This is a genomic window from Exiguobacterium qingdaonense (assembly GCF_018617855.1).
In the GTDB taxonomy this organism is placed as follows: Bacteria; Bacillota; Bacilli; order Exiguobacteriales; family Exiguobacteriaceae; genus Exiguobacterium; species Exiguobacterium qingdaonense.
The window spans coordinates 57,672-115,342 of the sequence record NZ_JACSKY010000008.1; the positions used below are offsets into that span (position 1 = coordinate 57,672).

At 49.1% G+C, this 57,671-nt stretch carries 59 protein-coding genes, 2 pseudogenes and 1 riboswitch (2 of these 62 cut by a window edge); of the genes and pseudogenes, 24 read left to right on the plus strand and 37 right to left on the minus strand.

Annotated features, from left to right (window positions below; all coding sequences use genetic code 11):
• The 10 genes from KNP00_RS09990 to KNP00_RS10030 all read right to left on the minus strand — a co-directional run.
• Positions 1-923: the 5' portion of an acetylxylan esterase gene (locus tag KNP00_RS09990; protein WP_215144758.1), read on the minus strand. 28 nt of this gene lie to the left of the window's left edge; only the first 923 of its 951 coding nucleotides appear in the window; its start codon is at positions 921-923; the stop codon falls past the left edge of the window.
• Complete coding sequence (locus KNP00_RS09995) at positions 910-1,794, minus strand: ROK family protein (protein ID WP_215144759.1); 885 nt, start codon at positions 1,792-1,794, stop codon at positions 910-912. Before KNP00_RS09995 ends, KNP00_RS09990 begins: the two co-directional genes overlap by 14 nt.
• 30 nt (positions 1,795-1,824) lie before the next feature.
• A complete protein-coding gene (manA, locus tag KNP00_RS10000; protein WP_215144761.1) occupies positions 1,825-2,766 on the minus strand; it encodes a mannose-6-phosphate isomerase, class I in 942 nt (313 codons plus the stop codon).
• A gap of 72 nt (positions 2,767-2,838) precedes the next feature.
• On the minus strand, positions 2,839-3,297 hold the full coding sequence (locus KNP00_RS14240; protein WP_240542824.1) for a PTS sugar transporter subunit IIA: 459 nt from the start codon (positions 3,295-3,297) through the stop codon (positions 2,839-2,841).
• 12 nt (positions 3,298-3,309) lie between these two features.
• Positions 3,310-4,728 carry a PTS fructose transporter subunit IIC gene (locus KNP00_RS10005; protein WP_240542825.1) on the minus strand — a complete coding sequence of 473 codons (1,419 nt, stop codon included), beginning with the start codon at positions 4,726-4,728 and terminating at the stop codon, positions 3,310-3,312.
• Positions 4,729-4,826: 98 nt separating this feature from the next.
• Positions 4,827-6,617, minus strand: coding sequence for a BglG family transcription antiterminator (locus KNP00_RS10010; protein WP_215144763.1), 1,791 nt, complete (start codon positions 6,615-6,617; stop codon positions 4,827-4,829).
• 190 nt (positions 6,618-6,807) lie between these two features.
• Entirely contained in the window at positions 6,808-7,575 is a 768-nt protein-coding gene (locus KNP00_RS10015; RefSeq protein ID WP_215144765.1) for a tyrosine-protein phosphatase, read from the minus strand.
• A gap of 21 nt (positions 7,576-7,596) precedes the next feature.
• Complete coding sequence (locus KNP00_RS10020) at positions 7,597-8,787, minus strand: alpha-amylase family glycosyl hydrolase (protein WP_215144767.1); 1,191 nt, start codon at positions 8,785-8,787, stop codon at positions 7,597-7,599.
• 85 nt (positions 8,788-8,872) lie between these two features.
• Positions 8,873-9,796, minus strand: a complete 924-nt coding sequence (locus tag KNP00_RS10025; protein ID WP_215144769.1) for an LCP family glycopolymer transferase — start codon at positions 9,794-9,796, stop codon at positions 8,873-8,875.
• Positions 9,797-9,897: 101 nt separating this feature from the next.
• Entirely contained in the window at positions 9,898-10,743 is an 846-nt protein-coding gene (locus KNP00_RS10030) for a YihY/virulence factor BrkB family protein (RefSeq protein ID WP_215144771.1), read from the minus strand.
• Positions 10,744-10,870: 127 nt separating this feature from the next.
• Between KNP00_RS10030 and KNP00_RS10035 the strand changes: the two are divergent.
• From KNP00_RS10035 to gnd (KNP00_RS10045), 4 genes and pseudogenes are all read left to right on the plus strand, one after another.
• Positions 10,871-11,170: pseudogene (locus tag KNP00_RS10035) on the plus strand (NAD(P)-binding domain-containing protein); the annotation flags it as partial.
• Between the two features lie 219 nt (positions 11,171-11,389).
• Entirely contained in the window at positions 11,390-11,608 is a 219-nt protein-coding gene (locus KNP00_RS14375; RefSeq protein WP_420828318.1) for a helix-turn-helix domain-containing protein, read from the plus strand.
• A gap of 19 nt (positions 11,609-11,627) precedes the next feature.
• Positions 11,628-11,915, plus strand: a complete 288-nt coding sequence (locus KNP00_RS14380; protein WP_420828319.1) for an RNA-guided endonuclease TnpB family protein — start codon at positions 11,628-11,630, stop codon at positions 11,913-11,915.
• A 123-nt stretch (positions 11,916-12,038) separates the two neighbouring features.
• Positions 12,039-12,611, plus strand: a pseudogene (gene gnd / locus KNP00_RS10045) (phosphogluconate dehydrogenase (NAD(+)-dependent, decarboxylating)); the annotation flags it as partial.
• A gap of 33 nt (positions 12,612-12,644) precedes the next feature.
• On the opposite strand, the gene KNP00_RS10050 reads toward gnd (KNP00_RS10045), so the two are convergent.
• The 3 genes from KNP00_RS10050 to KNP00_RS10060 all read right to left on the minus strand — a co-directional run bounded on the left by KNP00_RS10050 (position 12,645) and on the right by KNP00_RS10060 (position 14,706).
• The gene (locus tag KNP00_RS10050) at positions 12,645-13,259 is read right to left on the minus strand and encodes a flavodoxin family protein (RefSeq protein WP_215144772.1); all 615 of its coding nucleotides are present in this window, start codon (positions 13,257-13,259) and stop codon (positions 12,645-12,647) included.
• A 128-nt stretch (positions 13,260-13,387) separates the two neighbouring features.
• On the minus strand, positions 13,388-13,774 hold the full coding sequence (locus KNP00_RS10055) for a hypothetical protein (protein WP_215144774.1): 387 nt from the start codon (positions 13,772-13,774) through the stop codon (positions 13,388-13,390).
• Between the two features lie 83 nt (positions 13,775-13,857).
• Positions 13,858-14,706, minus strand: coding sequence for a MurR/RpiR family transcriptional regulator (locus tag KNP00_RS10060; protein WP_215144776.1), 849 nt, complete (start codon positions 14,704-14,706; stop codon positions 13,858-13,860).
• Between the two features lie 182 nt (positions 14,707-14,888).
• Here KNP00_RS10060 and sufU point away from each other — a divergent pair, with 182 nt between their 5' ends.
• Positions 14,889-15,329 carry a Fe-S cluster assembly sulfur transfer protein SufU gene (sufU, locus tag KNP00_RS10065; protein ID WP_338082272.1) on the plus strand — a complete coding sequence of 147 codons (441 nt, stop codon included), beginning with the start codon at positions 14,889-14,891 and terminating at the stop codon, positions 15,327-15,329.
• Positions 15,330-15,344: 15 nt separating this feature from the next.
• Here the strand turns inward: sufU and dcd are convergent, their stop codons facing one another.
• Together dcd and KNP00_RS10075 are read right to left on the minus strand one after the other, a co-directional pair.
• Positions 15,345-15,878: a dCTP deaminase gene (gene dcd / locus KNP00_RS10070; RefSeq protein ID WP_215144778.1), complete on the minus strand. Its 534-nt coding sequence runs from the start codon at positions 15,876-15,878 to the stop codon at positions 15,345-15,347.
• Positions 15,879-15,882: 4 nt separating this feature from the next.
• On the minus strand, positions 15,883-17,094 hold the full coding sequence (locus KNP00_RS10075) for a GTP-binding protein (RefSeq protein ID WP_215144780.1): 1,212 nt from the start codon (positions 17,092-17,094) through the stop codon (positions 15,883-15,885).
• Between the two features lie 192 nt (positions 17,095-17,286).
• Between KNP00_RS10075 and KNP00_RS10080 the strand changes: the two genes are divergently transcribed.
• The 5 genes from KNP00_RS10080 to KNP00_RS10100 all read left to right on the plus strand — a co-directional run bounded on the left by KNP00_RS10080 (position 17,287) and on the right by KNP00_RS10100 (position 23,904).
• Positions 17,287-19,296: a putative bifunctional diguanylate cyclase/phosphodiesterase gene (locus KNP00_RS10080; protein WP_215144782.1), complete on the plus strand. Its 2,010-nt coding sequence runs from the start codon at positions 17,287-17,289 to the stop codon at positions 19,294-19,296.
• A gap of 131 nt (positions 19,297-19,427) precedes the next feature.
• On the plus strand, positions 19,428-20,309 hold the full coding sequence (gene gnd / locus KNP00_RS10085; RefSeq protein WP_215144784.1) for a phosphogluconate dehydrogenase (NAD(+)-dependent, decarboxylating): 882 nt from the start codon (positions 19,428-19,430) through the stop codon (positions 20,307-20,309).
• An 89-nt stretch (positions 20,310-20,398) separates the two neighbouring features.
• Positions 20,399-21,742 carry a GntT/GntP/DsdX family permease gene (locus tag KNP00_RS10090; RefSeq protein ID WP_215144786.1) on the plus strand — a complete coding sequence of 448 codons (1,344 nt, stop codon included), beginning with the start codon at positions 20,399-20,401 and terminating at the stop codon, positions 21,740-21,742.
• Between the two features lie 16 nt (positions 21,743-21,758).
• On the plus strand, positions 21,759-23,258 hold the full coding sequence (gntK, locus tag KNP00_RS10095; protein ID WP_215144788.1) for a gluconokinase: 1,500 nt from the start codon (positions 21,759-21,761) through the stop codon (positions 23,256-23,258).
• A 172-nt stretch (positions 23,259-23,430) separates the two neighbouring features.
• Complete coding sequence (locus KNP00_RS10100) at positions 23,431-23,904, plus strand: GNAT family N-acetyltransferase (protein WP_215144790.1); 474 nt, start codon at positions 23,431-23,433, stop codon at positions 23,902-23,904.
• Positions 23,905-24,082: 178 nt separating this feature from the next.
• Here KNP00_RS10100 and KNP00_RS14335 read toward each other — a convergent pair whose 3' ends face one another.
• The 4 genes from KNP00_RS14335 to KNP00_RS10120 form a co-directional block, all read right to left on the minus strand.
• Positions 24,083-25,057 (minus strand): GGDEF domain-containing protein, encoded by a 975-nt coding sequence (locus tag KNP00_RS14335; RefSeq protein WP_338082273.1) that lies wholly within the window; start codon positions 25,055-25,057, stop codon positions 24,083-24,085.
• Positions 25,058-25,300: 243 nt separating this feature from the next.
• Positions 25,301-25,825 carry a dihydrofolate reductase family protein gene (locus KNP00_RS10110; RefSeq protein ID WP_215144794.1) on the minus strand — a complete coding sequence of 175 codons (525 nt, stop codon included), beginning with the start codon at positions 25,823-25,825 and terminating at the stop codon, positions 25,301-25,303.
• A 139-nt stretch (positions 25,826-25,964) separates the two neighbouring features.
• Complete coding sequence (locus KNP00_RS10115) at positions 25,965-27,518, minus strand: PTS transporter subunit EIIC (RefSeq protein ID WP_215144796.1); 1,554 nt, start codon at positions 27,516-27,518, stop codon at positions 25,965-25,967.
• 68 nt (positions 27,519-27,586) lie between these two features.
• Positions 27,587-28,939: a 6-phospho-alpha-glucosidase gene (locus tag KNP00_RS10120; protein WP_215144798.1), complete on the minus strand. Its 1,353-nt coding sequence runs from the start codon at positions 28,937-28,939 to the stop codon at positions 27,587-27,589.
• A 143-nt stretch (positions 28,940-29,082) separates the two neighbouring features.
• On the opposite strand from KNP00_RS10120, the gene KNP00_RS10125 reads away from it, so the two are divergent.
• Together KNP00_RS10125 and KNP00_RS10130 are read left to right on the plus strand one after the other, a co-directional pair.
• Complete coding sequence (locus KNP00_RS10125; RefSeq protein ID WP_215144800.1) at positions 29,083-29,820, plus strand: GntR family transcriptional regulator; 738 nt, start codon at positions 29,083-29,085, stop codon at positions 29,818-29,820.
• A 91-nt stretch (positions 29,821-29,911) separates the two neighbouring features.
• Positions 29,912-30,100 (plus strand): hypothetical protein, encoded by a 189-nt coding sequence (locus tag KNP00_RS10130; RefSeq protein ID WP_215144802.1) that lies wholly within the window; start codon positions 29,912-29,914, stop codon positions 30,098-30,100.
• 216 nt (positions 30,101-30,316) lie between these two features.
• Here KNP00_RS10130 and KNP00_RS10135 read toward each other — a convergent pair whose 3' ends face one another.
• The 8 genes from KNP00_RS10135 to KNP00_RS10170 all read right to left on the minus strand — a co-directional run bounded on the left by KNP00_RS10135 (position 30,317) and on the right by KNP00_RS10170 (position 36,161).
• Entirely contained in the window at positions 30,317-30,583 is a 267-nt protein-coding gene (locus KNP00_RS10135; RefSeq protein ID WP_215144804.1) for a Txe/YoeB family addiction module toxin, read from the minus strand.
• Entirely contained in the window at positions 30,576-30,830 is a 255-nt protein-coding gene (locus KNP00_RS10140; protein ID WP_215144806.1) for a type II toxin-antitoxin system Phd/YefM family antitoxin, read from the minus strand. Before KNP00_RS10140 ends, KNP00_RS10135 begins: the two co-directional genes overlap by 8 nt.
• A gap of 95 nt (positions 30,831-30,925) precedes the next feature.
• Complete coding sequence (locus KNP00_RS10145; protein ID WP_215144808.1) at positions 30,926-31,324, minus strand: cytidine deaminase; 399 nt, start codon at positions 31,322-31,324, stop codon at positions 30,926-30,928.
• A 168-nt stretch (positions 31,325-31,492) separates the two neighbouring features.
• Positions 31,493-32,329, minus strand: a complete 837-nt coding sequence (locus KNP00_RS10150) for an ABC transporter ATP-binding protein (RefSeq protein WP_215144810.1) — start codon at positions 32,327-32,329, stop codon at positions 31,493-31,495.
• On the minus strand, positions 32,330-33,361 hold the full coding sequence (locus tag KNP00_RS10155; RefSeq protein ID WP_215144812.1) for a FecCD family ABC transporter permease: 1,032 nt from the start codon (positions 33,359-33,361) through the stop codon (positions 32,330-32,332).
• Positions 33,358-34,383 (minus strand): FecCD family ABC transporter permease, encoded by a 1,026-nt coding sequence (locus tag KNP00_RS10160; RefSeq protein ID WP_215144814.1) that lies wholly within the window; start codon positions 34,381-34,383, stop codon positions 33,358-33,360. The genes KNP00_RS10155 and KNP00_RS10160 overlap by 4 nt, the downstream gene beginning before the upstream one ends.
• Positions 34,380-35,411 carry an iron-siderophore ABC transporter substrate-binding protein gene (locus KNP00_RS10165; RefSeq protein ID WP_215144889.1) on the minus strand — a complete coding sequence of 344 codons (1,032 nt, stop codon included), beginning with the start codon at positions 35,409-35,411 and terminating at the stop codon, positions 34,380-34,382. The genes KNP00_RS10160 and KNP00_RS10165 overlap by 4 nt, the downstream gene beginning before the upstream one ends.
• A gap of 156 nt (positions 35,412-35,567) precedes the next feature.
• Entirely contained in the window at positions 35,568-36,161 is a 594-nt protein-coding gene (locus tag KNP00_RS10170; protein WP_215144816.1) for an FMN-binding negative transcriptional regulator, read from the minus strand.
• A 70-nt stretch (positions 36,162-36,231) separates the two neighbouring features.
• On the opposite strand from KNP00_RS10170, the gene KNP00_RS10175 reads away from it, so the two are divergent.
• The 5 genes from KNP00_RS10175 to KNP00_RS10195 all read left to right on the plus strand — a co-directional run bounded on the left by KNP00_RS10175 (position 36,232) and on the right by KNP00_RS10195 (position 40,118).
• The gene (locus KNP00_RS10175) at positions 36,232-36,918 is read left to right on the plus strand and encodes a haloacid dehalogenase type II (RefSeq protein ID WP_215144818.1); all 687 of its coding nucleotides are present in this window, start codon (positions 36,232-36,234) and stop codon (positions 36,916-36,918) included.
• 37 nt (positions 36,919-36,955) lie between these two features.
• A complete protein-coding gene (locus KNP00_RS10180; protein ID WP_215144820.1) occupies positions 36,956-37,312 on the plus strand; it encodes a DUF2200 domain-containing protein in 357 nt (118 codons plus the stop codon).
• A complete protein-coding gene (locus KNP00_RS10185; RefSeq protein ID WP_215144822.1) occupies positions 37,312-37,740 on the plus strand; it encodes a DUF1801 domain-containing protein in 429 nt (142 codons plus the stop codon). Before KNP00_RS10180 ends, KNP00_RS10185 begins: the two co-directional genes overlap by 1 nt.
• Positions 37,741-37,817: 77 nt before the next feature.
• Positions 37,818-38,459 (plus strand): TVP38/TMEM64 family protein, encoded by a 642-nt coding sequence (locus tag KNP00_RS10190; protein ID WP_215144824.1) that lies wholly within the window; start codon positions 37,818-37,820, stop codon positions 38,457-38,459.
• Between the two features lie 126 nt (positions 38,460-38,585).
• Complete coding sequence (locus KNP00_RS10195; protein ID WP_215144826.1) at positions 38,586-40,118, plus strand: methyl-accepting chemotaxis protein; 1,533 nt, start codon at positions 38,586-38,588, stop codon at positions 40,116-40,118.
• A gap of 38 nt (positions 40,119-40,156) precedes the next feature.
• On the opposite strand, the gene KNP00_RS10200 is transcribed toward KNP00_RS10195, so the two are convergent.
• Genes KNP00_RS10200 through KNP00_RS14385 form a run of 6 tightly spaced genes read right to left on the minus strand, consistent with a single transcriptional unit; the run spans position 40,157 to position 46,454 of the window.
• Positions 40,157-41,014 (minus strand): SDR family oxidoreductase, encoded by an 858-nt coding sequence (locus tag KNP00_RS10200; protein WP_215144828.1) that lies wholly within the window; start codon positions 41,012-41,014, stop codon positions 40,157-40,159.
• A gap of 59 nt (positions 41,015-41,073) precedes the next feature.
• Complete coding sequence (locus tag KNP00_RS10205) at positions 41,074-42,153, minus strand: universal stress protein (protein ID WP_215144830.1); 1,080 nt, start codon at positions 42,151-42,153, stop codon at positions 41,074-41,076.
• On the minus strand, positions 42,153-42,644 hold the full coding sequence (locus tag KNP00_RS10210) for a potassium-transporting ATPase subunit C (RefSeq protein ID WP_240542827.1): 492 nt from the start codon (positions 42,642-42,644) through the stop codon (positions 42,153-42,155). Before KNP00_RS10210 ends, KNP00_RS10205 begins: the two co-directional genes overlap by 1 nt.
• A 10-nt stretch (positions 42,645-42,654) precedes the next feature.
• Positions 42,655-44,676, minus strand: coding sequence for a potassium-transporting ATPase subunit KdpB (gene kdpB / locus KNP00_RS10215; protein ID WP_215144832.1), 2,022 nt, complete (start codon positions 44,674-44,676; stop codon positions 42,655-42,657).
• A gap of 19 nt (positions 44,677-44,695) precedes the next feature.
• Positions 44,696-46,333 carry a potassium-transporting ATPase subunit KdpA gene (kdpA, locus tag KNP00_RS10220; protein WP_215144839.1) on the minus strand — a complete coding sequence of 546 codons (1,638 nt, stop codon included), beginning with the start codon at positions 46,331-46,333 and terminating at the stop codon, positions 44,696-44,698.
• A 22-nt stretch (positions 46,334-46,355) separates the two neighbouring features.
• Positions 46,356-46,454, minus strand: a complete 99-nt coding sequence (locus KNP00_RS14385; protein ID WP_215144841.1) for a potassium-transporting ATPase subunit F — start codon at positions 46,452-46,454, stop codon at positions 46,356-46,358.
• Positions 46,455-46,646: 192 nt separating this feature from the next.
• A riboswitch (cyclic di-AMP (ydaO/yuaA leader) is annotated at positions 46,647-46,789 on the minus strand.
• A gap of 422 nt (positions 46,790-47,211) precedes the next feature.
• On the opposite strand from KNP00_RS14385, the gene KNP00_RS10230 reads away from it, so the two are divergent.
• Both KNP00_RS10230 and KNP00_RS10235 read left to right on the plus strand, forming a co-directional pair.
• On the plus strand, positions 47,212-48,129 hold the full coding sequence (locus KNP00_RS10230) for a TerC family protein (protein WP_215144843.1): 918 nt from the start codon (positions 47,212-47,214) through the stop codon (positions 48,127-48,129).
• An 87-nt stretch (positions 48,130-48,216) separates the two neighbouring features.
• Entirely contained in the window at positions 48,217-48,378 is a 162-nt protein-coding gene (locus KNP00_RS10235) for a hypothetical protein (protein WP_215144845.1), read from the plus strand.
• 44 nt (positions 48,379-48,422) lie between these two features.
• On the opposite strand, the gene KNP00_RS10240 is transcribed toward KNP00_RS10235, so the two are convergent.
• Together KNP00_RS10240 and KNP00_RS10245 are read right to left on the minus strand one after the other, a co-directional pair.
• Positions 48,423-49,139, minus strand: a complete 717-nt coding sequence (locus tag KNP00_RS10240; protein ID WP_215144848.1) for a peptidoglycan DD-metalloendopeptidase family protein — start codon at positions 49,137-49,139, stop codon at positions 48,423-48,425.
• Positions 49,140-49,338: 199 nt separating this feature from the next.
• Positions 49,339-49,815, minus strand: coding sequence for a DUF305 domain-containing protein (locus KNP00_RS10245; protein ID WP_215144851.1), 477 nt, complete (start codon positions 49,813-49,815; stop codon positions 49,339-49,341).
• Positions 49,816-49,980: 165 nt separating this feature from the next.
• Here KNP00_RS10245 and KNP00_RS10250 point away from each other — a divergent pair, with 165 nt between their 5' ends.
• Genes KNP00_RS10250 through KNP00_RS10260 form a run of 3 tightly spaced genes read left to right on the plus strand, consistent with a single transcriptional unit; the run spans position 49,981 to position 52,424 of the window.
• Positions 49,981-50,322, plus strand: a complete 342-nt coding sequence (locus KNP00_RS10250; protein WP_215144855.1) for a hypothetical protein — start codon at positions 49,981-49,983, stop codon at positions 50,320-50,322.
• A gap of 21 nt (positions 50,323-50,343) precedes the next feature.
• On the plus strand, positions 50,344-51,018 hold the full coding sequence (locus KNP00_RS10255; protein ID WP_215144858.1) for a response regulator transcription factor: 675 nt from the start codon (positions 50,344-50,346) through the stop codon (positions 51,016-51,018).
• Positions 51,015-52,424 (plus strand): sensor histidine kinase, encoded by a 1,410-nt coding sequence (locus tag KNP00_RS10260; RefSeq protein ID WP_215144860.1) that lies wholly within the window; start codon positions 51,015-51,017, stop codon positions 52,422-52,424. The genes KNP00_RS10255 and KNP00_RS10260 overlap by 4 nt, the downstream gene beginning before the upstream one ends.
• A 17-nt stretch (positions 52,425-52,441) precedes the next feature.
• Here KNP00_RS10260 and KNP00_RS10265 read toward each other — a convergent pair whose 3' ends face one another.
• Both KNP00_RS10265 and KNP00_RS10270 read right to left on the minus strand, forming a co-directional pair.
• Complete coding sequence (locus KNP00_RS10265) at positions 52,442-53,386, minus strand: F510_1955 family glycosylhydrolase (protein ID WP_215144863.1); 945 nt, start codon at positions 53,384-53,386, stop codon at positions 52,442-52,444.
• A gap of 58 nt (positions 53,387-53,444) precedes the next feature.
• Complete coding sequence (locus KNP00_RS10270; protein ID WP_215144865.1) at positions 53,445-55,451, minus strand: heavy metal translocating P-type ATPase; 2,007 nt, start codon at positions 55,449-55,451, stop codon at positions 53,445-53,447.
• 130 nt (positions 55,452-55,581) lie between these two features.
• On the opposite strand from KNP00_RS10270, the gene KNP00_RS10275 reads away from it, so the two are divergent.
• On the plus strand, positions 55,582-57,111 hold the full coding sequence (locus tag KNP00_RS10275) for a multicopper oxidase family protein (RefSeq protein WP_240542828.1): 1,530 nt from the start codon (positions 55,582-55,584) through the stop codon (positions 57,109-57,111).
• A 161-nt stretch (positions 57,112-57,272) separates the two neighbouring features.
• Positions 57,273-57,671, plus strand: the 5' portion of a protein-coding gene (locus KNP00_RS10280) for a sensor histidine kinase (protein WP_215144869.1). It continues 741 nt past the right edge of the window; 399 of the gene's 1,140 nt are visible here — the first part of the coding sequence; its start codon is at positions 57,273-57,275; its stop codon lies beyond the right edge, outside the window.

Below are 57,671 nucleotides of genomic sequence, written 5' to 3' on the forward strand. Positions count from 1 at the left end.
TTTTCTTCTTCATGGCGACTCGAGAGACCGTGTCCATATTCGGGATAGACACGGAACGCTTTCTCACCGGACAGTTCATGGAACAACGCATAGGCTGTCGAAGGTGGGCACACCTCATCCAAGAGACCGACCCCAACCATGACGGGACAGGTGATGCGTCTCGCAAAATTGATTCCGTCGACATAACGAAGCGTGTCGTACAATCTCGCTTCTGACTCGTGAAGAGGGTCATGTACTTTAAAGTGATGCGAGATTTCTAAATACGGACCGTCCGTCGCGAGCTCGACTCCTCTCGGGATATCACACAGGAACGGGATGTCGATCAACGCGGCTTTCACTTTCGGGTGGAGGGCGCTGACCCCGAGCGCGATGCCCCCGCCTTGACTTCCTCCTTCAACAATCGCCGTCTTCGCGCCCGACAGCATGAGGGCGACGTCGAGCGCACGGACCGCGTCCAACATGACGTATGTATAATAGTACGTCTCCTTCTTGAAGATGCCTCGCGTCATCCATCCGGCGGCCCCACCTAAAGGCATGAGCAAGGACTGTTCCGGGTCCACCCCCTGGTCACGTGTTTCGACGAGCAGCACCGCCATGCCCTGTACGATGTACTTCATGGCGATATGAGGTTCGTGGGTATTCCAGTTGTAACCGTGATAGAGGATGACGACTGGAAGCGAGCGGTCGATCGTTCTCGGTTTGATGAACGTCGCTTTGTGTACGATTGCCCCATGCGACAAATAACGGATGTGCTCCATCTCGACGTTCCTTACGTAAGCAGCGAGCGGATACCGTTCAACCTGCATCGGAATCTCCCGAAGTGTCTCGAGTTCTCGTTCCCAAAATGAATCAAAGTCGTCCGGCATCGTGACGCTCGAGCGGTAATCCTCTAACTCACGAACCGACACATCAACGCCCGGCATGTACGACATCCCCTTTTTTGATCGCGAGGGCGAGCGCCCCTTTTAATCCGGCCAAGTCACCGAGAGTTGGTGGCACGATATACGTCTCTAACTCATCCACATACGGATTTTGAATGTAGCCGTTCATCTTCTGTCGAAACGCATCGCGTACTTTCGGGAAAAGCTGCGACTGTTTCATGACACCGCCACCGAGAATCATCCGCTGTGGCGCGAGAATGAGGGCGATGTTGACGAGCGCCTGTGCCAAATAGTCCGCCTCGATGTCCCATGCCGGGTCGCTCAGCTCAAGCAAGTGCGCCTTCTTGCCATGTCTCGCTTCGATGGCAGGACCTGATGCCAACCCTTCAAGACAGTCTCCGTGATACGGGCAGACGCCGTTCGATGCGTCATCCGGGTGACGACGAACCATCATGTGCCCCATCTCCGGATGTCCCATTCCGTGGACGAGCTTCCCATCGATGACAGCACCTGCTCCAATCCCGGTCCCGACCGTCATATAGAGGCAACTCGAAACGTCCGTCGCCCCACCAAACGTCATCTCCCCGAGCGCCGCCCCGTTTACATCGGTGTCTAAAATAACGGGTACACCAAAATGTGTTTTTAACGTGTCATATAACGGGTAATTTGCCCATTTCACTTTCGGTGTCGTCGTGATGTGCCCATACGTGTCACTATTTCGGTTCAAGTCGACGGGACCGAACGTGCCGACACCGAGCGCCTCGATCATCTCTCCTTCAAAGAACTCGAACACGCGTGCCATCGTCTCTTTCGGGTCCGTCGTCGGGATGGATGCGTGGCGGATGATGTCCCCCGTCTCTGTCCCGATGCCGCAGACGATTTTTGTTCCTCCTAATTCAATCGCTCCAAACATGGCTAGCTCCCCTTTCAACGTGATTTATATTCATTTTAGATTGCAATCGCTTACAATAAACTCCATCTTTCCCGTCACAACGAGAGGTTGATCACTCACCGTCACGAGGAGATGGTCGCCTTTTTTGAGTAAGACACCATCCAATGTACCTTCTCCGTTTAATACACTGACGAGCCGGAAGCGATCTAGTGGTTCGAGCACGAACCCATCTGTGACTTCCATCCGATAGACGTTGAACTCGTCCGTTTCAATCAATGTCTGAACTGTCCCGCCCGTCACGTCTTTCGTCGTCGGATGGACGATCGCAGGCGCATCCGGTACTGTCGTCACTTCAATCGCCTGATCGAGATGGAGCTCCCGGGTATTCCCTTCGTCGTCCGTCCGGTCAAAGTCATATACCCGATACGTCGTGTCCGAAGACTGTTGCGTCTCGAGAATGACGATTCCTTTCCCGATCGCATGAATCGTTCCACTCGGCACGAAAATGAAGTCACCTGCCTGCACCGGTTGACGGCGTAACAACGTGTCCCACTCACCTCGCGCAATCGCTTTGGCCAACTGTTCTTTCGTCTCCGCCGTGTGGCCGAGAATCAACTCTGCACCTTTTTCTGCCTCGACGACATACCAGCACTCCGTCTTCCCGTATGGCTCTCCTTCTAGGCGCATCGCTTCCTCATCGTTCGGATGGACCTGAACAGAAAGGTCGTCCGCCGCGTCGAGCAGTTTGATGAGAAGCGGGAAACTGTCGAGTGTATAATCTCCGAACAACTCTCGGCGCTCCTTCCATAAATCAGCGAGTGTCTGTCCTGCAAATTCACCAGACTCAATCACGCTCATCCCGTTCGGATGGGCCGAGATGCCCCAACATTCGCCGATGTTTCCTTGCGGCAGGTCATACTCGAACGTCGTCTCGAGCTTACGTCCTCCCCAGAGTCGTTCTTGAAAGACTGGTGTGCATGTTAAAATTGTCATTTGGAATCCTCCTCATGTCGTCGTTTAGTTGATCGCATGCCAATAGGACGCTCGTCATGAGCGTCCTATCCATTATGCATACACCGTTTCAAGTTGCATGACAACTTGCTCAACCGTTGTCGCTTCCTTTAATCGATTTCGGAACTCATCATCAATGAGACGTCTACTCAACAAGGCGAGGATCCGAAGATGCTCATCTCCTTCTGCCGCTTCCGGTACACCGATCATAAAAATCAATTTCGCCGGCTCTCCGTCAAGACTATCCCATTCAATCCCTTTCGGTGCTTTTGCGAAGGCGATGACCGGGCGGTTGACCGCATCCGTCTTTCCATGAGGAATCGCGACTTCAAAACCGATCCCGGTCGAACTGAGTGCTTCCCGCGCTTCAAGTGCCGTAACGAATGCAGCACGGTCATTCAAGTACCCAGCGTCGTCTAATTTTTTCGTCAAAATCTCGAACGCTTCTTCACGTGATGTTGCCGCCAAATCCAATTCAATCAATGCCTCGTCCATGTAATCCATCAGTTTCATCTGTATCTCTCCTTACCCGACTTGTTTGAGTGATTCCGATTGTTTGACTTTATTCTGTGCCCGTTCTTTTAAGAAAATCGTCATGAACGCCGTGATGAGCGATCCAATGATGACAGAAATGAAGAACATGATGACGTTGTCAACAGCACCGAGTACAGCAACGACCGGTCCACCGTGAGGAACGTTGTTCGTCACTCCAACCGTTATGGCGATTGCCGCCCCTACCATTGCACCAATCATATTTGCCGGGATGACACGCAGCGGGTCACCGGCCGCAAATGGGATGGCCCCTTCCGTGATGCCGACAAGTCCCATCATGAAAGCCGCTTTACCGGCTTCTTGTTCTTCTTTGACAAATAGTTTTTTCCGAATGAATGTCGCAATCCCCATGCCAAGCGGTGGAATACAAATCGCGACCGCAATTGCGCCCATGATACCCGTTTGTCCTTCAGCAATCATCGATGCCCCGAATAAGAAAGCGACTTTGTTGACCGGACCACCCATATCAAACGCAATCATCGCTCCGAGCAACAGACCAAGAACAATTTTACTCGACCCTTCCATGCCTTGGAGCATTGTCGTAAGACCTTCCATCAATCCAGCAATCGGTGCCCCGACGACGAAAATAAAGAGGGCCGCGATTGCAGTCATGCTAACAATCGGGATGACAAGAATCGGCATGATAGGTTGAATCATTTGTGGGACTTTCCACGTTTTAATCCAACGAACGAGATAGCCGGCTGCAAAACCTGCCAAAATTCCACCTAAGAAACCGGCCCCTGCCTCTGAACCATAAAAACTACCATTCGCCGCGATATATCCACCGACGATACCTGGCGCGAGGGCTGGACGATCTGCGATCGCATAAGCGATATAACCAGCTAGAATAGGGACCATGAACATGAAGGATGCCGCCCCCACGTCTAACACCTTCTGCCAAATCGAGCCCTCTGGAATCGCAAGTCCGTTTGCAGTTGGTTCTCCCCCGATGGCAAGAGCAAGAGCAATCAACAGACCCCCGACGACAACGAATGGAATCATGTGACTAACACCGTTCATGAGCGCGCGATAAACGATGTTCCCATCTTTCCCTTTCTTTGCATCTTGTGTCCGAGTCGTTGCTTTTTGAATTGGTGCTGTCTTGACTCGCTCGATCAGTTCGGCCGGTTGTTTAATTGCATCAGCGACCGGGACGACGACGACACGTTTCCCTGCAAAACGCTCGAGGTCGACCGTCTTGTCAGCGGCGATGATGACACCGTCCGCCTCCTTGATTTCTTGTTCGGTCAATCCATTTTCAATTCCAATCGACCCGTGTGTTTCAACTTTTACATCATGCCCAAGCTCGATACCCGTCTTTGACAGCTTTTCGGCCGCCATGTACGTATGTGCGATGCCTACCGGACAAGCTGTGATGGCTACAATCTTCATACTCGCATTCCCCTTCCGTATAAATGTTTGATTTGTACTGGCTACATTTATACTTTACTCGAATATGAAAGGGGTTTCAGATGATGTTTTGCCGTTGCCTACGGCAATAACAGATTACGGAATGCCGCTTGATCCTTCGTCTCAATCAGTTTTCTTACGAGGGCCGGATTTTCTGTAAGCGCTGCAATTTCTTCAAACAGATGACTCGAAAATGTCGAGTCCGAGTCCCGGAACTGCAAGAGAAACACGAGCTGAACCTTCTCTTCCCCCCACTCAATCGGCTCTTTTGAAACGAGAACGTCGATTTTGTTCGACGTTGCCTGTTCAGGGTCGCCGTGCGGAATAGCTACACTCTGTCCAATTGAAGTCGGGCCGGTTCGTTCCCTCGCATATACGGTCTCCGCATAGGTTGGGTCGATACCGGCTTTTTCTATCAATAGACTGAGTGCATGTCCTCGTGAAACCACCGTATCAACGAAAACGAGGTGTTCGATCAGGGAGGCGATTGTTGCATGTGAGACGTTACCGAGTCCAAAAACCTCTCTCAATTGCGCGACGTCTTGCTCAGTTAGAACGGCGGAGACGACGTGTACCGGAACAAGGTCTTGCTTCAAGCCAACCGTTGATAAAATGAAGTCAGGAGTATGGATCGCAATTTGATTCTCGATATCACGTGACGAAGAAAAACCGACAATCTCAATTGTATCGTGGAAGTGATTTTTGAGCCGTGCCGCAATCAGCTTACTCGTCCCCATTCCATATGTACAGACGAGCAATATTTTTTTCTTCTCAAGACGGCGTCGTTCTTCAAGCATTGTTTGAAAATGGAGGGTCAAAAATCCAATCTCGTCTTCAGAGACTTGTAAGCCAAGCTCTTTCTCCAATATCGATGCATGACGTAACACGGCAGCATATGTCGCCGTGAAACGTCGCTTGATCTGATCGAGGAGCGGATTTTTGACATCTGTTCGAATCAATTGTCTATACACCATCGGACGAACATGTGCTAAGAGTGATTGAAATAGCTCGCGTTGCAGTACTCCGCCATAAATTGTACCCGTAACGGCGAGGGCGAATCGATTCGTTGTCCGTGCGAGTTCAGTCGTCACTTGATCTTCTGACGGAATAAACTCTTGCGCACCGGCAAAGGCGAGCATCATGTAAATACGTTCGATAGCTGGAATGGATATCCCAAGTGACTGCTCGAGGTCCTCCACGAGTTCACATAGCAATGGATAACCGTTCGTCGTTTGTGCCATTTCACGACCAATCGGTGCGAGATTGACATACGTACGTCGCCTGATACGCTTCAATGTGACGAGTAACCTCGTTTGAAGTAATTCCGCCGCCGAATCGGCATATTGTTTCCCGACACGATGTTCCCATTGGAGCAAGAACGCTTCAATGAGTTGAACATCTTGACTGTGAGCCCAATTGAACCGTGCATGAACGAGTTGTTGGGTCAGCAGTTCCCGTTTCACAAGCTCTTCACCCTCTACATGAAAGGTGCGACGATTGAGTATCAGCCCGTTTCTAGCGAGCAATCGTTCCACTTCGTCCATATCTTGTTTTGCAGTCGCTTCGCTTATAAAAAATGCTCGTTCAACGGCTTGAATCGATTTCAATTCTTCAAACAAAAGTTGAACAAGCTCATGTTTGATGCGAGAGTCCCGATTTTCTGTCTCCGGGATATCCAGATGACAGTTCTCAATCAACCGAACACCTTTCCCACGAATCGTCTCGATTTTAATGTCCGGTAACTGCTCGAGGAGCCGAAGTTCGTTTCGAATCGTCCGCTCCGAACACTTGAGTGACCAAGCGATATCCTTCGTGGACATCCACTCCTTATGTTTTAGCAAATCCAAGAGTTTACGCTGTCGTTCCGTCATGGTCCATTCCACCTTTGGCAGTTTTCCACCAAAAGCATAGCATATTTCATTCGACAGCCAATGTCGTTCTTGAAAATGACAATTTTACAGTTTCCCCGCTCCCAAAAGAAAAAGACGAAATCCGACGCATCGAATCGACCGTCAAATTTCATCCTTTTCATTCATGAATCGTCACTGTCCCTGCATTTCGTTACCACTTCCATCGCCCTCGCCAGTTTTTCTCAGGTAAACGTGGTAGGTTCGTCGCAACCGGTTCATTGGCTAAGATCTGCTCCGTGAAACGAAGATGTTGCTGCCACATCTCTTCCCCTAATTCGTTGATGACCTCCTGTCGTGCCGCTCGCCAATTGAAGTCACGATGTTCCACGTTATGGGCGTCCGATGAGATGATCTGACTCAACCCGTTGCTGATAAACGAGAGAGCCAGTTCCCTCACCTGTCTTCCGAACTGTCCGGTCAGACTGCTTGTCGTCACCTGCGACAATGCACCTGACGTCACGAGATGATGGAGCTTTTCGGGGTGAAGCGCAAACTCCCGATTTCGTTCAGGATGCGCAATGACCGGAACGTATCCGGCCGTTTGAAGTTGAAAGAACAATGTTTCTGTATATGCCGGCAGACCTTGACTCGGTAACTCGATGAGAACATAGCGTGACCCGGCAAGCGAATGTGCCTCGCCTGACTCGAGCGCATCAATCAACTCCCCAAAGATTCGAATCTCTTGCCCGACATACAAAGTCAAGGGAATCTGTTCGTCATCCAAACGTTGTTGTAGATGCGCGACTTCTTGTGTGATGTCATGTTGCTGTGTCTCAAAGTACGGATGATACGCGTGTGGCGTCACGACAATCGATGTCACCCCTTCTTCCACTGCGCGTCTGGCGAGTTGAAGCGACGCTTCCATCGTGCGTGGTCCATCATCTACCTCGGGCAACAAATGACAATGTACATCAATCATGAGGGTTCACTCCTCGTTACGTTAATGTTTTAGCCAGACGTATTCATACGGACGAATCGTCACGTTTTTCATCTGTTCTTCCGTGAATAGATTCGTCCCTTCACAATCCGTTTCTACGGTCTCTCCACTCATATTCGTCAATAAAAGAAGCGTTTCGTTGTTGTGGTGACGTTTGACAGCGAAGATACGTCGATCAACATTCACAATTTCCTGACTCGCATAAGGCGAAAAAGCCGAATGAAGCCGTTTGACATTCAGTTGACTCAAAATTCCTTCATAGACGCGAAGCCGGTCTGAATCACGTTTCAATGTTTGGACGAGTTCTTCCTTTTCAAGCGGTTGAGAGACCCCGAACAACGTCCGATAATCGATTGCAGGAACACCTTGAATTGAGAAGAGTACGCTGTGAGCCGCGAGGATGACGTCGGGACTAGCGTCCATCAAGTTCTTCTCGAACGGATCACGTTCCGCTGAAGACAGGAAGTTAAAATACGTCACATCCTCGGGCAACGGATGCACCTGTCGCGCCCAATCTGCCAACCGTGTCACATCAGACTGCGCGAATGCCAAAATCACATGGCTAGATAAGTCGAAATGACAAACGACATCTGCCTCTTTTTCGTACAGAAGAGAAGAGTGGACGTGTTCGTTGGCGACGATGAGCTGCGCATTCGGTTTATACGCATGCATGACCGTCCTCCACAGCTTGAGGATTTTTTTGATTCGTTCCGGTTCCATCCCGCGAAACGCTTCAACATGAATCCGAATCTTTGTTGCCCCGTACGCCAGTCGCTCAATGAGAGCATCTGTCTCGGCAACAAGGTCAAATTGCTGGTCACTCCATGCTTCGGGCATCATCTCATACATTAAGTCGAACTCATCCGCGAAACGACCTAAGTCTTCGAACAATTGGACACGTGAGTCAATTGCCGTGTCACTTTGTCTTGTTTTATACGGAAACAGTGAGACGAGGTAAAGGTCGCTCACCGTCTTTTGGACGCGGTCCGCTAATAGCTGATGGAGTGCTTCAAGGTTGGCTCGTCCGTCTGTCAGAATAAATCCTGCATCCATTAGTAAGACGCTTGTTTTTTCTGAAGGACGCTCATGGTCGTGCCAGTGATGGTTCGACCATTTCTCAAACAATCGCTCCCACTTTTGTCGTGAAGTGTCACCGAGCTCTTGAACCACTTCTTCAATCACTTCCCATTTCATCGTTCATCCCTCCTTGGCATCTCTTTATTTCTCCCACTTTCCGTTCGATTTAAAACAAAAAAACTGTCCGACCCAGTCAGACAGTTCATTCCATCAAACGTTTCAACTCTTCTTGGACACCGCTCAGCGAAGACGCTTCCGGACTCCAATAATAAATCCCGTCACCTTCTAAACCCCCTGCCCCTTCGAGTCGTAAGACGCTTGCGTTACGAAACGCATTCATATAATCCGTTGACAAGGAGACGAACTCATTGAGCTCGATATTCGTCTTTGCCTGATCTCCGACGACGTCAAGTAATGCCGTGACTTTATCGAGAGAGAAGTCCGTCCGTCCCTTTTCGATGATGGCTGCGACGACATCGCGTTGACGTTCTTGACGTCCGAAGTCACCATTCGGGTCGTTATAACGCATTCGCGTATAATCGAGCGCCGCTTCTCCATCTAGTGTCACTTCCCCGACCGGGAACACGTAATCTTCCGTCGCGAAGGCGAACTTGTTCATGACCGTAATTCCTCCGAGTGCATCCACAACATCGCTGAACGCTTCCATGTCCGTCTCAATCACATAATCAATCGGGATATCTAAAAAACGTTCGACGGTGTCCATCGCCATTTCAGCTCCACCAAACGCATATGCATGATTGATTTTATCACGTGTCCCTTTTCCGACGATTTCAGTCTTCGTGTCCCGAGGGATTGAGAGCATCGCCCCCTCATCAAGCTCTGGATTGAGTGTCAGAACGATGATCGAGTCGCTCCTTCCTTGCTCGGTACCTCGCCGATCGATTCCTAACAATAGAATGGAAACCGATTCTTTTCGTTCAATCGTCTCAACTTGTTTACGTTCTTTGCTAATCTTTAAGTTGTCATTCACTCGTGCGACGGTGTCATCGACTTCTTGCACCATCGACCAAACGAACGCACCGCCCGTGATGAGCACCAAGGCCATGACGCCTGCTATAACCCCTAGTACGATTTTCCACTTTGATGGTTTACGATGTTTCGCCATGTGGCCACACCTTCCTCCATGAAATAGTACTAATTTATTCCCGTTCAAGGGGTTGTTTTAAAGGGTGTTCACAAAGAATAATCACGATATCTTCTTTTTTATTACGGAAAATGTGTCTGCTTCTGTTGTCGAGCCATGTGATGGGGCCACGCCGCATTGATCTCGGCACCAATCAACATCGTCGCCGCCGTCAAATAAAGCCAAATCTGAAGTAAAATGACCGCCCCGATCGTGCCATACGTATCACCGAGAATCGAGAAACTTTCGACGTAAATACTGTAACCAGTCGACAGCACTTGCCACGAGATGACCGCAAACACGGCTCCGGGAAGCGTTTCGACGAAGCGCACGCGCTGCTGCGGTGCAATTTTATAAAAGAGTGAGAAGGCCACAATCAGAATGAGCGTCGAGATTGTGTAGCGCGTCACCGTCGACAAGCGATCAAATTCCTCGACTTCAGGATAAATGGCATAGATGAGCTCAACAAACTCTTGGCCGAATAGATGAAAGACGATGAGGATGACCGCCCCGATGCTTCCCGCTAAAATCACGAGCAATCCAATCAAACGGCGGAAGATGTAGCCACGTGCCTCCGTCTCCCCATACGCGAATACGGTCAATTTGACGAGTCGGGCCGTTCCGTTCGAGGCCGACCAAAATGCGATGATTGCACTGACTGATAACAAGCCACCGTTCAAGTTCCCACTCACATCGTAGACGATTGACAGTAACTCACGGACACTCGACCCCGGGATTAATGTTTCAATTTGTTCGATGAGGAGCGCATCATCAATTTGAAACCATGCCATCACGGCGAATAAGACAAAGAACGTCGGAAAGATGGCTAAAAACCAAAAAAAAGCTAACGTCGCACTATAGTCATTAACGTGATGATCTTTGAATCGATGCCTGACATCCACCGCCAGTCGAAATACTCTTTCGAACATCGCCACCCTCCTTTCATTTGTACTCTCCTTACTATCATTCTACATCTCGCCAAGCCTGTCCTTTTGAGCGAACCGTATTTCGGGTAACCCTATTAGGACAACAAATCTTACAAACGGGGTGGAACGAATGGAAATCGGAATGATCGGACTGGGTAAGATGGGACTGAATCTGGCGCTCAACTTGACGGACAACGGGCATCGCGTCTATGGCTATGATCCAGGGAATGTCACGACGAGTCAGTTTCAGACGAAGGATTCTCTTGAGGAGGTCATCGATGCACTGAAAGCACCTCGAGTCGTCTGGGTGATGGTGCCGGCAGGAGAGGTGACCGAGCACGTGCTAGACGAACTGCATGACCGTCTTTCACCTGGTGATATCGTCATCGACGGAGGCAACTCGAACTACAAGGAGTCGATGCGTCGTGCAGACCACTTTAACTAAATCAGGTGAGAATTCTCCCTCCTCTAAGCGTCTCGGGGCGAAGCCCAGCGTAGGTGGGAGATGAATCGCCCGGTCCAAACGTCTTTCCCCCTGTGACAGATATGACGAACAAAAGTTCGTGATTCCGTCAGATTCTCCCTCCCCTTCCACGGGTATCGGACGAGGAGGATACATCACGATCTTCTGGAGGGAGGAGGGACGGACATGCTGAAAGGCTATAAATACAGGCTCCACCCGACGCCGGCACAGGCCGAGTTCCTCATCAAGACGATCGGCTGCGCCCGGTTCATCTACAACAAGCTGCTCGAGGACCGCATCGTCATCCGCGAGGAGGCGAAAGCGGGAAGCGGACCGAGACGGAAACCGGCGACACCCGCCTCCTATAAGCCCCTGTTCCCGTTCCTCGCCGAGACGGATCGTTGACGAGAACCAAGTCATCGTCGTGGAGACATTGAAGTCGAAGCATATGATGCAAAACCATAAGCTCGCCAAGTCCATCGGGGATGTCAGTTGGTACGAGTTCGTCCGGCAACTCGAATACAAATCAAACTTCTACGGACGGACGCTCATCAAGGCAGACCCCTGGTACGCATCGACGCAGATCTGTTCTTCTTGTGGCGAGAAAGGTCAGAAGAAGGCGATGGATATCCGTGAATGGACATGTGCCTGTGGTGCGCATCATGACCATGACATCAACGCAAGCATCAACCTATTGATGTTGGCCGACTGACAAACCATTCAGGGCAGGGACTGCCCGACGAGCTTGGTAAACAACTGTGGCTGGTAAGAGCACGGTCTTCCCAAGAAGCTCCCCCTTCAATTTGCGAAGCAAATAAGTGGTGAGTAGTTCACAGAAAAACTCATCTACTTCTTTGATGTCGGGACGAGTGGCGGGATGGAAGGTGCGAGGAACGGGGCCTGCACGATGATTGGCGGGGACTTGGAGGCGTTCGGGAAGATCGAGCAACTGTTTCAGGACGTCTCGACCGACCACGGCTACCTGTATGCCGGGCCGAGCGGGAGCGGTCATTTCCTGAAGATGGTTCATAACGGGATCGAGTACGGTATGATGCAGGCGATCGCCGAAGGATTTGAAGTACTCGAGAAGAGTCCGTTCGACTATGCGTATGAGGACGTTGCCCGTGTCTGGAATCACGGCTCGGTCATCCGCTCGTGGCTCATGGAACTGACGGAGAGCGCCTTTTCAAAAGATGAACGGCTCGATGAGATTCGCGGGGGCATGCATGCGTCGGGTGAAGGTAAATGGACAGTCGAGACGGCACTCGAGTATGACGTCCCGACACCGGTCATCGCTCTCTCGCTCATGATGCGGCAACGTTCGCTTCAAGACGACACGTTCTCGGGAAAGGTCGTCGCGGCATTACGGAACGAGTTCGGGGGGCATGCGGTGGAGAAGAATGAGTAATAATTAGGCCTCGGCGTGTGCCGAGGCCTTACTTCATTCCATCGTATTTCCCTCTGCCGGAATCGGGTTCGATTTCAACATTCGCGCGAAGTGCACGAGGTTATACGCCATCGTCTCCCCGTGTGACTTCGTGAACTCGTTGTCACGCCCTGCGTCGATATAGGAGTCGCCTGGTCCCGCTTCCCCGACCCAATACGTGTCAACGTTCGGTGGCACGGTGAAGCCGATATGTGACAATGCATAGAGAATACCGGCACACGCATGTTTCGCCCCGTCCTCATTTCCCGTGACGACGCCCCCGCCGACCTTGTTATAGTAGATCGCCTGACCTAACTCGTTCGTCAGCCCGCTCCCCCCGTATAACCGTTCAATCACTTGCGTCGCGACACTGCTCTTCTCACCGAGCCAAAGCGGTGTACCGATGACGACAATGTCTGACTCTTTCACCTTTTCAAAAATCTGTGGCCATTCGTCCCCGTCTCCCTCGTCTTCCGTCACTCCGAACGCGACATTGTAATCGACAATTCGAACGATTTCGGATTCGACCCCAAGTGAATCGAAGTGTGGCAAGATATCACGAATCAATCCTTCCGTATGCGACGTCGTGTCGCCACCTTTTAACGTACAGTTCAAGAATAGAGCTTTCATATAGAATCCCTCCTTCAAATGAGTCAACACAGTTAGCTGTTCCCTTTCCACATATTTTTATACCTGATTGGAATCGATCATCACACCCGTCCACATAAAAACACCCTGCTCTTATAAGCAAGGTGCCATCATTCGGTCGGAATCGTGACCCCGTCAAATTGTTCGTTACGACAAAGCGTGATTGCCTGCATCGCTAGTTTATAGTCCTCTTCCGGCAAGGCGATCAGTTCGGTCGGTAGGACCCATTCTTTATGGTTATACAAGTGGATGACGAGCTTGGCGAGAACAAATTCTTGTTGATCAAACGTATTATCATCGATGATGGTCGACGTTCGAATCTTTCCTGCCGCAAGGTCCATATATGGAAGTAATTGTTCACGGACATGAGCATGTCCCGAAATCACGTATAGTGCGGCAAAATATTCTCTACTAGTACTTCCAGGATCCGTGAGCCGCTGCGCCAACCGTTTGAACTCGTTGTAATGGTCGGAAGATAAAAAATCAATATGGTTCATCGGTCCACCTTCTCTCTCTAAGCCTCGCGTTGCTCTCAGAGTTTATAATTTCCACCTTTTTATAGAAACTAACCCTTTTTCACTCAAATTCGACGTAGCGAAATCGCTTCACGCATCTGTTGAAGCGAGGTGCGTGCCGCTTCACCACGACGCATCATCACAGTCGTGAACAAAGCGTCGACGAGACTCAGTTCAGCGATGCGGGACGAAAGTGCCTCCGAACGGAACGCCGTCTCTTGAGAGACCGTGTAGAGCGAGACGTCCGCAAGTTTTGAAAGAGGCGACTTCGCATAGTTTGTGATCGCGATCATCGGGACACCCTTCTCTTTTAGGAGCTTTGCGATATCGAGCGTCTCCTTCGAGGCGCCGGAATGTGAGATGACGACAGCGACATCTTCCTTCGTCAGTTGTGAAGCCGACATAAGTTGCATATGTGACTCGAGGACCGCGCTCACCTGCAGACCACTCCGGATGAATTTATGATATGCATCCAATGCGACAACGGCCGAACCACCGCTCCCAAAAAATTCGATACGACGTGCCCCGAGGAACAATTCAATCGCCTTCTCAAGAGAAGACGCCTCTAAAATTTGACGAGTCGACTCGATCGTCTTCCCGTTCGTCGAAAAAATTTTCTCCGCGATTTCAAGAGTCGTATCCGTCTCCGTGATGTCTTCATGGATGTCTTGAAGCGGTGCGACGACATCCGAGGCGAGTGCTATTTTAAGCGCCTGATAACCTTTGAAACCGACGCGTTGACAAAAGCGAAACACGGTCGATTCTGCGACGTCAAGATCATCCGCCACTTGATTGATCGTATGGTGAATGATTTTTTCCGGCTGTTTTAACATATAGTCGGCAATGCGCTGCTCCTTCTTACTCAGTGTCGAATAGGCACCACGGATGCGGGCCGTCCCGTTCATCGTTTCCATCAAGAATCACCCTTTCTCTTCTTCACTTAACGATACCGTTTCGAAAAAAATTCCGCAACGTGTGATTCATTGACGGAAATGACTCGATTCGATACACTCATCATATAAATCGTAATTGTTACTATTCGGTGTGATAATTGTCACGTTCGTATATGAACACTTCAAAAAAGGGAGGACTGTCTATGATGCTCGATCAATTTTATCGCCAAGTGTTGCTTGAGCACTTCCAACATCGCCGTCACTTCGAAGAGTTGTCCGGTGAGTCGATTCAATCCGTCCATTACAAAAACCCCACATGCGGGGACGTGATGACCCTCTACCTCGAAATCAAAGACAACCAAATCAGCCAAATCTCGTTTTTAGGGGAAGGGTGTATCATCAGTATGGCGTCTGCCTCGATGATGACAAAACTTTTACAGAATCAATCAATCGATACAGTAAAAGAATTGCGTCAATCGATGGAGACGATGATTCGAACAGGTCATATAGATGATGCCTTTCAAGATGATGAGATCTCTGCCCTCCAAGGTGTCCATGCGTTACGAGCGCGACACAATTGTGCGCTCATGCCATGGCAAGCCCTCGACCGGATACTAAACGAACAACCTCTCAGTCAAACGTGACAGAGAGGTTGTTTTTTACCTATTTTCGATATCTTGTTCAATCCGGCTCGCTGTCACTGTTGTTTGCCCGCCATATTTCCCGGCGTACGCTTGTGTCGCCTCATCTAGCTTCGCGAATACGAGCTGACAGATGCGTCGTCCCGACTCAATCTCAATCGGCACTTGATTGGCATTGAACAATTCTAACGTGATCCGACCTTCGAACCCTGGGTCGACCCATCCTGCATTTTGGATGAACAGACCGAGGCGACCAATCGAACTTCTCCCCTCGACGAATGCCGTCATATTATTCGGGATACTGACATATTCCATCGTCGTCGCTAATACGAATGTATTCGGTGGGATGACCATCCGATCTGCTTCCACCTCGACATACGTTGCGGTCGAATCAAGAGTCAACCGCTCCGTCTGTGACGTGTCAACTTGGAGAAAGTGTCGTCCGACCCGTAAATCAAGTGAAGCGGGCTGGATTTGATGTGCCTCAACGGGTTCGATTTGCATCTCCCCCTCCTCTAGCGCGCGAACAATCGACTGCTTGGACAGAATCATCTCGTCACATCTCCAATCCGAGTGCATGAATCATTCGTTCATAAGTATCACGACCCGGTAACCGGTCCGTTTTCACCAGTTCTTCTCCAGTCATCACGAGACAAGCGTCAAGAGTAGCAGTGATTTCTTCTTGGTCGAATCCGACTCCGATCAAGACGAGTTCGGTCCCACGGTCACCGTGCTCCGGGTCCCAACGCTTCGATAGACCTGGCATCTCGCGCAAATAATACTCCTGGTCTAAGAGCGGGAGCGTCGCCACCCACCGACTCACGTGCTCAATCGAATGGTGATATCCGGCCCGACTAAATTCAGACACCAAGTTATGACGTGACGCAATCCAGAGGAACCCTTTTGCGCGCACAATCGACTCCGGCCATTGCTCTAAAAATGCGGCGAACCGTTCTGGATGGAACGGTCGTCTCGAACGATATACGAAACTCGAAATCCCGTACTCTTCCGTTTCCGGGGTATGGTGGTGATGGCCACCACTCTCCAGCTCACGAATCCACCCGGCGTTCAATTGTGCCGTTTCGAAATCAAAGAGGTCGAGCGACAAAATGGTTGATGAAACTTTCCCGAATGTCGACTCGATGACGCGTGCCCCTGGATTGAGCGCTTTAAGGATTTGACGGACTTCCTTCAATCCTTCAGGAGTGGTTCGGTCAACTTTGTTCAAGACGATGATGTCCGCGAACTCCACTTGCTCAATCAACAAGTCCGCAATCGTTCGATCGTCAAGATCGCCAACCGCTTGGTCGCGATCGAGTAACGCATCTTTCGAACGCATGTCTTGCAGGAAACCGTACGCGTCGACGACGGTCACCATGGCATTGATTTTTGTGAAACGAGACAAGTCGATCCCGTTCTCCTCGTCTGCGAACGTGAACGTCTGAGCCACTGGAACAGGCTCCGAAATCCCACTGGACTCGATGATGATTCCGTCGTAATCCCCTTCCTTTACAAGGCGCTCGACTTCAACGAGCAAATCATCCCGAAGTGTACAACAAATACAGCCGTTCGACAGTTCGACCAATTTCTCTTCCGTTCGTGTAAAGCCACCTTGGTCAATCAAATCCGCATCGATGTTCACGTCACTCATGTCATTGACGATGACGGCGAAACGCTTGCCTTCTCGGTTGTTTAACCAATGGTTCAAAACGGTCGTCTTACCGGCCCCAAGATATCCAGACAGGACCGTAACAGGAATTTTGCTCATTCGTCATTACCCTCCATTTCACGTGTACGTTCTGTTAAATAGTAACGATTACTATTTAACAACTCCCATGTCTTCTCGTCAAGTTACTCGTCTTGACTCTCAATAACTATTGACTCTATCTATAAAATGAATGAAGAAGGGGCTTACATGAATATGCTACTCTGATAAAGCACTCGCCAACTATTTCATTCCTTGTACCATTTGAAATCGAAAGGACTGTTTTTCATCGAACACCACCTGAGTAACACATATAATCTCTCACTTGTCATATTATTTGTTGCTATTGCCATCTTCACTGCAGGTGTCGCCCTCGACCGGGGTAATCTGAAGTATACGAAACACGGTTCACGGTTCAACTGGGTCGCAGTCGTCACGTTCAGCATCGGGCTTGGGATTTGGGCAATGGGTGGCTATGCGGTCGATCGCACCCTTCTCATCTATGTCACCATCATCAGCATTCTGACATTGTTCGCCCTCGTTTACACTTCGCTCAAGACAGCCTCTCAGCTCGAGGCGCAGTCCGAAGAACTTGAACTGAAGTTTGAGTCCATCATCGAGTCCGCCTCCGATGCGATTATTGTTGCGGACCACAATCGAACCATCCTTCAATGGAATCACAGTGCAACCGACTTGTTCGGGTACACCTCTAAAGAAGTGATCGGACAGTCGATGACAGCTATCATCCCAGAACGATTCCAGGATGACCATGAACGCGGGATGCGCCGTTACGAATCAACGGGCGAAAAGCGTGTCATCGGTCAAACAGTGGAACTCATCGGATTAAGAAAAGACGGACTCGAGGTACCGATTGAAATGTCTCTCGGAATGTGGAAGACAGACAAAGGCACCTTTTTCAGTAGCATCATCCGTGACATCAGTGAGCGTAAACGAATCGAAGCGCAAATCAACGACCTCGTCTATTTGGACCCGCTCACCGGTCTCCCAAATCGCCGATTGTTCAACGACCGGCTCAATGCTCTCCTCGAACGGACCCAGCAAGAATCATTCGCCTTGTACTATATCGACTTGGACAACTTCAAAGTGATCAACGACCGATTCGGGCATTCAATCGGCGATCAATTTTTAAAGCACGTGACGACGCGAATCCAATCCATCATTCTAAAGTCAGATACGCTCGCCCGTCTCGGTGGAGATGAATTCATCATCTTGTCACCCCATACGACAAGTAATCTGGCGGCCCACCGTGCCCAAGAACTGATCAACGTTCTCCAGCCCCCGTTCGAGCTTGAGAATGAAGAAGTGTTCACCGGTGCCTCGGTTGGAATCAGCCTTCATCCATCAGATGGGCATACGGCCGATGAGTTGATCAAAAACGCCGATATTGCCATGTATCGGGCAAAAGCGGACGGAAAGAACGGCTATCAGTTTTTCACGCATGAGTTGAATGAGTCTGTCTCTCGTCGTTCAAGTTTGTCGATGGCGCTTCGTAAAGGCGTCGGGCGTGGCGAGTTCACCGTCCATTATCAACCGCAAATCCAATTAGAATCAGAGACAGTCATCGGAATGGAGGCGCTCGTTCGTTGGCATCACCCGGAACTCGGGATGATTTCCCCCGGTGAGTTCATCCCAATCGCTGAAGAGACGGGAAGCATCCACCGCCTCGGTGAGTTCGTCCTGAACGAGGCGTGTCGGCAAAACAAGGCGTGGCAGGATGCCGGCATTCCTCCGTTCCGGGTCGCCGTCAACATCTCGGCTGTCCAGTTCGCACAAAAAGATTTGGCAGAAGTCGTCAGTCGTGCACTCGCCGCTTCAGGTCTCGAGGCAGAGTACCTTGAACTCGAGTTGACCGAGAGCGTGATTCAAAGTGCGGACCGTGCCATCGAGACGATGAATGAGCTCGTCGCTCTCGGTGTTCATCTTTCTATCGATGACTTCGGGACCGGCTATTCGTCCCTTAGTTACTTGAAGTTGTTCCCGATTGATACGCTCAAGATCGACCAACATTTCACGAAGAATATCGAGAGCGATGAGAAAGATGCGGCCCTCGTCAAAACAATCATCCGCATGGCACACGAGCTCGATTTAAATGTTATTGCGGAGGGCGTCGAGACCGCGCATCAAGTCGCATTCTTGAAAGCTGAATCGTGTAACCAGGCGCAAGGCTATTTCTATAACCGCCCTATGCCGGCTGAGGACATCGAAGTATTCTTCCAACAACTAGATAAAACCTCTTCAAGTTGATTCGTTCGACCTCCATCTCGGGGGTCGATTTTTGTATACGAAAAAAATTCCATAATTTTTCTTGTAAATCGAATTTATTTTGATATGATGAATACAGAGACGGAAAAAAATTCTTTTTTAGGGGTGAAGATATGGAAATTGGTTTGATTGGTTTAGGAAAGATGGGCTACAATCTAGCCCTCAATTTGAGTGACCACGGTCACACGGTCATCGGCACGGACGTTGGGGACGTCACATCTGACGCGTTCACGATTGTGCCGACGCTAGAGGATGTCGTGAGCAAGCTGTCGACCCCACGCGTCGTTTGGGCGATGGTCCCTGCCGGAGACGTCACGGAAGCGGTACTCGCCGAATTGTATGAACGACTCGAGCCAGGTGACATCGTCATCGATGGCGGGAACTCGAACTACAAACTCTCGGTCGCGCGCGCCGAACAGTTCGCCGAGAAGGAAATCAAGTTCTTTGACTGCGGAACGAGCGGTGGGACGGACGGGGCGCGACATGGCGCCTGTACGATGGTCGGGGGCGATGCGGACGCGTGGCCAACGATTGAACCGATCTTCAAAGACTTGTCTGTCGAGAACGGCTATTTATATACCGGACCTGCCGGGAGCGGACACTTCTTGAAGATGATTCATAACGGAATCGAATACGGGATGATGCAGGCGATTGCGGAAGGATTCGACATTTTGGAGAAGAGTCCGTTCGATTACGACTATGAACAAGTCGCACGCGTTTGGAACCATGGTTCGGTCGTCCGCTCGTGGCTCATGGAGCTTACAGAGAACGCCTTCAAAAAAGATGCGAAGCTCGATGAGATTCGCGGGGTCATGCATTCGTCCGGTGAAGGCAAATGGACGATTGAAACAGCGCTCGACCTTCAAGCAGCCGCACCGGTCATCGCCTTGTCACTCATGATGCGCTATCGTTCACTCGAAGACGATACGTTCTCAGGGAAAGTCGTCGCCGCGCTCCGTAACGAGTTCGGTGGTCACTCGGTCGTCAAGAAGTAACATCTGTGGAAAAGGTCACGGGGAGTTGGCCTTTTCCTTTGTAAAAAACTGTAAACGGTTACATAATTGAAATGTAGGGGGACTACTTTATGTCTGGATCAACACTTATTATGATCGCCTTAGCCGGGATCTTTTTGCTCTTATTTTTAGTCATTCGAACGAAGCTCCACGCGTTCGTTTCCTTGTTACTCGTCAGCTTGATCGTCGGGGTTGCGGCCGGTATGCCACTCGGGGATGTCATTGCCTCCATCCAGAACGGGATGGGCGGGACACTCGGCTTCGTCGCCGTCGTCGTCGGTCTCGGCGCGATGTTCGGGAAGATGCTCGAAGTGTCAGGCGGCGCGGAACGGCTCGCCCAGACGCTCGTCAGCAAGTTCGGTGAAGACAAGGCACAATGGGCACTCGGGATTACCGGCTTCATCGTCGCCGTCCCAGTCTTCTTCGATGTCGGTTTCATCATTCTCGTCCCGATCGTATACGGTCTCGCCAAAAAGACGGGACGCTCACTTCTCTACTATGGGATTCCGCTCCTCGCGGGTCTCGCGGTCACGCACAGTTTCATCCCACCGACACCAGGTCCAATTGCTGTTGCCAACTTGATTGGGGCTGACCTCGGTTGGGTCATCTTGTTCGGTGTCCTCGCCGGGATTCCATCGATGATTTTAGCCGGTCCTGTTTTTGGGAAGTATATTGCTAAAAAGATTCACGTGACGATTCCCGACTATATGGAGTTCAAAGAAATCGATACATCAAAAGAATTGCCGAGCTTCAAAATGATTTTATCGCTCATCTTGATTCCGCTCGTCTTGATTTTAGCGAACACACTGTCAGCGGTTCTCTTGGATGAAGGCAACGCGGTCCGTGACTTCTTGACATTCCTCGGACACCCGTTCGTCGCCTTGACGATTGCGACGCTCCTCACGTTCGTCTTCCTCGGGACACGACGTGGTTACTCACGTGACGAGGTACAAGAGATTGCAACGAAAGCACTCGAACCAGCCGGAATCATCATCCTCGTCACAGGAGCCGGCGGTGTGTTCAAACAAGTACTCATCGATTCAGGCGTTGGTGACGTGCTCGGTGAGATGATGGCCGGTTCACCACTTCCGGCAATCGTCCTCGCCTTCTTGATTGCGACGGTCGTCCGTGTCGCCCAAGGGTCGGCAACGGTTTCGATGGTCACGGCAGCCGGACTCATCACACCGTTACTTGAAATTCAAAACATTACGGGCGCGGCACTCGGTTTGATCGTCATCGCCATCGCCTCAGGGGCGACTGTCCTCTCACACGTCAACGACTCAGGCTTCTGGCTCGTCAACCGTTACTTCGGTCTCGACGTGAAAGACACGCTCAAGTCGTGGACGATCATGGAGACGATTATTGGACTTACCGGCTTTGCCGTCGTGTTCTTGATTAGCCTATTCATCATCTAAGTTAGGAAGTGATTGTGTGTTTACGATTGGGGTCGATATCGGGACGACGAGTACGAAAGCCGTCCTGTTCAACGGTCATCAACAACTGGCGGTACATAACGTGTTGTATCCGCTTCTCACGCCCGATACGGAGACGGCCGAGCAAGACCCGGTCGTCATCTATGGGGCCGTGCTCGAAGCCGTCTCGGCGGTCCGTGCCAAAGCGGACGGTCCGATTCGCTTCGCATCGTTCAGCTCGGCGATGCATAGTTTGATTGCGCTTGATGCGGCAGGACGTCCGCTCACAAACAGCATCACGTGGGCCGACAGTCGGTCGAATCCTTATACGCAAGAAATCAAACGCGACGTTGACGCGAGCGCTCTCCATATGCGCACCGGTACCCCGGTCCATCCGATGGCACCGCTGTCGAAATTGCGCTGGTTGAAATCAGAACATCCTGACGTCTTTGAACAGACAGCCAAGTTCGTCTCCATCAAAGAGTATGTCTTCTATCGGTTGACGGGACGCTTCGTCGTCGATCACTCTATCGCTTCGGCGACAGGACTGTTCAATTTGAAACAACAAGATTGGGACGTGGAGGCACTTGCAATCGCTGGTGTGACACCAGAACGTTTGTCTGAACTCGTGCCGACGACAGAGATATTACACGTAACGCCTGACGTGACCGAGACGCTCGGCTGGGACTTCCCGCTCGTCATCGGGGCAAGTGACGGCGTGCTCTCAAACCTCGGGGTCGGTGCCTTCGAAAAAGGGATCGTCGCCGTGACAATCGGGACGAGTGGTGCCATCCGGACAGTCGTCTCGGAACCGGTCGAAGATCCGAAAGGTCGCATCTTCTGTTATGCGCTGACGGATAAGCATTGGGTAATCGGTGGTCCGGTCAATAACGGCGGGATCATCCTCCGCTGGCTCCGTGACGAGTTTGCGGCGAGCGAGGTCGAGACGGCGAAACGGCTCGGCATCGACGCGTACGACGTGTTGACGCGAATCGCCGAGACGGTCAAACCAGGTGCCGACGGACTGTTGTTCCATCCGTATTTGATGGGTGAACGGGCTCCACTTTGGAATTCGAACGCTCGCGGTTCCTTCTTCGGACTCAGCATTCACCATAAGCGCGAACACTTCATCCGCGCCGTGTTAGAAGGAGTCATCTTTAACCTGTATACGGTCATGCTCGCACTCGATGAGTTGACGGGCGCCCCGAACCGCATTCATGCGACGGGAGGGTTCGCCCAGTCAAGTTTATGGCGTCAGATGATGGCAGATATCTTCGATACACCGGTCGTCGTACCGGAGAGTCACGAGAGCTCATGTCTCGGTGCGATCATGCTCGGAGAATACGCCTTTGGGGACATCGAGGAATTTCAAGAGGTTCCGCAAGTGACCCACGAACATGCCCCAAGCATGGAAGCGACGAACGTATATCGCGAGCTCTTGCCGATCTACATTCGGCTATCGCGTCACCTGTCAGAAGAGTATGAAGCCATTTCAGCGTTTCAGCGGAAGCATGTATGAAAAACCGAGTCCTCGAGGGGCTCGGTTTTTGATTACCCGCCATGTCTTGACGATTGTCCGTCGTACTTCTACACTATAGTTCATCATTCGCTAAGCGTGCATACATTCCAAAGAGGGATCTATTTTCAATATCTGATTCACCATATACACGTAGTTGATAGAGGAGGAATTCATGATGACATTCACAACGACCCGCTGCCTCATCCGGCCGTTCGAGCGACATGATATCGAGCCGTTCATGACCTATCGGAACGACTTGGAATGGATGAAATACCAATCGTTCAAAGGACTCACCCTTGAAGAATACGAGAACGCATTACTCGGTGAACAATCGATTATAAACGGCACGCAACTCGCCATCATCGATTTGGAGACAAGTGAACTGATCGGTGATTTGTACATCCAGCAAGAAGACACAACATACTGGATCGGTTACACCATCACACCTACGCGTGCTCGCCAAGGCTATGCGTTCGAAGTGATGTCGGAGTTGATTCGTCACTTGGCTGAACGAGGAGCAAAAGAGTTCAAAGTCGGTGTTCTTGAGACGAACGAGGCGTCCATCGCGCTATTGAAAAAATTGAATTTCAGCTATTTCGCGACAGAGCTCGACGAAGAAATTTATCGTTTGGATGCTACGTGTTAAGGTGGGTTGCATCGGCTTGACGTAAACGCACTCGATGGCGTCATATTCGTATATACGTTTCGAACGTTAGAAGGGTCCAACCTTCAGGATGAAGCAGTCTACATGATATTTTTGCCTGATCCCCCATAACTAAAAAGCGTATCCGCTTCACCGATACGCTTTTCATGAGGGGCTATGTTTATTGGACGTATTCTATACTTTCATTGATATGCGTACGATTTCTGCCACTATTTTTTGCCTGATATAAGCAGTCATCGGCTACATGTACCATCTTATGAAGGTCTTCGCTCTTCCCGTTCGCTATCCCGATAGACACCGATATATGGATACGTTGTTGGTCCAATAGTTTGAACTTATGTTTCGAAATACTGTCCCGAATCCGCTCTGCCACCTTGACGATCTCGGTCTGAGAGAGCATCGGAATCAAAATACCGAACTCTTCCCCGCCAATCCGTGCTTTGATATCATGCTCCCTCGTCTCACGGTGCATCAGTTCTGCAAATTGCTTTAAAATCTCATCCCCGTTCGCATGACCATAACGATCGTTGATTTGTTTGAAGTGATCGATATCTAACATCAGTACGTTGCAAGTTGCATAACGCTCTTTCATTTTCTTCATCTGCATTTCCCATGCGCGACGATTGGCCAATCCCGTCAAATGGTCTGTTTCAGCTGATATTTTGTATTCTCTTACACGATGGTTAATCAAATAAACATCGATGTTTAACACTGTGATCAGTAGCCCAACAGGCAAACTGATACACATGACCAATATGGCGACATTCACCGCCGGTAGAGTAAATCCACCATTTACATAAATCGTGATACTCACCACTAGACTTGCCCAAAGATTCATGACCATCCCGAACTTAAGGAAGTGGTGATCGAACGTACGAATCCGATATAACATGACGATGCCGCCTGCGATTATAAAAATGGCTACACATGCCATGACTGCTTGAACATTGAATCCGAAACTGAATCGATAGATCGAAATGATTGTCGCGGCAATGAACATCGGAGACACCAATCGGTAAAAGCCGAGGAGAATGAATACAAGATAGCGAAAGTCGATTTTCACCACGTCTTCATAGAGGACACCATGCGAGATCAAAAAGATACCTAAATAACCGGATAAGATTCCGACTATCACGTGTTTACTCTTTTCATGTTTAGTAGGATAATTCACAATTTTCGATATGAAATAAATACCTGTGAATGAAATACATGAATTTGCAAGTAGCTGAATGAACATCGCATGGTCACCTCCAGTGCCCGTTAAATAAATTAAAATATATTAGTATCAAAAATAAAGAAATTGTTACTAATATTTTCACTTTATTTATAATTAATTACAATAGAGGTTTTGATAAAGAAGGAAATTGGATATCCATTTTTATGTTGGTTCTCGCTCGTAAGTCAACATCATGAACTGGCCATATACTTGCTGATTCATCAACCGTAGCTTCGTTTCTTTCGTCCCGTTCGGAAAAAGCGGGATTCCCGCCCCTAACACGACCGGTGCAACCGCAATCTCGTAACGGTCAATCAACTCATGTCGCATCGCAGATTGAATCACTTCCCCGCCGCCGACGAGCCATATATCTTCTTTGACTTCCGCTTTCAATCGATGAATCAGTTGATCGATCGGCTCATCCGTGAACGTGACATGATCCGCCTTGCGGTCTGGGTTTCTCGTCATCACAAAGTTAGGGATATCGGCGTACGGATATGCTTCAGATAAATGTAGGATCTCGTCGTATGTCCTTCTTCCCATCACTACGGCACCGACCGTCTTGTAAAAGTCAGCGTACCCGTTGTCCCCCTCACCTTCTACTTCAAATAACCAATCGAGTTTATCGTCCGTTCGAGCGATTTGCCCGTCCAAACTCATCGCAATATACAATACAACATGCGGCATCATACACTCCTCCTTTACTTGTTATACATTTAGATTACTAGAGAATGATGAATAAGCGATATGAGAAACATACATCGTACCCTTTCAGCACGATTTAGATGAAGGCTAAAAAGGCTCAACCACAAGGTTGAGCCTCCAGTCAATTCGCTTCATCCATCTCTTTATGGATGCGCAGCAATTCATTCTTGTAAAGGTCAGAACGTCCTCCAAAGATTGCTTGAATATTGTTTTTCACTTTAACGACACCTGCCGCGCCAAGCGCTTTCAACTCATCTTCATCGATTTGAGAGATGTCTTTCACTTCAACACGGAGTCGGGTGAAGCAGGCATCGATGTCGACGATGTTATCTCGTCCTCCGAGTGCCTCCTCAATCGCAAGCGCAGTCGTTTGGATCGCAGACTGTCCTGATTTTTTATCATTGTAGTCTTTCCGCGTAAACAGTTTTGCTTCTTGACCGCCACGACCCGGTGTCGCCAAGTTCCATTTCTTGATTGCGAACGTAAAGATACCGTAGTAGACGATAAAGAAACCGATCCCGACGACGATATTCATCCACCAACGCGGTGTGCCTGGTAAGACGTTCACTAAAATATAATCAATCAGTCCCGATCCACCAGCCCAGCCAATATGAGTATCGAGCGCATACATGAGCGCAAAGGAGATTCCTGTCAACACACTATGGACCACATAGAGAAGTGGTGCGACGAACAAGAATGTGAACTCGATTGGTTCCGTGATTCCCGTCAAGAACGCTGTACCAGCGGCAGCAATCAACAGACCCCGTACGACAGGACGTTTGTCCGGATCTGCTTGACGATACATGGCGAGCGCCGCTCCAAGAAGACCGAACATGATGATCGGGAACTTCCCTGACATGAAACGTCCAGCCGTCACTTCAACGCCTTCCGCAATTTGAGCGAGGAAAATGTATTGATCACCATTCACGACCGCTTCACCGACCGTCGCCGTCCCACCGAGAGACGTCCAAAGGAACGGTGCGTACCAAATGTGATGCAAGCCTGTTGGAATGAGCAATCGTTCCAACATTCCATATAATCCGACATACGCCGGATTCGTCGCATCGCTCGCGATGACGTTTGCCATCGCCGTCAATGCCGATTGAATCGGTGGCCAGATGAGCATCATGACAAATCCAAGTATGATTGAGAAGAAGACCATGACAATTCCGACAGACCGATCACCTGCAAAGAACCCTAACACTTCCGGTGGATTGAATGTATGGAACTTTTTGTATACCCATACCGCGAGCAATCCGACAGCTATTCCGCCTAGTACTCCCGTTTCAAGAGAAGGAATACCGAGTAGCATGCCATATTCGCCACTCTCAGCCGCCATTTCTGCCGTAATGCCAAGTGAGATCGAGATTGTCGTGTTCATAATGACATATCCGACAAGTGCAGCGAGCGCGGCAATCCCTGATCCTCCTGACAATCCGACAGCGACCCCGATTGCAAAAATAATCGGTAAGTTCACGAAAATACTAAGTCCAATTTGTAACATCCCAGCACTGATCGCTTCAATCGTGTCATTCTGTAAAAACGTCCAACTGTCTGCAAGCGGTCCTGTGAGCGCTGCCCCTAGCCCGAGCAATATACCTGCTGCCGGTAGTAAAGCAACCGGCACCATGAGCGCTTTACCGAACTTTTGGAAAACTCCAAACCATTGACTCATTCGATTCACTCCTTATGTTGTAAGCGTTATCATTTTTGACATAGAGAAAGGGGAAATCCCCTTTCTTGTTAACGTATTGAAACCGGTTCTGAAGAATGCAACTCTGGCCAATATGATTTGTTCTCGGCAATCAAATCATCCAAGATTTGACGTGCCACTGGTGCATCGACGACTGTACGATTGAGTGTGAGCGCTTGAAGTGCTTTTTCGTAGCTGTTCTCAAAATACGCATCGACGACGAGTTGTTCATAAGCAAGCTGTCCTTCAATCATTCCTTTATAGAAACGAGGTATCTTACCGACAGCGAATGGTTTTGGTCCCCGATTCGTCAACATCGCCGGTACCTCGACCATCGCATCGTCTGGGAGGTTGGCGATGATCCCATCATTTTTCACCATGACGATAAAAATATCACCATTGTTGTAAGCGAGTGATGCCGCAACCCGAATCATATAGCAACCGTGGATGTCGACTTCAAGATGAACATTCTCGAGTGAGTCATCCGCAATGATTTGGTCACACATTGAGAAGACACGCTCTTGACGTCCGTTGATGACTTGACGTGCCCGCGTATTCGTGACGTCCTCTTTTTCTGCCATCTCTGATGGGTACAAGTAATATTGAAGGTACGTGTTCGGCAAATACTCCGGGAAGTCCGTGAGCATCTTCTCGACTTGCTTGAACGTCTTGATCCAAGACGGGTCATTCGCGATTTCCGAATCTTCCGGGATGAAGCCGTCTTCCAAAATGGCACGTTTGATGTCTTCCGTGAGTTCATTTCCTTCCTTGTCGAAGATGCCTGTGAACCAGCCGAAGTGATTCAGTCCGAAATATTCTGGAACGAGATCCCAAATCTCTTTTCCGAGAATCTTCGCATAGCTCACCATGATGGCTGCCGGCATGTCACAAATGTTCAATATCTTTTGATCGTTCGGATACGCACGCTTGAGCGCCTCTGCGACGATGGCGGCAGGGTTCGTGTAGTTTAAAATCCAACCGTCCGGTGATCCAGATCGAATGTCCGAAACGAGCTCAATCATGTCCCCGATCGAACGCATCCCGTACGACATCCCACCTGGTCCACACGTCTCTTGTCCCACCACGCCATGACGAAGCGGAATCTGTTCATCTTTTTCGCGCATTTCCAAACCGCCCGTTCGAATTTGAACGAAAAAGAAGTCCTTATCCTTAAAGGCATATTCCTTATCCGTCGTGTATTCGAATGACTCTAGCTCTGGGTAATGCTCACGCAAGATGACTTCACTCGCTTTGGCGACACGTTCTTGACGCAATTCATCTGTATCGTAAAACGTGATGGAACGAAGTGGGAAGTGTGCCTTTTCCTCAATCAAACTCATGATCATGCCGATCGTGTACGTACTACCTCCACCGACGACGACGAGACGCTGTGGTTTTTTCATGTGTGCGTTCTCCTTTCAAATACATACCTAATTGATTACAATACAAATTTAATACATATTATCTATACAGTCAACACCTTTTTGAAAACGTTTTATTTTTGTATACTGGAATTAACGAACGTGTGAATCAGGAGGTCATGAATATGAAAACCAAATCCCCGCTTTATCAACGGATCGCTCAACAGATGCGTACATTTATTGAGACAGGTGACTGGGCACCCGGTGAAGCGATCCCGACAGAGGCGCAACTTGTCGAAAAATTCAAGGCGAGTCGGGTCACTATACGGCAGGCGGTCAAACTCCTCCAAGAAGAAGGCTTGCTTTGGAAACGACAAGGAAGTGGCACGTACGTGCAGTCAGAAAAGATGGAACATAACATGTACGAGTTGAAAAGTTTTACTGAAGATATGAGGCAGGAAGGGAAAGAAGTGACGAGCAAGGTGCTCACTTTTACCGTGCAGACACCAAATGAAAAAGTGAGGGAAGCGCTCAAACTTGAGGCGGACGCCCTCGTCTACTATGTCCGTCGACTACGTTTTGCTAACGATGAGCCGCTCATTGTGGAAGATACGTACCTTCCTGTTCAACTGTTTCCGGATTTAACGTATGAGGTAATGACGCGATCAAAGTACGATTACATTGAGAATATCAAAAATCTGAAGATTGCTGACAGCGTCCAAGAGTTCATCCCGGTGTTACCACCAAAGGAGATCGCCGAGATGCTTGAGGTGAGCGATCGGACCCCAATCTTAAAAGTGATGCTCTATTCATTCCTCATGGACGGCAGTCGCTTCGAGTTCACGGAAACCTATTTCAAGAGTGAAGAATATCGCTTCATCATTCGAGCAGGGAGAAGACATGACACAACAAATCCCCAGTGAATCCAACGATTCACTGGGGATTTTGATGAATGACGAGTGATAGCTTGTAGTTCACATATTTGCTGTGTCCATCTAAAAATGCATTTAATTCTTGATTCGTTGGGAAACGACACTCGAGTATATAGCAGAAGTTGCCACGGATGCCAGTATCATCGCCGTTCATACGGAAGCAGTGAACCACTGGAACTTGTCATGGACTGACTTACGTGTTTATGCAGAAGATCATGATTTCGCTAATCGACTATATGTTCCTAAAGACGGTGAATCAATCAGTCTATAACAAAAATCTCCTGAAACTCGTGTTTCAGGAGATTTTCTTATGAGAGGGTCAACTTGGAAGTAGATCCTTCTTTTGCTCGTTTTCCACTTCTGAAATATAGCAACCTCGACGCCATGTCCATGAAGTGATTCCATAGTATTTTCCATACGCTTGTGTTACTTGATTGTTCTCGAAATCTCAAAAAAGAATCTTATCTCCGAATGATGTGAGTCTAGTTCATGAATAGTGATAGCGACACTGTAAAATTTCGACGTGCTGAGCTGTTGCTCGATAAACAAGTCGGTGTTCCGAGTCGATTCTCCGACTATAGAAACCCTGTAGGTTCCCCTTTAAAGCTTCTGGTTTTCCAGTTCCATTTAAATTTCCGTTTCTTCTTATGTCTTCAATTAACGAATTAATACGTTTCAATTTCTTTTTATCTTCTTTTTGCCAGTACAAATAATCTTCCCAACCGTTGTCTGTGAATAACAGAGACTTACTCATTCATCAATTTTCTTTCTTTTGATTCGTTATTTTCAACTTGTTTAATAGAATCTAATAAACGTTCAGCATTTTTAGGACTACGCAACAAATAAATCGTTTCCATCAGGCTTTCATATTCTTGTTCAGACATGATCACTGCATTTTCACTGTTTTTACGTGAGATGACAATTGCCTCACTATTTTCATGCACCTGATCCAATACTTTCTTGAAGTTTTTTCTAGCGTCACTATATGTGATGGTTGACATCATTTTCACCCCTTTTTGTTTTATTGTACTTTTTATTGTACAACAAAACAACTAATAAAGAAGCGCTGACTCTAGGCAGAATCAGCGCTTCTTTATTACATATCCAAATCGGTGAACGCGAGCGGGACAAGCTCCCCAAGCGTCACTTCTTTCACATCGGCATTTCCGTTTGTGAGAAGTACTTTGAAGTCAGGACCACCAAACTCGACCATGACTTGGCGGCAGATGCTACATGGCGGCAAGAAGTCTTCCGTGTCCCCAGACACGGCAACCGCTTCGAAGTCACCTTTTTTGTATCCTTGAGCGACTGCTGTGAAAATGGCTGTGCGCTCTGCACAGTTCGTTGCTCCGAACGAGACGTTCTCGACGTTGACACCGTCGATGACCGTACCATCCTTCATGAGAAGTGCCGCCCCGACGCGAAACTTCGAATATGGTGAATAGGCATTGTCCTTCAATTGGCGTGCGCGTTCGACTAGTTGTTCTGAGTTCATATGAGTCATTCCTCTCCAGAATTGAATGAACTGCTACCAGTTCCCATGCCTCACATTTTTAGGCAGGATTTTTAGCATACACCCACGCCGGATAGAAGTCAACGACTTTTTTAGAACGCTTTCATAGGAAAGCAAAAAGAAGGAACGTTCGCTCCTTCCCTTTCTCACCTACACTAACTCAAGCTGCGCAACAGGTGCCGATTCTGTTTCTGCCTGCACGTGGTGGCGTCCGATCGGAACGACGGATGGTGAACCGGATACCGGGTCACACATGACCGAACAACGAAGATTGAACACACGATGGATCAAATCACATGTGATGACGTCCGACGGCTTTCCTTCCGCAATCAACTTTCCTTTATCGAGTGCGAAAATATAGTCCGCGTAACGCGCCGACAAGTTGATGTCGTGAAGCACCATGACAATCGTCGTCCCATACTTTCGGTTCAAGTCCGTCAACAAGTCGAGAATCTCGACTTGATACGTGATATCGAGATATGTCGTCGGTTCATCTAAAAAGAGAACGTCTGTCTGTTGGGCAAGTGCCATCGCAATCCAGACGCGTTGCCGCTGTCCGCCTGACAACTCATCAATCGGTCGGTCCGCAAACTCGGTGATGTTCATCATCTCCATCGCCTCGGCGACGGCTTCATAGTCGGCTTTCGACCATCCCTTTAAAAATGATTGATGCGGATAACGGCCGCGACCGACAAGATCGGCTACCGTGATCCCTTCCGGTACGACCGGGGACTGTGGCAACATGCCGAGGACACGCGCTAGCTTTTTCGGGGCCATCTTCGAGATCGGTTTATCGTAGAGCGTCACTTGACCGGCACTCGGCTTGATGAGGCGGGCCATCGTCTTCAGTAGCGTCGACTTCCCGCAACCGTTCGCACCGATGATGATGCTGATTTGATTGCTCGGAATTTCAAGACTGATGTCGTTCAAAATCATCTTGTCCTCGTATCCCGAGGTGAGATGGTCCACTTTCATAATAGATGCCATTTAAAAGTCCCCTTTCTGGTTCATCCGAATCAACAAGTATAAGAGATAAGGCGCGCCGATGATTCCGGTGATCACACCGACCGGATAGCGTGCCGTGAAGGCGAATTGTCCGACGAGGTCGGCCGCGAGCACTAAGATAATCCCGACAAGTGCCGCCGGGAGGATTCCCGCATGGTTCATTCCGACGAGACGTTTGGCGATCGGCCCTGCCAAGAAGGCAATAAACGCAATCGGACCCGTCGTCGCCGTCGCGAGGGCGAGCATGAGCACTGCGGCGATGATGAGAAGCAACCGGGTCTGGTTCGTATTGATTCCGAGCCCTGTCGCCGCCATTTCTCCAAGCTCGAGCATTTCGAGCTGACGAGTAAGTAACAGGACAATCGGTAAACAGATGAGCACTGTTATGATTAAAGGCGGCAACTCCTCTAGCTTCGCCCCATTTAAACTTCCTGTCAACCACCGCATCGCCATCGCGACATCGTTTTGGCGACTGATGAGCAGTAAATAGTTGATGACCGCTGTCAGCATCGCCTGAATCCCGATTCCGACCAAGACGAGGCGACCAATCGAGAAGGCGGCCCCTTTGGATAGGAAGTAGATGATGAGCACCGTCACCAATCCTCCGACAATCGACGCAATCGAGATGATCGCCTCACTCGATTGAAGGACGACGATGCAAAAGACAGCCGCCGCACTCGAACCGGTCGTGATGCCGATGACGTTCGGGTTGGCGAGCGGGTTTCGAAGCATCGTTTGGAAAATCGTTCCCGCAGCCCCGAACGCTGCCCCGGCAAAAACACCGGCGAGCATACGCGGGAGACGAAGTACTTCAATCGCGAACGTCGCCCCTTTCACGTCTTCCCCGTTCAAGACGCGGATGACGTCTTGAACGGGATAAATCGTATTGCCCAACATGAGCATCAAGCCACTCAATACGACCGCGATGGCGGTCAAGAAGAGCGTCATGCCGATGTAGCGGCGTCGCCGTTTCGTTCGTCCTTGTTTGATTTGTTCGATTACTGGTTGCATCATAATCCTCGTACCTTTACTTTCATCGTCAATACAATCAAAATCGGGGCTCCGATGAACGCCGTCACGATGCCGACCTCAAGCTCCCCCGGGCTTCCGAGCATACGTCCGGCGACGTCAGAGAAGGTCAGAATGACAGCACCTGCTAGGGCAGACATCGGCATGAGATAGCGTTGGTCCGGACCGAGCACGAGCCGAATCAAATGAGGGGCGAGTAATCCGATGAAGCCGATCGGTCCGGCAAGTGCCGTCGCTGCCCCGCACAAAATGACGCCCGCGAACGAAGCCGTCAGCTTCAACGTACCCGTTCGAACCCCGAGACTCTTCGCCATCTCTTCCCCGAGCGCGAGTGCGTTCAAGGAAGGTGCGGTCACGACCGCAATCACGAGACCGATGAGCAAGAATGGTAAAAACGTATAAATGGAATCGACATTTCCCGCTCCGACACTCCCGACTTGCCAGAAGCGGAACTGGTCCATGACGTTCGAACGCGGAATCATGAGTGCCATGACGAGTGATGATAACGCCGCACTCGTCGCCGCTCCCGCTAAGACGAGTTTGAGCGGGGTCGCCCCACCTCGACCGAGCGAACCGATGCCAAAGACGAAGATGGCCGTCAATAACGCCCCGACGAGTGCGAACCAGATGAACGCACTCGCTGTCGAAATATTGAAAAATGCGATGCCGATGACGACGGCGAGCGCCGCACCCGTGTTGACACCGAGAATGCTCGGGTCGGCAATCGGGTTACGCGTCACCGACTGCATGAGCGCCCCCGCCACACCGAGCGCTGCCCCACACATGAAGCTGAAGATTGTCCGGGTGACCCGTTCCCGGACGATGTCCGCTTCATACGACTGAACAGCCGGACGGAATAAACCGTCTAGCAGTTCATTCCACCCGACTGTTCTGGAGCCGAAGGCAAGGGATGCCAGAATACACATCACCGTCAGTACGAGCGTTCCGATTAAAAGAACCGGGAAGTACTTCGGGGGATGCATCTGCTTCACCTGATTTTGCATCATTTTACTTTTGCGAGCGCATCCGATACGCGTGAAACGTACTCATCAATCGTATATTCGATTGAGAGTGGCGTCGGTGTTCCAGCCGCTGCGAGTGGCGTGTTATCTTCGATCAAGACGACCGATCCGCGTTCGATGGCTGGTACTTTACTGTAGAGCGGGTCTGCTCGGAGCGCCTTCAACGTGTCTTCATTTCCGTATGTCACGAAGATGTCGACATCGTTCAAGATATCTGCGTTCTCTTTACTAAGTTCAAGGTAGAAGCTCTCTACTTTTGCAGCTTCATCCTTAATGTTTTGTGGGTACTCCATCCCAAGCTCTTCGATGAAGGCACCACGTGGGTCACCCGTCGTATAAATATAGAATTTTGAAAGATCTTCCGCGCTCATCGAAACGAAGGCGGCTTTCTTTCCAGCAATTTCAGGGACGGCTGTCGCCTTATCAGTGATCATTTGCTCCGTGTCCTTGATCAACTGTTCGCCTTCTTCGCCAAGTCCCATCGCAAGTGAATCATAGCGAACCATGTCTTGCCATGGTGTGACCCAAGGTGTCTCTTTGTAAGCGACGACCGGTGCGATTTGGCTGAGCGTGTCATAGTCTTCTTGCGTGATGCCCGAGTAGGCCGCCAAGATGACATCAGGGCTTGAGTCCGCGATTGCTTCAAAGTCTAATCCGTCTGTGTCTTGATAAATGTTCGGGTTCTCTTCCCCGAGTGCTTTTAACTTCTCAGCTGTCCATGGGAGCATGCCGCTGCCATCTTGGACACCGTAGTTCGCAGCCGAGAATCCGACCGGTACGACGTCGAGGGCAAGTGCGACGTCATGGTTCCCCCACGAAATCGTTGCGACACGTTCTGGTTTTTCTTCGATGACCGTCTCACCGAATGCATGCTCGATCGTGATCGGATAACCTTCTGCCGATTCCTCCGTACCTTCATTCGTGGAAGCGTTCTCAGCTTCTTCTGAACCACAACCGGCTAAAATGAGTGCAAACGCCGAAGCGAAGACGAACATATGTAACCACTTCTTCATTGTCTTGTTCACGTGATTTTTCTCCTTTTCGAACTTCTCTGTATTTTGTCGATACTGATAATCATTATCAGTTATGAGTATAGACCTGCACCCATGTCATGTCAACCGCTGTTCGGCTCAAAATATGAAAAAACCTGTCACTTTGGGACAGGTTGATTAAGGCTTCCGTTGTCGTCGCATGACGTCCGCGATGGATTTATGTTCATTTTCGAGCTCGGATACGATGCGTTCATGGTCCACATCGTTTCGATTTTGACTTAGTTTGAACATTGCCTGCACGTCCGTGATATCGATCCGAAACCCGACGACACCATGCATTTGGCGCTTCACCGGTTCCGATAATGCATCCCAACTCACGGCATGATCACGCTCTCCTTCGTGATCGTGAAGCAATCTTGCAAGTTCCTCCACTAATTCGCCCTCATTGAGAATCGTCGCTCGTCCGTAAACGTGCACCGCTTGATAGTTCCATGTCGATACGTCCTCGTGTCCATACCAGGACGCTGAAACGTAGGCGTCCGGTCCCTTGAAGATGACGAGGACGTGCTGTTCTTCAATCGTCCGCCACTGCGGATTCGCTTTCGCGATGTGGGTCGTCAGTTGACCGCGCGCCTCATCGAATCGTAACGGGACGTGCGTCGCGATCGGTTTGTCCCCATCATATGTCACGATCGTCCCAAACGGATACGCATGTAAAAAAGCGTGAATTTCAGCTCGCTCTTTGACGGAATATTGATTTGGAATATACATGTCGAACCCCCTTTCTCCTATTATATTATGAACAATACGGGTATAACGACACAGAAGGAGGAATGTTTTTATGAAACGAACCATCAAAGCCATCGTCTTTGACGTTTATGGCACATTATTTGACGTCCATTCCGTCAAGGACGCCTGTGAACAGGAGTTTCCGGAAAAAGGAACAGCCATCAGCCAAGTATGGCGGACGAAACAACTTGAGTATTTCTTTTTGCGCCACATGATGGGACGCTATGAGGATTTCGATATCGTGACCCGAGATGCGCTACGCTACGCGCTCGACGTCCATGACGCAACATCAACGGAGGACATCGAACAACGCCTCATTGAATCATATGCGCACTTGACTCCTTATGAGGAGGTCGAATCGGTCCTGAAAGAGCTGCATGACGTGAAGACCGTCATCCTCTCGAACGGGACGGACAAAATGCTCGAGGCACTGCTCCGTAACGCCGGCCTTGCCGATTATTTCGATGAGGTCGTCAGCATCGACGGCATCAAACAACCGAAACCGACACCAGCCGCCTACATGCATTGGTTCAAAACGTCAGGACTTCGTCGTGACGAGGTGCTCTTCTTATCGTCGAACGGCTGGGACATCGCCGGGGCGAAAAGCTTCGGTTTCCATACGGCCTGGATCAACCGAAACGACTTGCCATTTGAACAGTTCGATGTGAAACCGGACGCAACCTATCGAAATTTAACTGGAATATCGGAGTGGATTCAACCTGCTTCGGCCGATATGTGAGAAAATAGGGGAAACATCACTGAAATGAGGGACACATATGGCACATCGTATTTATACAACAAGCTTTGCGAGCGTCTATCCATTTTACGTCGAAAAAGCTGAACGTAAAGGACGAACGAAAGAAGAGGTCGATACGATTATCGAGTGGTTGACCGGATACGATAAACATGGACTTGAACGTCAACTTGCGGACGAAGTGGACTTCGATACGTTCTTTCATTCAGCACCTCGCCTGAATGAAGACCGCACCCTCATCAAAGGAGTCGTCTGCGGCGTGCGTGTCGAGAACGTGGAAGAACCGCTCATGCGTGAAATCCGCTACTTGGACAAGCTCATTGATGAGTTGGCGAAGGGAAAGAAAATGGAGAAAATCTTAAGAGGGAGTGAACTGTGATGGACGTAACGACATTAGTAGACGAGGCACGACTCGACTCTTTCATCCATCTGATTGAGGTCATCGATGAACATTTACCTGCCGGGTTTGAAAAGACGACCGATGGACATGGGATTCATTACGTCGTTCCGCTCGACACATATCCGTCTGGGTATCATGTCACACCCCACACCCCATTACCATTCATCAGTGTGATTGCTCAAAAACGACATGTCGGACTTTATCACATGGGGATTTACTCTGACCCTGAATTGCTCGCCTGGTTCGAACAGGAGTATGCAAAACGCGTGACGACAAAACTCGATATGGGAAAAAGCTGCATTCGTTTCAATAACGTAAAGCGAATCCCATTTGACTTGGTCGGAGAACTCGTCGAAAAGATGACTGTCGATGAGTGGATTCAGCGCTACGAAGGAAATCGGGGCTAACCTTTCGATTTTTAGCACATCCTATCCTAAACTTCTATTCGATGTGCGCTATGCTAGAAGAAAAGGAGGGACGCCTCATGCCACGTTGGCTTAAAATCACTTTGTTTTTACTGGTGTTCGGTACGTTGTTCTACATTACCCATTTTCATTACGAGTTGCGTCCGTCCGATATCCGAGATTTGATTCTCTCGTTCGGCTGGTGGGGCCCACTCGTGTTTATCCTACTCTACGCCATCGGGCCCGTCGCTTTTTTACCGACTTCCGTCCTCTCTCTCGGAGCGGGTCTCGCATTCGGGGTGTGGCCAGGGGTCCTCTACATCATCATCGGGGCGACAGCGGCTGCGACGACCGGTTATGTTATGGGACGTTTCTTCGGACGTTCCGTTGTGAATGTCGATCGCTACCCATGGTCAGAGAAGCTGTTCGCACAAATGGAACGCCGTGGATTTTTATACGTTTTCATCCTACGTCTCATCCCGATCGTCAGTTTTGACTTACTGAGCTACGCAGGTGGAATCTCTCGCGTTCGTTTCCGCGCCTTTGTTCTTGCGACCGTTTTCGGCATGATTCCCGGGACACTCGCCTACAGCTTTCTCGGAGCGAGCCTCGCTTCGGGTAGCGTCACGACAATCGTCATCGCCGCGCTCGTCTTCGCCGGGTTGATTGTCGTCACATACATCTTCCGTGAGCCCGTCAAGAAATGGCTTGGGTTAAATTAAGTACTCACAATAAGAGCCTCGTGCTCTTTTTTTGTTATGGATGCGCAATGTTCATAAACATCTGTGACATTTGTCCGATATGAATAGAGCCCCACCAAATAAACATAAGAATGCGAGGAATAAAGAATGAGTTTCACCAAAAGAAATCAGTTGATGTTGTTGACGACGTTGTTGATTGTGATGACATCGGTCATCGTTCATTTGCTTCACCGATTTACGGATTTTGCTTACACGTATACGATTTTACGAAACGGTGCGGATGGCTATGTGTATTCAGCTACGACATGGGTTCTGTTCGTCCTCCCGCTTCTTCTCTTCGGAATGATGCTCGTCACGATGAAGCGAGAAAGCTCAACTTTCTCTTATTGGATGATGCTCACGCTCACGTTCTCTAGCATTTCGACAGTCGCGGGCGGACAAGGACTCGTTGAGTATCACTTCTCTATCTTCATCGTACTCGCAATATTATCGTTCATGCGTCGCATCGACTTGATTTTATATAGCGCTGGTATCTTTGCCGTCCAACATTTAGCAGGGTATTTCTTATTTCCTGAAATGATTTGTGGAACGAGCGATTATCCCTTCAGCTTATTGCTCGTCCATGCCGTGTACTTAATTTTACTCAGCATGGTACTCGTTGCTCAAATCTATTTCCGCAACAAGGAAACGGAACGTGTCGAAACGCAAGAACGAGAGACAAACGAGTTGGTACGAAAGGCGATTCAAGATGTCAGTTCACTCGTCCAATCGTTGAATAATCACGCAGAAGAACTCGAATCCGCAGCGACCCAATCTCTCGAATCAGGTAAGCAAATCGCTGTCACGGTCGACCCGATTGTCGCACATGCCTCATCACAGCAAAGCTCCATGATTCAGGGGGCGGACGAAATCCAATCGATCCGTTCGCTCACGGCGCTCATTCAAGAGCGAATGGCACAGACGGCCTCGGCCTCTTCTCGGATTGCCAAAGATGCCCTCTCTGGTAATGAAGATATGCGACTCATGGAGATGAAAGTACAAGAGATCATTACCGAATCGGAACAACTCGACCGTATCGTCGCGACGATGTCCAATCGTTCAACTGAAATTCAAAGTATCTTACAGCAAGTCGGCTCAATCAGTGAACAGACAAATATGCTTGCGTTGAACGCTTCAATCGAGGCAGCGCGTGCCGGAGAGGCTGGTCGTGGATTCGCCGTCGTCGCCTCTGAAGTCGGGAAGCTCGCGGCCCAGTCACGTGAGTACGCATCCGAGATGACCCGTGTTCTTAGTGGATTGATGGAAGACACGACTGTCGTGTCAAAGTCTGCCCATCTTTTCAAACAAGCAACAGAGAACTGTCAAACGGTCACACATGATGTCACCGCCGTCTTTGGACGCCTTACGGACGATGTTTCTGAAATCGACGCACAAATCGCTTCGATTCAAGAGACACGCCAACGGGTCACGACACAAATGGAAACGCTCGAGACACGTCTCGAATCGACGAAACATGCGGCAAGCGAACTTCAGCAACAGATTCACTATGTTGCCGCCGCAACGGAAGAACAAGTCGCCATTCAAAAAGAGCTCAGTTCGATGTCGGATCGACTCGCTGTGACGGCAAACTCGCTCGAAGATGTGACGACTCAACTTGACGACCATTCAAAGCGTACCTAAACAAGATACCCCCGACTAAACAGTCAGGGGTATCTTTCCTATTGATCAAGCAATTGACGAATCCCTTCAGTGAGCGGTGTGACCGGACGCCCGAGCACCGGCTCAAAGTCGCTCTCATGAATTTCAAGCGTACCTTGACGAATGCTCTTTTGAATGCCGGTGAGAAGCGCGACAACGTCATCGGGCATCCCCGCACCACGCATCGTTTCTTCATACGCCTCGAGGTTCAGCTCCTGCATCATGACGTCCCGCCCTAACACTTCACTGAGCGCATCGACCAAGTCCTGTTGGGTATGGAGTGGTCCAGACAATTCGTACACCGCACTTTCTTGTTCTTCTTTTAACAGGACGTTCGCCGCCGCTTCCGCATAATCTTGTTGCGGCGCCCAACCGACTTTCCCGTCCCGGGCCGCCGTAATCCATGGGGCCCCGTCGAGTACGGCTTGAATGCTCGATAATTCGTTCTCTAAGTACCAGTTGTTACGTAAAAACGCGTACGGTATCCCTGATTCCACGATCGCTTCCTCGGTGGCGACATGCGGAGGTGCCATCAAGTTTTCACTGTCTGTCGCATCGGCGAGGCTCGTGTAGGCGATGAATGAAACACCTGCCCGTTTTGCCGCCTCGACCGCGTTCGTGTGTTGGCGAATCCGCTCATCATTGTCTCCATCTGCCGAGATGATCAACAGCCGTTCGACGCCTTTGAACGCTTCATCAAGTGTGTCGGGTTGATCGAAATCTCCGTGTCGCACGTCAACGCCACGTTCTTTGAGTGACGATGCTTTCTCCGGATTGCGTACACTGACAGCGAGGTCATTCGCATCAATCGACTTGAGTAACTCTTCTACGATTTTCGATCCTAGTTTACCGGTCGCCCCGGTGACTAAATACTTCATGGAATCCCTCCTTTGCTCACATGATTCACTCTTCCCGTTCACACGATCCGTCACACCTATCACGTTTGATCCGAGACGATATGGATATCAACCTGCTTCAATTCCCGCATGATGACGTTCACAATCGATCCACGCATAACTTCTTGCCAGCGTGTCCGTGCCGATTGTCCGAGAATTAACTGGGTGACCCGTTTCTCCCGCGCCGTGATCGTTAAACTCTTTGTGAGGTCTTTCCTCGGTACGTTTATCACAATCACTTCTGCCTGAAATGATGCCCCTTGCTCCCGGACTTCTTTTAAAATAGCAGTTTGTTTGGGATTTAATTTTCTTTCATCATTATGGAGTACAGACAAGATAAAGAGTTTCGCTTTGAGTCGACTTGCCATGCGAAATCCTCGATAAATTAAGTATCTCGCATTGTCATTGAGCTGAATGCAGACCATGATTCGTTCTTGGAGAAGCGTCGGATCAGAGACTACGTTTTTTCGGGTCCGATACACTTGGTCATCGACTTCATCCGCTACTTGCCGAAGCGCAATCTCACGAAGGCTCGATAAATTGGTCAGCGTAAAGAATGACGATAAACTTTGTTCGATTTTTTCCGGTCGATAAATCTTCCCTTGTTTCATGCGTTCTTGAAGCGTTTGTGGTGTCACATCGACGAGTAAAATTTCGTCTGCTTGATTGAGGAAAAGATCTGGAATCCGTTCTCTTACCTCGACACCTGTAATACCTTTAACCGTCAACAGTAAACTTTCAAAATGCTGAATGTTTACGGCCGCATACACATCGATCCCATTTTCTAATAAGACCTGTACATCTTGATATCGCTTCGCACGTACAGAGCCTGGAGCATTCGTATGGGCCAGCTCATCGACGAGGACAATGGCAGGGTGAATCGTCAAAATCGTCTCGACATCTAACTCCTTCAGTTCATGTCCTTTATAGGAGATGGAAAGAAGAGGGATGACCGGCAAATCGCCAATCATCTTCTCTGTTTCTTTCCGTCCATGCGTCTCAATCAATCCAATCATGACCGTGACACCTTCTTGTTGACGTGCCCATGCATCCGCTAACATTTTATACGTTTTGCCGACACCTGGTGCGGCCCCGATGTAGAGACGAAGTTTTTCTTTCATCAGTCCATCTCATCCAACGCGAGGTTCATCATGAGGACGTTGACGTACGGTTCACCGTCCGCCGTATTTTGAATGACAGCTTCGACTTCAGCCGTCGCCATCGAACGTGCGTCGCTGATACGATCGACTTGTGACATCGCATGTTCCATCGAGATATGCGGATCCAGTCCTGATCCCGATGTCTCAATCGCTCCCGGAAGTTCAGGGTCGTGTTTCGGACGGTTTGGATTGCTTTCTGCCATGTTATCGCCGCCCGATTGACCAGTGAGTTGATCGACTGCTGTTGGTCGGCCGTGGAAGTAGCCTTCAGAAACGAAAGGTTGTGCGATCCACTTTGATCCAATCTGTTCACCATCTCGTTCAATCAAACTACCTTCAGCCTGACTCGGAAATAGTGCCTGACCTACTACTGTTAAAGCGAGTGGATAAGCCACACCGCATAAGACCATCGTCAAGCTGACGACGATACCTACTTGTTTTATAGAAGACATTCGGTCCACCTCACATGAATAAGTTTAAGACGACATCGAGTGCTTTGATTCCTAAGAATGGAACAATCACACCGCCGACACCGTAAACGAGTATATTTCTACGTAATAACTTCTCCGGACCGACCGGATCATAACGAACGCCTTTCATCGCAATCGGAATGAGCAGTGGGATGATCAAGGCGTTAAAGAGGAGGGCGGCCAAAATCGCTGACTCTGGTGAACCTAGACGCATCACGTTCAACCAATCCATCTCTGGAATAAAGGCGACGAACATCGCTGGCAAAATGGCGAAGTATTTGGCCACATCGTTCGCAATCGAGAACGTCGTCAAGGCACCTCGTGTCATCAGTAATTGCTTACCGATTTCAACCACTTCAATGATTTTCGTCGGATTTGAATCCAAATCAATCATGTTTGCCGCTTCTTTCGCGGCCTGCGTCCCGGAGTTCATAGCGAGACCGACATCTGCCTGCGCAAGTGCCGGGGCATCATTCGTCCCGTCTCCCGTCATCGCGACAAGATGACCTGCTTGTTGCTCTGCTTTAATGACGCGAATCTTATCTTCTGGTTTACATTCGGCTACAAACTCATCGACACCGGCTTCACGGGCAATCGTCGCCGCCGTCAACGGATTATCTCCCGTACACATGATGGTCTTGATCCCCATTTGGCGAAGTCGGTCGAACCGTTCACGCATGCCTGGCTTCACCGTATCTTTCAAGTGAATCACACCGACAATTCGCGCATCTTCACAGATGACGAGCGGTGTGCCCCCCTCTTTCGAGATCACATCGACGCAATCCTGTAAATCGTTCGGGACGCTCCCACCTTGAGCAACGACCCACTCAATGATGGATGATGCTGCACCTTTTCGGACGCATCGACCGTCTGCCAAGTCAAGTCCCGACATGCGCGTCTCCGCTTTAAATGGGATGATGACCGCACCTTGTTTCGGTGACTCATCTAACTCTCCCCAGCGTTCTTTCGCAAGCGTCAACACAGACCGACCTTCTGGCGTCTCGTCTTCAAGTGATGTCAAAACGGCGACTCCAAGCGCTTGTGAAGCTGTGACACCTTCTACTGGGACGACTTCAAACGCCATCCGATTTCCGAACGTGATGGTCCCCGTCTTATCTAAAATGATGGTCCGAATATCCCCAGCTGCCTCGACGGCCTTTCCACTCATCGCAATGACATTGAATCGTGTGACGCGGTCCATCCCGGCAATTCCAATCGCGGATAAGAGCCCTCCGATTGTCGTTGGGATAAGACAGACGAGTAGCGCAATCAAGATTGGTGGTGACAATTGAAATCCTAGATAACTCGTGAGCGCAGGTAATGTCAAGACGACGAGCAAGAAAATCATACTGAGTGAAACGAGGAGGAGCGATAACGCTATCTCGTTTGGTGTTTTTTGACGCTTTGAGCCCTCGACAAGGGCGATCATCTGGTCAAGGAACGACTCCCCTGGGTCACTCGTGATTTTGACTTCGATCCGGTCACTGACGACAAGTGTTCCTCCGATGACTGATGAAAAATCACCACCAGATTCTTTGATGACCGGTGCGGATTCTCCTGTAATCGCCGATTCGTCAATCGAAGCGAGCCCAGCGATCATTTCGCCGTCTCCCGGCACGTAGTCTCCGGCGCGCACTTCGACGATATCTCCTTTTCGGAGGAGCGACGAAGCGACTTCCTCTATCCCGTTTTTTACAATCCGACGTGCCATTACATCATTTTTCGATGCACGAAGCGTTGCGGCCTGCGCCTTCCCCCGACCTTCCGCAATCGCTTCGGCGAAATTGGCGAACCATAATGTGACGAGCAAGATGAGCGTCACTGCCAAATGAAAGCCTCGCATTTCCTCTGACATGATGGTATACACGAGCGATAATAAGAACCCGCCCCATACGAGAAACATGACCGGTTGTTTCACCATCGTCCGTGGATCTAATTTTTTCACACCGTCCCACATGGCAGGAACAATCAAGCTCGCGTCAAAGCCGCGTGTCTGTTTTTCTAGTTCATTCATCTTCTATTCTCTCCTATGTTCAACGTATCATGAGCCATTCAGCGAATGGTCCTAGCAACAATACAGGTAGGAACGTCAAGGCACCGACAATCAATATCACACCGAAAAGGAGTGACGCAAACAGCGGCGTGTCCGTTCGAAGTGCACCTTCTTCCGTCACGTATGGTTTCATTTGAAGACTACCCGCCATCGCCACCATCAATAAAAGTGGAATGTATCGACCGAAGAACATGGCAAACCCTGCCGTGATATTCCAAAACGGCGTCGCATCCAACAATCCTTCAAATCCAGATCCGTTGTTGGCGACAGCGGATGTATACTCATACAAGATTTGGGAAATCCCATGTGGTCCCGCGTTCGTGATGGCTTCCTGTCCAGCCGGTAACACAAGCGCCAAGAAGGTGAATCCTAAAATGAGGAGAGGAGAGACGAGCAGTGTCAATGCGACAAGTTTCATCTCACGTCCTTCGATTTTCTTACCAAGCACTGTCGGTGTCTGTCCAATCAAGAGGGTTGCGACAAAAATGGTGATGATCACATACATCATCAAGTTCATGAAACCGGCACCGACTCCACCAAAGACGACGTTCAACATCATATTGCCCATCAAGATGATGCCACCTAACGATGGAAGTGAGTCATGCATCGCATTGACTGCACCCGTTTCAGCTGCCGTCGTAATCGCGCTGTAAAGGGCTGTGCCGATTGCACCAAAACGCATCTCTTGTCCGTGCAAGGATGGATTTGAATATAATACGGCGTACATGGCAATCGCCCCAATCAAAAACAAGAAGAGCATGACACTAAAATATATGAACCCCTGTTTGCGTTTTTTTGCCATCGATCCGTAAATGAACGGAAGCGACATCGGCAATAATAGCATCAAGAAGAGATGGATGTAGTTCGTCCATTCAGTCGGATTTTCAAACGGATGTGCTCCATTGACCGCATAATAACCGCCACCGTTATTCCCGAGTTGTTTGATAACTTCAAATGATGCAATCGGTCCGCGCTGAATCGTTTGACTTGCGCCTTCGAGTGTTGTGACGACAGCATTCGGACTAAGTGTCTGTGGAACCCCGAATGCAATCAACAATATTCCGAAAAACATGCTAATTGGTATGAGCACATACACAATGATGCGCACGAAGTCGAAATAGAACTGACCGAGCGGCTTTCCAAGAACCCCTCGAATGAATGCCAGTGCCATTGTAAATGCCATCGTTGGCGCAACGAACATGAGCGTCGATAGGACGAACATCTGCGATAAATGAGAGAGCGCCTCCCCCGAGTAGTGCTGTTGATCTGTATTCGTCATAAAACTAATGGCCGTATGGAAGGCGAGATGCCAATCTAAATTAACGGCTCCGTTCGGATTGAACGGCAACACGCCTTGGAAGCGAAGCAACACGTATCCAATCAATAAAAATAGTAAATTGAGTGTCAAAAAATCTTTTGCATAACCAAACCACGATTGCTTCTCGCGCTCATTTATTCGAAGGCGACGTGTGATTCTCGTCTCGAGCGCTTTCCCTACATAGTTTGGTCGCTCTTGAATCGGTACAAACCGGCGTCCGACATAGCCCCCTAAAATAGCACTGGCTGTCATCGTGATCGCGATGAGCAGACTCAATGTGATGATGAATGTAACCCACATCTTTCGTCATTCTCCTCTGTCGTTAAAATTTTTCTGGTTTTAGTAAAGCAACAGTTAAGTAAGCGAGATACCCAATCCCAATTGCCAATATCGCAATATTCATGTTCTCACCCCTGTTCATTCCAATACATCCGATCAATCGAACGTATCATCATGTTCATCGATGTCACTAAACCGATGAGTAAAACAATTGCGAATAAATCAGTCATAGCAAACCCTCTTTTTTAATTTTATTGACTTAATTTGACATTTTAAATAAACAAAAAACCACAGGAGCAAGAAACGGCTCCAGTGGCATATCACTGAATGAGTCGGATCCCCCTAATAACGCCTACGAGGTTAGCTGTCGGATTCGGGCCTGCCTAGGTTGGCCCTACCTCACTTGAGGATTCACCCCAGTCCAAAATGGACGGTGGGTCCCCCGCTTCCGTCTCCGGAACTCGGCGAAAAGATTTCAACAATACGTATGAAGTTGATGAGATGGATATTACGCCGATTGAAAATGACTGTAAATAACTTTTTATAAATTTTTTCTCCATCTCGAATTATCAGATTAATCCGAATGATTTTTTTACCTTGATTATGATTTTTCATAAGTTTTTTAAATCCATGTTTCTTCTTTAATTAAATGAAATGTGAGCCTCTCTTCAAAATAGCTGATCCACGAATTCGTTTAAAATCATTTTATTCATCTAGCTATTCTAAATTTCAAGTGGGTTTGACCTTAAAATCATCGATTCATCTGTCACTCACATGAAAGACCTTCTTCATCTATTTAAAAACATCATCCAGTCTTCAAAAAAGTATTGACTTTAAGTTCGTGTGAACTTAAAGTCAATACATAGAAGTTCATATGAACTTAAAAGGAGGAATTGTTGTTGACCCTACTCATCGGGTTTTTGCTTATCGTCATCTTTATGCTCGCGCTTGACCTCGGGGTGTTTCACCGGAAGGCACACGAAGTCTCGCTCCGCGAGGCATGGACATGGACGTTCGTCTGGATTGGAATTGCTTTTGTTTTTGGAGGATGGTTGTTTTACACACAAGGTAGTACGGCCGCGACGGAATATGCGAGCGTCTATTTCATCGAGAAAGCACTCGCGATCGATAACGTCTTCGTCTTCTCACTCGTTTTCGCTTATTTTGCCATCCCACTCAAGTATCAACATAAGGTACTGTTCTGGGGAATTCTTGGTGCGATTTTCTTCCGCGCCGTCTTCATCGTCGCTGGTGTATCCCTTTTAGAGAACTTCGGTTGGGTCTATTACGTGTTCGGGGCGTTCCTTGTCTATACGGGATGGATGATGTACAAAAATATCGGGAAAGAGGAGTCACTCGAAGAGAACAAGACGATTCGTTGGCTCGAGCGACGCCTTCCGATCACACAAGACATCTCGTCTGGGAAGTTCACGAAACGCATCAATAGGAAGTTGTTCTTCACACCGCTTTTCATCGCGCTCATCTTTATCGAGTTATCGGACATCGTGTTCGCCGTCGATTCGGTCGCCGCGAGTTTCGCCTATTCGCGTGACCCATATATTATCTTCTATGCGAATATCATGGCGATTCTCGGACTTCGTAGCCTCTACTTCGTCCTCGCCAACTTGATTGACCGCTTCTACTATTTAAAACATGGTCTCAGCTTCATGCTCGTCTTTATCGGGGCGAAGATGATTTTAGGCGATGTGTACAAGATGCCGATTTGGATGTCGCTCGGGACGATCGTTCTCGTCATTTTAATCAGTGTCCTTTATAGTTTCTATAAAACGAAACCTTCCTCTTCACAAAACGTATAATGAATCAATCGGTCCATTTCGTCGGTGTTCTTTCTTTGAAAATCGGGTAATCATTGAGGTGCACAACTACAGAAAAGGGGATTCAATATGTTTGATCGGATTGGCCTCATGAGTATCGGTCTCGTCTTCGGGATCATTCTCATGTTACTCTTTAACAACCTATTCGGATTGGTGTTCGGTGTCGTCCTTGGCGTAAGCCTCGTCGTTGCCAACCAAATCGAACGAAATAAACGAACGACAATCCATTAACCGAAAAGCACGCGCCCCAATTATGGTGAGCGCGTGCTTTTCGGTTAAAACATCGTATACGGATTGATACTGTTGGCAGGAGATGAACTGCTATACACATAGCTGTTCCGATGTACTTCGAAGTGGAGGTGATTTCCGAACGAGTTTCCGGTATTGCCGACCGTTCCAATCGTCGCTCCTTTTGCTAGCGTCTGCCCTTTGACGACATTGATGCGGTCGAGGTGGGCGTACACCGTGATATATGTTTGTCCGTTCAACTGGTGAGTCATCATGATATAGTTCCCATAAGCCCCATAGTTTCGCGCAACGGTCACCTGTCCAGATGCAGCTGCTACGACAGGGGTCCCTCTCGGTGCACCTAAATCGATGCCGTTATGGAATGTGTAACCGTATTGCCCGCTCGCCGGGCCATACTTTTGCGTCAACGTCCCTTTTGTCGGGATGATCATTTTCGCAGTCGATGTAGTCGAGACCGTCGACACACTGTACTTCTTCACATACGTACTGGATACATAGCGGGAATTCCCGTTGAAAGTGATTTTCGTCCATCCTCCGCTCACGCCGAGATATTTGAACGACTGTCCCAACTTCGCGCTACCGACAATCTTATACGTCGTGCCCGGACCCGAACGGACGTTTAAACTGTTGGTCGTGACTTTGACATTATACGTCGTGGCAGCTTCGACTGAAGTACCTGTTGGAGTGAAGATTCCGATTGTGAAAAGGACAGAGCAAAAGAGGGCGATTATCTTTCGTTTCATATAATGGTAAATCCTCTCAATTATGTATTTAAATTTTTATTTTATATATAATATAACTAAAATAATCTTATCATCGAAATGAACCAACAAATATGTCATTTATATTTCAAATAAAGGAAAACAAAATCTAACTTACTTTCTTTATTTTTCCTTTTAGGCGTACAAAAAATACACAGCCGCATTCGACTGTGTATGTCTGTTACTCACCATTCTCCTCTGCGCTCTCTTCTTCATCCTCTAAATCTTTAATCAATTGCTTCATCTCTTCGATTTCACGGCGCTGTGCTTTTATAATTTCTTCAGACAATTCTTTCACGCGTGGGTCTTCAATTTCAGCACGTTCACTTGTCAAAATGGCAATGGAGTGGTGAGGGATCATCGCTTTCATCCAACTGACATCATCGACGGTCGTCTGGCTCCTAACGAGCCAGAGTGAAGCGCTGAAAACGAGGGCACTGACTCCTAAAATAATAAAGTTAACTGTTTTGTTTTTATACATTCCCCACATGAAGAGTAGCATGACGAACGCCATGACCGATCCCATGATGAGTGCCATGTACAACCTCGTCTGACTAAAGAAGATATGATTGAACTGAAACACGTTCAAATACATGAGCCAATACATTAGAAATGTCGAGACCGCAATCATGATTCCGAATTTACCGTATTGTTTCATCTTGTTCATCCTTTCTTGTTGTGCGTATAGAAAAGCTTTAACCTACTTTTTCTATACTCAAACCCGCCTATTTCTCCATCCCGTCGTACTCTTAACACTTTTCACTTCTTTTTCACAAACGTCGGGTACACTAGTGAAATTGAGACCATGCAAGGAAGGAGAACGATGATGCACGAGCTGACATTGCAGGACGTACTGACAACACTGGATTCTGTTCTGTCTTGGTCCTATCTTGATCACTCGGAAGAGATGACAATTCGCGGGATTGGAACGACACCAGAAAAAATTAAAAAAATGTTTTTATATATTTGCAAGCGCCCGATCAATGAACGTGGCGTCGATTTAGTGAGGGCCGCCATCCGAAATGGCGCAGTGGCCATCGTCACAGATCGACCGATTGATGCGAGAGTACCCGTCATTTACTGTCGCGACGTTGCACGCGCTTACGAACAACTACAAACTCTTTTCGCCATGGAAGGAAATCATATGAAGCGTGCGGAACGATAATGAAGGAAGGAGGGATATTAGATGAAGATCCTCATTGTAGACGATGAAGAGAAAATGAGACATTTGATTCGTCTGTTTCTTGAAAGCGATGGGTACGCTTGCATCGAGGCAAATGATGCCCGCTCCGCACTCGATCAGATTGAAGAGCGACCGGACCTCATCCTTTTAGATATTATGATGCCGGAAGTAGATGGAATCTCACTTTGTCGTCAGTTGAAAACGATGGATCCGGCATTACCCGTCGTCTTGTTGACGGCACGTTCAGACAACGAGACGACCATTCAAGGACTAGATGCCGGAGCGGATGACTACGTCACGAAGCCATTTGATGGAAATGTGTTGCTCGCTCGAATTCGAGCCGTCTTGCGAAGAAGTCGGGTCGTCAACCTACAATACGGTCCACTCCGTTACGATGAAGAGAGCGGGCGCATTTTATATGAAGAACAGGAAATCATTCTGACACCGAAAGCAACAGCCGTCTTGAAGCTATTTCTTCAGCACCCGAATCGTTTGTTCAATCGTTTAGATTTGTATGACCTCGTCTGGCCGTACTCCGCCGAATCGGACCCCCGTACAGTCGATGCACACATACGTATGATTCGAGAAAAGTTAGGAGATGCAGGCTTTCCAATCGATGATTATTTAAAGACGGTATGGGGACGTGGGTATCGATGGACCGAGGAGCGTTCCGGATGAGACGCAGTCGTAACAGCTTGCCGTTCCGAATCAGCCTCGTCTTCTTATTGTCTACGTTGTTGATTGAAGGAGTCTTATTCTTGCTCCTTTACCACACACTACTTGGGGAACGTGTGACAGAAGAAGTCCATCGATTAGAATCACGGGCCGAGAGTCATGCGAGCGTATTAGCAATGAATTTTTCCGAAGAGACAATCGGTCATGTGGCTACCATGGAAAGTGAGACGGACACAAAAGTTGCCATCACCGACCCAGCACATGATCTTCTTCAAACTTCCCGTTCTTTTCCACAAGTACTAGTCGATACCGTCGAAACGAAACCACGTACGGGCCCCTTCGATGACACGACTGTTCTAGAAGACGACTGGGAAAACGAGGCGTATTTGAGCGTTCGTACGCCGATCACGGATGACCTCGATACACGGTTTGGATACGTCTACATGTTTTTACCGACTGAAATCATTCATGGAATCAGTCATCGCCTTCAGTTACGATTTCTTTATATCACGGCCATTGCACTGGTGACGACCGTGTTGACCTTCATCCTACTGAGCCGCCTCATTTCGAAACCAATTCAGTCACTGAAACAAGCGACTGAGAACGTACTGACAACCCCCGAAAACTTACAGCTACCAACGAATCGCGTTGACGAAATCGGTGAGTTGGCCCGTTCGATCGAGACCATGTCCGTGGAGTTGTCACGTTTACGTAGCGAACGACATCAATTTTTGTCCGATCTCTCACATGAAATCAAAACCCCTCTTACTTATTTAAGAGGATATGCCGAGATTGCTTCGAAAGAAACCACTCCTGAGCCACTACGAAAGCAATCAATTCAGACAATCTTAGATGAGAGTCGGTCGCTCACAGAACTCGTCGAAAATGCGTTTCAACTGGCACAGCTCGACGAAAACACATTCTTGTTGCATCGAGAAGAAGTGACTGTCACGACGTTTTGTGCGGACTTACGTCGAATGCTCGATACGATGTTCCGAATGACGATGATTCGGTTCGATGCTTCCTCGAACGCGAGACAACAAGACACCGCCCTCACATTGGATCGGCACCGGATGCTCCAAGTCTTCCGCTCTATCGCCCATAATGCGATTGAACATAGTGAGGCCTCTCACGTCTCCCTGCGCTCAAACGTCACGGACACTCACCTGATTCTGACCATTAAAGACGACGGGAAAGGTATTCCCGAAGAAGATTTACCGCATATTTTTGACCGTCTGTATCGCGTGGAAAAATCACGCTCTCGACAGACTGGCGGGAGCGGACTCGGACTCGCCATCGCCAAGCAAATCGTCACACGGCATGGCGGGACGTTGACGGTATCTTCGGACACAACAGGTACCTCGTTCACCGTCACCCTACCACTCGGCAAAAAGACGCCTCTCCAGTAATGGAAAGGCGTCTTTCGTCATTCGAGTTCACCTGCATCAAGTTGTGTCTGCCACTCCTCGTCTATGAACTCATATACGCTATTGTCAGATGTGACGAGCAGCATGCGCTCCTCTTTGATCGCCAATTCGATTGGAACTGCATTCGCTTGAAGCTCTGGAAGATTGAACGTCTCTGAGGAGGCATCGTCTAGATTGAATCGAACTCCTTCAAAAGAATCACCGGTCTGTCGTACGTAGGCCAACCGTCCCTCATCCGCCCCGACCGTGATCACCTGTTCTGATTCGATAAGTGGCTTAAATGAATCTCCCACATCGTTCGAAACGAGGATCCCAGACGGCCCATACAAGAAGACGCGCGCCGCTTCTGTCGCGTCGGCAATAATCCCTGCCACCTGCTCACCCTCTACCCCAGATCCTCGCATCGACTCGAACGTTCTTCCGCCATCGTCGGAACGATAAAATCCCGGTTTTAGCTCTAATGTCGCTTCTTCAAGGTAAACGTACAACATTTCCGTCGCATAGCCTGCACTCATATAGTGGAAGTCTGCCTCTCCCTCAAGTGCCCGTATGTCTAATGTCATGCCATGGTCTTTCCCGTGCAACACACCGAGTGGATTTTTGAAGTCGGTACGGCGGTCGGGATGACCACTTGCATAAAACCCATCCTCAACGAGTTCGAATCCCATATAGTCATGACGATTCGTCGGAAGTGTATACCAGCCGTCTTCACGATATTCCATCAATCCGGCGTGCGTTGCAATGACCGGACGGTTATCGTCTTGCCAAAATCCAGCCCCGTGAATATGAGAAACCGTTTCATCGGATCCCACACGTTGCCACTCGTCTTTTGTAGTTGTCGTCACGTTCTCGGATTGACTCGTGTCCGGCGGTGCCTCTTCCGTTCCACAAGCCGTTAAAAGCAGTGGAGTCAGGAAGAGTGATAGTATCAACATTCGCTTCATCTTGATCCCTCCATCTCTAGCATCCCATCTAGCATACGTGCCAAAGATGAAATAATTGTTAAATCTTCAGAAGTCGGGCGTTGATGGCGACAATAACCGTGCTTAAGCTCATCAAGACGGCACCCACGGCCGGGGACAGGATGATGCCAATCGGGGCGAGCACCCCTGCTGCAAGCGGAATGGCGACAATATTATACCCTGCGGCCCACCATAAGTTTTGAATCATCTTCCGATATGTGTTCTGTGAAAGATCTAAAATCGATAGCACATCTTTCGGATTGCTACGGACAAGAACGATGTCAGCTGTCTCAACAGCAACGTCCGTTCCGCTACCGATTGCGATACCGACATCCGCTTGTGCCAGCGCCGGAGCGTCATTGATTCCATCCCCGACCATCGCTACTTTACTGCCGTCTTTTTGGACGTCTTTTACTTGGTTCGCCTTGTCGTCCGGTAATACTTCGGCATACACGTCATCGATGCCGAGCTGACGAGCCACCCAATGTGCGACCTTCTCGTTGTCACCCGTCAACATGATGGACCGGATGCCTTTTTCATGAAGTGCCTCGACAGTCTCCTTCGCCTCTTCCCTTACCAGATCGGCCATCGCAATCATCCCGACCCATTCTCTGTCCTTCAAAACAAAGACGACGGTCTTTCCTTCTCCCGAAAGTCGTGCAAACGCCTCCTCATTAATTTGAATGTGTTGATCGCGGATATGTCGCGGACTGACGACTTGAACATGCGCACCATCAACCGTCCCTTCCAATCCGACACCTGTCATCGAACCGAAGTCGTCGACAGCCGCCAGTTTCAACTCCCGTCTCTCGGCTTCTCTTAAAATCCCTTGCGCGAGAGGATGTTGCGACTCACGCTCAACTGCTCCTGCGAGTTGCAACACGTCTTCCTCCGTATAAGGCGAGCTCGCCTGTATGTCCGTGACTCCGAAATTCCCTTCCGTCAGCGTACCGGTCTTATCGAAAATGACGGCATTGAGTCGACGCGCCTCTTCAAATTGAGTCCGATTGCGGATGAGAAGACCTTGTTTCGCCGATAACGCTGTCGAGACAGCGACGACGAGGGGTGTCGCTAGCCCGAGTGCGTGTGGACACGAGATGACCATGACCGTCACCATCCGTTCAACCGCCGTTCCGACCGAATATCCGAGCATGAACCAAACCGTGAACGTGATGACCCCAGCGGCAATTGCGATATAGAACAAATATTTCGCCGCCCGGTTCGCCAGATTTTGAGCCCGCGACTTCGATTTTTGTGCCTCATTCACCAATTCAATCACTTTTGACAAGTACGTGCTTTCTCCCGTACCAATCGTTTCAATCGTCAAGCTCCCTTCTTGGTTAATCGATCCTGCGATCACGTCATCCCCATCGGTTTTTTCAACGGGCATCGATTCCCCGGTCAACATCGACTCATCGATTGTTGTCCGTCCTTTCATGATTTTTCCGTCCACAGGAACCTGTTCCCCCGGTTTAACGAGAATCCGATCTCCTTCCCTCAATTCAGAAATCGGGACGTCCTCCGTCTCCTCCCCATTGATGCGATGCGCTTCGTTCGGAAGAAGCTGCACGAGTTGTTCCAACGCGTTCGACGCTCCCATGACAGAGCGCATCTCAATCCAATGACCGAGTAGCATGATCACAATCAATGAAGCGAGTTCCCAAAAGAAGTCATGGCCACTTCCGTATCCGAAGACGACAGTTGCGCTATAAAAGTAAGCGACGCTGATCGCCAAGCCAATGAGCATCATCATGCCTGGGCTACGATCTCGCAGCTCCTCTACACTTCCTTTTAAGAACGGCCACCCGCCGTATACATATACAATCGTCGCCAATACAAATAAGACTGTCTTTTCAAACGGAAAATCGAGTTCAAACCGCAGCCATTCTTGAATCATGTCCGATAAAAATAAAATCGGAATCATCAGCCCGAGCGATACGAAGAAACGTCGTTTGAAATCGTCAATCATATGCTCGTGTCCGCCATGATGAGACTCGTGACTCCCCTCATGATGTCCATGGTGTCGATCGTGTGCATGCTCCATCATTCATCCTCTCCTTTCCACCGATTTTATACCCCTATGCGGTATGCAACTAAACAGATTTGGACTTTCATGTTTCTTTCACAATTAGGTGGTACAACAAAGTGAGGACTGAACAATGAAGGAGTGTTATAGCATGAAATCGAAAGGAATATGGTTTCTGTTGACGGGGATTTTAATTGGAGGCATCCTCGTTTTACTAATCGTCCTTTTCAACGGGACATGGAACCATAACAACAATATGGACCAAGATCATATGATGGGAAACGATTCGGCAACGGGTCAGATGGATGATCACATGATGGGTGATAATGGAATGGATGGTAATGGCGGACCAATGGGACACGGAGCGATGCAAGAGCTTCAAGCATCGGATGAACCGACACATCCGCTTCCGATTCCGACTGCCTTACAGCCAGATCGTGTCACGGGAGACACGGTCTACTATACGGTGGAAGCAACTAAAGGCACGTCACAATTTTTCAAAGACGGCAAGAAATCGGAAACGTTCGGCTATAATGGAGACTTACTCGGACCAATGATCGAGTTACCAAAAGGAAAAACAGTCGTAATCGATACCATCAATCGGTTGGATGAACCAACAACGTTCCACTGGCACGGACTCGTCATCCCTGCCGACATGGACGGGGGACCTCATCAGACCGTCGCATCAGGTGAACGGGCACAAGTTCGACTCGACATTGACCAAGACCCGAGTACACTGTGGTTTCACCCCCATCCGATGGGATCGACAGCCGAACAAGTTTATAAAGGGCTCGCCGGTCTCCTATATGTGACCGACGATACACAGAATGGTCTCCCGAGTGCATATGGAGTCGACGACATCCCGCTCATCGTACAAGATCGACGCTTCACGCCTAACGGTGAGTTAGATTATGATGCCCATATGAATGTCGACGGAACAACGGGAGATACAATTCTTGCAAATGGAGCCATCAACACGACGTTCGATGTTCAAACCGAGACGTTACGAGTGCGACTTGTCAACGGTTCGAATGCGCGTGACTTTAATTTTACGTTATCCAGCGGGGCAGAGATGACTCAAATTGCGACAGACGGTGGTCCTTTGGAACGTCCGATTCCCTTAAAGACCCTCACGTTGACACCAGGTGAACGGGCCGAGGTGCTGATTGATTTTTCACAAGTTGAAGATGTCGCCGCCTTAAAAGCGGACGGGGTGACATTCACCACGTTTCGTGTCGGTGAACTCGACAAGGCGTCTATTAAGATTCCGACGATCGAAACAGTGGAGCGCTCGACAGATGAGACAGCAGACCGCCGACTCACCCTCTTTGGAATGGGTAACATGGTGTCAATCAACGGAAAGACATATGACCCGGAGCGTATCGACATCGAAGCGAAACGTGGAGACACCGAGGTATGGGAAATTGAAAATAAGCCAGATATGATGGGTGGGATGACACATCCCTTCCACATCCACGGCGTTCAATTCCGAGTCATTAGTCGAGACGGTAAACCACCATCCGATCACGAGAAAGGGTGGAAAGATACGGTAGCCGTCGCTCCCGATGAACGGGTAAAAATCGAACTGACCTTCACCAAAACGGGAACGTTCATGTATCATTGCCATATCCTTGAACATGAAGAAAATGGGATGATGGGACAAGTAAAAGTTACTGCGTAATTCAAACTCTCCGCATTGGGCGGAGAGTTTCTTTAATTTATTTTGTACGGAACAGTCCCGATTTCGTTATATTTTCTGCTAGGACTATTGCCCGTATAGGAGATTATGTCTCCGGTGTCGTATACTAACTGTAAGATCATTGAGAGCGAGGAGGTATATGGATGCGCCGAACTCGAAGCTTCAAACGCATCGGGCGTCAAACGCGGTCAGCCCGTCAAAAGCATACATCCCGGTCATTCTCGGTCGCTTCCATTGTCGAAGAAGGACAGGATGCGATCTGTTATATCGATTTTTCGAAACACCGTTTCTATTCAAACGGTCACCTTCGCCAGTTATGCCCAACACTGACCACTCAAACATTCGTCTCTTTGGAGGCACTGACCCACTACTTACTGCGATCTTTCGTCCGTCATGGAGCAGACTCGACACAAATCACTCACCTCATCCATGAATTAGTTGAATGTGCGTCCGTGGAGTCACCGAGCATGACATCGCGCCGCCTTCAATTTGACGACCGGACATTACAATTGATTTTTAACTTTACCCGAACACCACGAGGG

Bases quoted from the DNA above. Each gene is read 5' to 3' on its own strand.
- KNP00_RS10255 (WP_215144858.1), top strand. From the start codon at position 50,344: ATGAAGATCCTCATTGTAGACGATGAAGAGAAAATGAGACATTTGATT.
- kdpA (WP_215144839.1), bottom strand. From the start codon at position 46,333: ATGTGGGTTACATTCATCATCACATTGAGTCTGCTCATCGCGATCACG.
- KNP00_RS10015 (WP_215144765.1), bottom strand. From the start codon at position 7,575: ATGATTGATGTACATTGTCATTTGTTGCCCGAGGTAGATGATGGACCA.
- KNP00_RS10205 (WP_215144830.1), bottom strand. From the start codon at position 42,153: ATGAAAGAAAAACTTCGTCTCTACATCGGGGCCGCACCAGGTGTCGGC.
- KNP00_RS10250 (WP_215144855.1), top strand. From the start codon at position 49,981: ATGATGCACGAGCTGACATTGCAGGACGTACTGACAACACTGGATTCT.
- KNP00_RS10025 (WP_215144769.1), bottom strand. From the start codon at position 9,796: ATGGCGAAACATCGTAAACCATCAAAGTGGAAAATCGTACTAGGGGTT.
- dcd (WP_215144778.1), bottom strand. From the start codon at position 15,878: ATGATTCTGTCCAAGCAGTCGATTGTTCGCGCGCTAGAGGAGGGGGAG.
- KNP00_RS10240 (WP_215144848.1), bottom strand. From the start codon at position 49,139: ATGAAACGAAAGATAATCGCCCTCTTTTGCTCTGTCCTTTTCACAATC.
- KNP00_RS10135 (WP_215144804.1), bottom strand. From the start codon at position 30,583: ATGAGTAAGTCTCTGTTATTCACAGACAACGGTTGGGAAGATTATTTG.
- KNP00_RS10210 (WP_240542827.1), bottom strand. From the start codon at position 42,644: ATGTCTTCTATAAAACAAGTAGGTATCGTCGTCAGCTTGACGATGGTC.
- KNP00_RS10245 (WP_215144851.1), bottom strand. From the start codon at position 49,815: ATGAAACAATACGGTAAATTCGGAATCATGATTGCGGTCTCGACATTT.
- KNP00_RS10265 (WP_215144863.1), bottom strand. From the start codon at position 53,386: ATGAAGCGAATGTTGATACTATCACTCTTCCTGACTCCACTGCTTTTA.
- KNP00_RS10020 (WP_215144767.1), bottom strand. From the start codon at position 8,787: ATGAAATGGGAAGTGATTGAAGAAGTGGTTCAAGAGCTCGGTGACACT.
- KNP00_RS10185 (WP_215144822.1), top strand. From the start codon at position 37,312: ATGGACGTAACGACATTAGTAGACGAGGCACGACTCGACTCTTTCATC.
- KNP00_RS10195 (WP_215144826.1), top strand. From the start codon at position 38,586: ATGAGTTTCACCAAAAGAAATCAGTTGATGTTGTTGACGACGTTGTTG.
- KNP00_RS09995 (WP_215144759.1), bottom strand. From the start codon at position 1,794: ATGTTTGGAGCGATTGAATTAGGAGGAACAAAAATCGTCTGCGGCATC.
- gnd (WP_215144784.1), top strand. From the start codon at position 19,428: ATGGAAATTGGTTTGATTGGTTTAGGAAAGATGGGCTACAATCTAGCC.
- KNP00_RS10180 (WP_215144820.1), top strand. From the start codon at position 36,956: ATGGCACATCGTATTTATACAACAAGCTTTGCGAGCGTCTATCCATTT.
- KNP00_RS14385 (WP_215144841.1), bottom strand. From the start codon at position 46,454: ATGAACAGGGGTGAGAACATGAATATTGCGATATTGGCAATTGGGATT.
- KNP00_RS10190 (WP_215144824.1), top strand. From the start codon at position 37,818: ATGCCACGTTGGCTTAAAATCACTTTGTTTTTACTGGTGTTCGGTACG.
- KNP00_RS10155 (WP_215144812.1), bottom strand. From the start codon at position 33,361: ATGATGCAACCAGTAATCGAACAAATCAAACAAGGACGAACGAAACGG.
- KNP00_RS10110 (WP_215144794.1), bottom strand. From the start codon at position 25,825: ATGCCGCATGTTGTATTGTATATTGCGATGAGTTTGGACGGGCAAATC.
- KNP00_RS14375 (WP_420828318.1), top strand. From the start codon at position 11,390: ATGCTGAAAGGCTATAAATACAGGCTCCACCCGACGCCGGCACAGGCC.
- KNP00_RS10005 (WP_240542825.1), bottom strand. From the start codon at position 4,728: ATGAAGATTGTAGCCATCACAGCTTGTCCGGTAGGCATCGCACATACG.
- KNP00_RS10140 (WP_215144806.1), bottom strand. From the start codon at position 30,830: ATGTCAACCATCACATATAGTGACGCTAGAAAAAACTTCAAGAAAGTA.
- KNP00_RS10050 (WP_215144772.1), bottom strand. From the start codon at position 13,259: ATGAAAGCTCTATTCTTGAACTGTACGTTAAAAGGTGGCGACACGACG.
- KNP00_RS10030 (WP_215144771.1), bottom strand. From the start codon at position 10,743: ATGTTCGAAAGAGTATTTCGACTGGCGGTGGATGTCAGGCATCGATTC.
- KNP00_RS10170 (WP_215144816.1), bottom strand. From the start codon at position 36,161: ATGTATATTCCAAATCAATATTCCGTCAAAGAGCGAGCTGAAATTCAC.
- KNP00_RS10125 (WP_215144800.1), top strand. From the start codon at position 29,083: ATGAAAACCAAATCCCCGCTTTATCAACGGATCGCTCAACAGATGCGT.
- KNP00_RS10260 (WP_215144860.1), top strand. From the start codon at position 51,015: ATGAGACGCAGTCGTAACAGCTTGCCGTTCCGAATCAGCCTCGTCTTC.
- KNP00_RS10270 (WP_215144865.1), bottom strand. From the start codon at position 55,451: ATGATGGAGCATGCACACGATCGACACCATGGACATCATGAGGGGAGT.
- KNP00_RS10160 (WP_215144814.1), bottom strand. From the start codon at position 34,383: ATGATGCAAAATCAGGTGAAGCAGATGCATCCCCCGAAGTACTTCCCG.
- KNP00_RS10235 (WP_215144845.1), top strand. From the start codon at position 48,217: ATGTTTGATCGGATTGGCCTCATGAGTATCGGTCTCGTCTTCGGGATC.
- KNP00_RS10060 (WP_215144776.1), bottom strand. From the start codon at position 14,706: ATGGAAACGATGAACGGGACGGCCCGCATCCGTGGTGCCTATTCGACA.
- KNP00_RS10010 (WP_215144763.1), bottom strand. From the start codon at position 6,617: ATGACGGAACGACAGCGTAAACTCTTGGATTTGCTAAAACATAAGGAG.
- KNP00_RS10115 (WP_215144796.1), bottom strand. From the start codon at position 27,518: ATGAGTCAATGGTTTGGAGTTTTCCAAAAGTTCGGTAAAGCGCTCATG.
- KNP00_RS10150 (WP_215144810.1), bottom strand. From the start codon at position 32,329: ATGGCATCTATTATGAAAGTGGACCATCTCACCTCGGGATACGAGGAC.
- KNP00_RS10275 (WP_240542828.1), top strand. From the start codon at position 55,582: ATGAAATCGAAAGGAATATGGTTTCTGTTGACGGGGATTTTAATTGGA.
- KNP00_RS10175 (WP_215144818.1), top strand. From the start codon at position 36,232: ATGAAACGAACCATCAAAGCCATCGTCTTTGACGTTTATGGCACATTA.
- KNP00_RS10055 (WP_215144774.1), bottom strand. From the start codon at position 13,774: ATGAACCATATTGATTTTTTATCTTCCGACCATTACAACGAGTTCAAA.
- sufU (WP_338082272.1), top strand. From the start codon at position 14,889: ATGATGCTCGATCAATTTTATCGCCAAGTGTTGCTTGAGCACTTCCAA.
- KNP00_RS10120 (WP_215144798.1), bottom strand. From the start codon at position 28,939: ATGAAAAAACCACAGCGTCTCGTCGTCGTCGGTGGAGGTAGTACGTAC.
- KNP00_RS10100 (WP_215144790.1), top strand. From the start codon at position 23,431: ATGATGACATTCACAACGACCCGCTGCCTCATCCGGCCGTTCGAGCGA.
- KNP00_RS10090 (WP_215144786.1), top strand. From the start codon at position 20,399: ATGTCTGGATCAACACTTATTATGATCGCCTTAGCCGGGATCTTTTTG.
- KNP00_RS14240 (WP_240542824.1), bottom strand. From the start codon at position 3,297: ATGAAACTGATGGATTACATGGACGAGGCATTGATTGAATTGGATTTG.
- KNP00_RS10200 (WP_215144828.1), bottom strand. From the start codon at position 41,014: ATGAAGTATTTAGTCACCGGGGCGACCGGTAAACTAGGATCGAAAATC.
- kdpB (WP_215144832.1), bottom strand. From the start codon at position 44,676: ATGAATGAACTAGAAAAACAGACACGCGGCTTTGACGCGAGCTTGATT.
- KNP00_RS10075 (WP_215144780.1), bottom strand. From the start codon at position 17,094: ATGAGCAAAATTCCTGTTACGGTCCTGTCTGGATATCTTGGGGCCGGT.
- KNP00_RS10145 (WP_215144808.1), bottom strand. From the start codon at position 31,324: ATGAACTCAGAACAACTAGTCGAACGCGCACGCCAATTGAAGGACAAT.
- KNP00_RS10165 (WP_215144889.1), bottom strand. From the start codon at position 35,411: ATGAAGAAGTGGTTACATATGTTCGTCTTCGCTTCGGCGTTTGCACTC.
- manA (WP_215144761.1), bottom strand. From the start codon at position 2,766: ATGACAATTTTAACATGCACACCAGTCTTTCAAGAACGACTCTGGGGA.